Annotated in this window: 49 protein-coding genes (2 of these 49 running past the window's edge); 36 read left to right on the top strand and 13 right to left on the bottom strand. The window is 60.2% G+C overall.

Annotation, left to right across the window (positions count from 1 at the left end; translation table 11 throughout):
* The 3 genes from efeB to aroQ form a co-directional block, all read left to right on the top strand.
* Nucleotides 1-1,175: the 3' portion of an iron uptake transporter deferrochelatase/peroxidase subunit gene (gene efeB, locus HWX34_RS18970; protein WP_178973726.1), read on the top strand. It extends 109 nt beyond the left edge of the window; the window shows 1,175 of its 1,284 coding nt (coding positions 110-1,284); the start codon falls outside the window, past its left edge; the stop codon is at nucleotides 1,173-1,175.
* Between the two features lie 253 nt (nucleotides 1,176-1,428).
* Nucleotides 1,429-2,262 carry a shikimate dehydrogenase gene (locus tag HWX34_RS18965; RefSeq protein WP_178973725.1) on the top strand — a complete coding sequence of 278 codons (834 nt, stop codon included), beginning with the start codon at nucleotides 1,429-1,431 and terminating at the stop codon, nucleotides 2,260-2,262.
* Between the two features lie 10 nt (nucleotides 2,263-2,272).
* Nucleotides 2,273-2,716, top strand: coding sequence for a type II 3-dehydroquinate dehydratase (gene aroQ, locus HWX34_RS18960; RefSeq protein ID WP_178973724.1), 444 nt, complete (start codon nucleotides 2,273-2,275; stop codon nucleotides 2,714-2,716).
* 83 nt (nucleotides 2,717-2,799) lie between these two features.
* Here aroQ and HWX34_RS18955 read toward each other — a convergent pair whose 3' ends face one another.
* Nucleotides 2,800-3,000: a hypothetical protein gene (locus HWX34_RS18955; RefSeq protein WP_045844941.1), complete on the bottom strand. Its 201-nt coding sequence runs from the start codon at nucleotides 2,998-3,000 to the stop codon at nucleotides 2,800-2,802.
* Nucleotides 3,001-3,155: 155 nt separating this feature from the next.
* Complete coding sequence (locus HWX34_RS18950) at nucleotides 3,156-4,322, bottom strand: porin (RefSeq protein ID WP_178973723.1); 1,167 nt, start codon at nucleotides 4,320-4,322, stop codon at nucleotides 3,156-3,158.
* 315 nt (nucleotides 4,323-4,637) lie between these two features.
* Here HWX34_RS18950 and HWX34_RS18945 point away from each other — a divergent pair, with 315 nt between their 5' ends.
* Nucleotides 4,638-6,467, top strand: a complete 1,830-nt coding sequence (locus HWX34_RS18945; protein ID WP_218645249.1) for a tannase/feruloyl esterase family alpha/beta hydrolase — start codon at nucleotides 4,638-4,640, stop codon at nucleotides 6,465-6,467.
* Nucleotides 6,468-6,471: 4 nt separating this feature from the next.
* On the opposite strand, the gene HWX34_RS18940 is transcribed toward HWX34_RS18945, so the two are convergent.
* Complete coding sequence (locus HWX34_RS18940) at nucleotides 6,472-8,910, bottom strand: EAL domain-containing protein (protein WP_178973722.1); 2,439 nt, start codon at nucleotides 8,908-8,910, stop codon at nucleotides 6,472-6,474.
* A gap of 4 nt (nucleotides 8,911-8,914) precedes the next feature.
* Nucleotides 8,915-10,696, bottom strand: coding sequence for a PAS domain S-box protein (locus tag HWX34_RS18935; protein WP_178973721.1), 1,782 nt, complete (start codon nucleotides 10,694-10,696; stop codon nucleotides 8,915-8,917).
* Between the two features lie 56 nt (nucleotides 10,697-10,752).
* On the opposite strand from HWX34_RS18935, the gene HWX34_RS18930 reads away from it, so the two are divergent.
* Both HWX34_RS18930 and HWX34_RS18925 read left to right on the top strand, forming a co-directional pair.
* A complete protein-coding gene (locus tag HWX34_RS18930) occupies nucleotides 10,753-10,953 on the top strand; it encodes a hypothetical protein (RefSeq protein ID WP_178973720.1) in 201 nt (66 codons plus the stop codon).
* Between the two features lie 256 nt (nucleotides 10,954-11,209).
* On the top strand, nucleotides 11,210-12,607 hold the full coding sequence (locus HWX34_RS18925) for an amino acid permease (protein ID WP_178973719.1): 1,398 nt from the start codon (nucleotides 11,210-11,212) through the stop codon (nucleotides 12,605-12,607).
* Nucleotides 12,608-12,765: 158 nt separating this feature from the next.
* On the opposite strand, the gene HWX34_RS18920 is transcribed toward HWX34_RS18925, so the two are convergent.
* Entirely contained in the window at nucleotides 12,766-13,542 is a 777-nt protein-coding gene (locus HWX34_RS18920) for an isochorismatase family protein (RefSeq protein ID WP_178973718.1), read from the bottom strand.
* A gap of 191 nt (nucleotides 13,543-13,733) precedes the next feature.
* Here HWX34_RS18920 and HWX34_RS18915 point away from each other — a divergent pair, with 191 nt between their 5' ends.
* From HWX34_RS18915 to HWX34_RS18840, 16 genes are all read left to right on the top strand, one after another.
* The gene (locus tag HWX34_RS18915; RefSeq protein WP_178973717.1) at nucleotides 13,734-13,940 is read left to right on the top strand and encodes a hypothetical protein; all 207 of its coding nucleotides are present in this window, start codon (nucleotides 13,734-13,736) and stop codon (nucleotides 13,938-13,940) included.
* 186 nt (nucleotides 13,941-14,126) lie between these two features.
* A complete protein-coding gene (gene ssuE / locus HWX34_RS18910) occupies nucleotides 14,127-14,717 on the top strand; it encodes an NADPH-dependent FMN reductase (protein ID WP_178973716.1) in 591 nt (196 codons plus the stop codon).
* A gap of 14 nt (nucleotides 14,718-14,731) precedes the next feature.
* Entirely contained in the window at nucleotides 14,732-15,667 is a 936-nt protein-coding gene (locus tag HWX34_RS18905; protein ID WP_178973715.1) for a sulfonate ABC transporter substrate-binding protein, read from the top strand.
* A gap of 55 nt (nucleotides 15,668-15,722) precedes the next feature.
* A complete protein-coding gene (ssuD, locus tag HWX34_RS18900; protein ID WP_178973714.1) occupies nucleotides 15,723-16,862 on the top strand; it encodes an FMNH2-dependent alkanesulfonate monooxygenase in 1,140 nt (379 codons plus the stop codon).
* An 11-nt stretch (nucleotides 16,863-16,873) separates the two neighbouring features.
* Complete coding sequence (ssuC, locus tag HWX34_RS18895; RefSeq protein ID WP_178973713.1) at nucleotides 16,874-17,665, top strand: aliphatic sulfonate ABC transporter permease SsuC; 792 nt, start codon at nucleotides 16,874-16,876, stop codon at nucleotides 17,663-17,665.
* 7 nt (nucleotides 17,666-17,672) lie between these two features.
* On the top strand, nucleotides 17,673-18,467 hold the full coding sequence (locus HWX34_RS18890; RefSeq protein ID WP_178973712.1) for an ATP-binding cassette domain-containing protein: 795 nt from the start codon (nucleotides 17,673-17,675) through the stop codon (nucleotides 18,465-18,467).
* Between the two features lie 23 nt (nucleotides 18,468-18,490).
* The gene (locus HWX34_RS18885) at nucleotides 18,491-18,709 is read left to right on the top strand and encodes a molybdopterin-binding protein (protein ID WP_045844948.1); all 219 of its coding nucleotides are present in this window, start codon (nucleotides 18,491-18,493) and stop codon (nucleotides 18,707-18,709) included.
* A gap of 221 nt (nucleotides 18,710-18,930) precedes the next feature.
* Entirely contained in the window at nucleotides 18,931-19,944 is a 1,014-nt protein-coding gene (locus HWX34_RS18880) for a methionine ABC transporter ATP-binding protein (RefSeq protein ID WP_178973711.1), read from the top strand.
* On the top strand, nucleotides 19,941-20,618 hold the full coding sequence (locus tag HWX34_RS18875; RefSeq protein ID WP_178973710.1) for a methionine ABC transporter permease: 678 nt from the start codon (nucleotides 19,941-19,943) through the stop codon (nucleotides 20,616-20,618). The genes HWX34_RS18880 and HWX34_RS18875 overlap by 4 nt, the downstream gene beginning before the upstream one ends.
* A gap of 106 nt (nucleotides 20,619-20,724) precedes the next feature.
* Nucleotides 20,725-21,513: a MetQ/NlpA family ABC transporter substrate-binding protein gene (locus tag HWX34_RS18870; RefSeq protein ID WP_178973709.1), complete on the top strand. Its 789-nt coding sequence runs from the start codon at nucleotides 20,725-20,727 to the stop codon at nucleotides 21,511-21,513.
* Between the two features lie 272 nt (nucleotides 21,514-21,785).
* A complete protein-coding gene (locus HWX34_RS18865; protein ID WP_178973708.1) occupies nucleotides 21,786-22,331 on the top strand; it encodes a rhodanese-like domain-containing protein in 546 nt (181 codons plus the stop codon).
* Nucleotides 22,332-22,372: 41 nt separating this feature from the next.
* Entirely contained in the window at nucleotides 22,373-23,308 is a 936-nt protein-coding gene (epsC, locus tag HWX34_RS18860; protein WP_178973707.1) for a serine O-acetyltransferase EpsC, read from the top strand.
* A gap of 158 nt (nucleotides 23,309-23,466) precedes the next feature.
* The gene (locus HWX34_RS18855) at nucleotides 23,467-24,399 is read left to right on the top strand and encodes a family 2A encapsulin nanocompartment shell protein (protein WP_045844953.1); all 933 of its coding nucleotides are present in this window, start codon (nucleotides 23,467-23,469) and stop codon (nucleotides 24,397-24,399) included.
* Nucleotides 24,374-26,194, top strand: a complete 1,821-nt coding sequence (locus HWX34_RS18850) for a family 2A encapsulin nanocompartment cargo protein cysteine desulfurase (protein ID WP_178973706.1) — start codon at nucleotides 24,374-24,376, stop codon at nucleotides 26,192-26,194. The genes HWX34_RS18855 and HWX34_RS18850 overlap by 26 nt, the downstream gene beginning before the upstream one ends.
* 146 nt (nucleotides 26,195-26,340) lie before the next feature.
* On the top strand, nucleotides 26,341-26,775 hold the full coding sequence (locus tag HWX34_RS18845) for a GNAT family N-acetyltransferase (protein ID WP_178973705.1): 435 nt from the start codon (nucleotides 26,341-26,343) through the stop codon (nucleotides 26,773-26,775).
* A gap of 101 nt (nucleotides 26,776-26,876) precedes the next feature.
* Nucleotides 26,877-27,707 carry a hypothetical protein gene (locus HWX34_RS18840; protein WP_178973704.1) on the top strand — a complete coding sequence of 277 codons (831 nt, stop codon included), beginning with the start codon at nucleotides 26,877-26,879 and terminating at the stop codon, nucleotides 27,705-27,707.
* Between the two features lies 1 nt (nucleotide 27,708).
* On the opposite strand, the gene HWX34_RS18835 is transcribed toward HWX34_RS18840, so the two are convergent.
* The gene (locus HWX34_RS18835; protein WP_178973703.1) at nucleotides 27,709-28,506 is read right to left on the bottom strand and encodes a response regulator; all 798 of its coding nucleotides are present in this window, start codon (nucleotides 28,504-28,506) and stop codon (nucleotides 27,709-27,711) included.
* A gap of 107 nt (nucleotides 28,507-28,613) precedes the next feature.
* Nucleotides 28,614-29,618, bottom strand: coding sequence for a class 1 fructose-bisphosphatase (locus HWX34_RS18830; RefSeq protein WP_178973702.1), 1,005 nt, complete (start codon nucleotides 29,616-29,618; stop codon nucleotides 28,614-28,616).
* A gap of 146 nt (nucleotides 29,619-29,764) precedes the next feature.
* Between HWX34_RS18830 and HWX34_RS18825 the strand changes: the two genes are divergently transcribed.
* The gene (locus HWX34_RS18825; RefSeq protein ID WP_178973701.1) at nucleotides 29,765-30,529 is read left to right on the top strand and encodes an ABC transporter substrate-binding protein; all 765 of its coding nucleotides are present in this window, start codon (nucleotides 29,765-29,767) and stop codon (nucleotides 30,527-30,529) included.
* Nucleotides 30,530-30,564: 35 nt separating this feature from the next.
* On the opposite strand, the gene gcvA is transcribed toward HWX34_RS18825, so the two are convergent.
* On the bottom strand, nucleotides 30,565-31,509 hold the full coding sequence (gcvA, locus tag HWX34_RS18820) for a transcriptional regulator GcvA (RefSeq protein WP_178973700.1): 945 nt from the start codon (nucleotides 31,507-31,509) through the stop codon (nucleotides 30,565-30,567).
* A gap of 180 nt (nucleotides 31,510-31,689) precedes the next feature.
* On the opposite strand from gcvA, the gene acnB reads away from it, so the two are divergent.
* Complete coding sequence (gene acnB / locus HWX34_RS18815; RefSeq protein WP_178973699.1) at nucleotides 31,690-34,284, top strand: bifunctional aconitate hydratase 2/2-methylisocitrate dehydratase; 2,595 nt, start codon at nucleotides 31,690-31,692, stop codon at nucleotides 34,282-34,284.
* Between the two features lie 177 nt (nucleotides 34,285-34,461).
* The gene (locus HWX34_RS18810) at nucleotides 34,462-37,698 is read left to right on the top strand and encodes a DNA translocase FtsK (protein ID WP_304506145.1); all 3,237 of its coding nucleotides are present in this window, start codon (nucleotides 34,462-34,464) and stop codon (nucleotides 37,696-37,698) included.
* An 83-nt stretch (nucleotides 37,699-37,781) separates the two neighbouring features.
* On the opposite strand, the gene HWX34_RS18805 is transcribed toward HWX34_RS18810, so the two are convergent.
* The gene (locus HWX34_RS18805; RefSeq protein WP_178973698.1) at nucleotides 37,782-37,931 is read right to left on the bottom strand and encodes a hypothetical protein; all 150 of its coding nucleotides are present in this window, start codon (nucleotides 37,929-37,931) and stop codon (nucleotides 37,782-37,784) included.
* A 206-nt stretch (nucleotides 37,932-38,137) separates the two neighbouring features.
* On the opposite strand from HWX34_RS18805, the gene HWX34_RS18800 reads away from it, so the two are divergent.
* Nucleotides 38,138-40,993 (top strand): PAS domain S-box protein, encoded by a 2,856-nt coding sequence (locus HWX34_RS18800; protein ID WP_178973697.1) that lies wholly within the window; start codon nucleotides 38,138-38,140, stop codon nucleotides 40,991-40,993.
* Here HWX34_RS18800 and HWX34_RS18795 read toward each other — a convergent pair.
* A complete protein-coding gene (locus tag HWX34_RS18795) occupies nucleotides 40,990-42,186 on the bottom strand; it encodes a VWA domain-containing protein (protein ID WP_178973696.1) in 1,197 nt (398 codons plus the stop codon). The genes HWX34_RS18800 and HWX34_RS18795 overlap by 4 nt on opposite strands.
* A 103-nt stretch (nucleotides 42,187-42,289) precedes the next feature.
* On the opposite strand from HWX34_RS18795, the gene HWX34_RS18790 reads away from it, so the two are divergent.
* The 8 genes from HWX34_RS18790 to HWX34_RS18755 all read left to right on the top strand — a co-directional run bounded on the left by HWX34_RS18790 (nucleotide 42,290) and on the right by HWX34_RS18755 (nucleotide 52,474).
* Nucleotides 42,290-43,720, top strand: a complete 1,431-nt coding sequence (locus HWX34_RS18790) for a coniferyl aldehyde dehydrogenase (protein WP_178973695.1) — start codon at nucleotides 42,290-42,292, stop codon at nucleotides 43,718-43,720.
* 1 nt (nucleotide 43,721) lies between these two features.
* The gene (locus tag HWX34_RS18785) at nucleotides 43,722-44,237 is read left to right on the top strand and encodes a hypothetical protein (protein WP_178973694.1); all 516 of its coding nucleotides are present in this window, start codon (nucleotides 43,722-43,724) and stop codon (nucleotides 44,235-44,237) included.
* Nucleotides 44,234-45,838, top strand: coding sequence for a GMC family oxidoreductase (locus tag HWX34_RS18780; protein WP_255497510.1), 1,605 nt, complete (start codon nucleotides 44,234-44,236; stop codon nucleotides 45,836-45,838). Before HWX34_RS18785 ends, HWX34_RS18780 begins: the two co-directional genes overlap by 4 nt.
* 239 nt (nucleotides 45,839-46,077) lie before the next feature.
* Nucleotides 46,078-47,325 (top strand): TolC family protein, encoded by a 1,248-nt coding sequence (locus HWX34_RS18775; RefSeq protein ID WP_178973693.1) that lies wholly within the window; start codon nucleotides 46,078-46,080, stop codon nucleotides 47,323-47,325.
* Between the two features lies 1 nt (nucleotide 47,326).
* Entirely contained in the window at nucleotides 47,327-48,238 is a 912-nt protein-coding gene (locus tag HWX34_RS18770; RefSeq protein WP_178973692.1) for an HlyD family secretion protein, read from the top strand.
* A gap of 2 nt (nucleotides 48,239-48,240) precedes the next feature.
* Entirely contained in the window at nucleotides 48,241-50,175 is a 1,935-nt protein-coding gene (locus HWX34_RS18765; protein ID WP_178973691.1) for an ATP-binding cassette domain-containing protein, read from the top strand.
* On the top strand, nucleotides 50,172-51,326 hold the full coding sequence (locus HWX34_RS18760; protein WP_178973690.1) for an ABC transporter permease: 1,155 nt from the start codon (nucleotides 50,172-50,174) through the stop codon (nucleotides 51,324-51,326). The genes HWX34_RS18765 and HWX34_RS18760 overlap by 4 nt, the downstream gene beginning before the upstream one ends.
* Nucleotides 51,323-52,474 carry an ABC transporter permease gene (locus tag HWX34_RS18755; protein WP_178973689.1) on the top strand — a complete coding sequence of 384 codons (1,152 nt, stop codon included), beginning with the start codon at nucleotides 51,323-51,325 and terminating at the stop codon, nucleotides 52,472-52,474. Before HWX34_RS18760 ends, HWX34_RS18755 begins: the two co-directional genes overlap by 4 nt.
* A 76-nt stretch (nucleotides 52,475-52,550) precedes the next feature.
* On the opposite strand, the gene HWX34_RS18750 is transcribed toward HWX34_RS18755, so the two are convergent.
* From HWX34_RS18750 to HWX34_RS18740, 3 genes are read right to left on the bottom strand one after another with little or no spacing between them, the layout of a single operon-like run.
* Nucleotides 52,551-53,195, bottom strand: a complete 645-nt coding sequence (locus HWX34_RS18750; protein ID WP_178973688.1) for a TetR/AcrR family transcriptional regulator — start codon at nucleotides 53,193-53,195, stop codon at nucleotides 52,551-52,553.
* A gap of 57 nt (nucleotides 53,196-53,252) precedes the next feature.
* Nucleotides 53,253-54,128, bottom strand: a complete 876-nt coding sequence (locus HWX34_RS18745; protein ID WP_178973687.1) for a mechanosensitive ion channel domain-containing protein — start codon at nucleotides 54,126-54,128, stop codon at nucleotides 53,253-53,255.
* Nucleotides 54,129-54,141: 13 nt separating this feature from the next.
* Nucleotides 54,142-55,752: a peptide chain release factor 3 gene (locus tag HWX34_RS18740; protein WP_178973686.1), complete on the bottom strand. Its 1,611-nt coding sequence runs from the start codon at nucleotides 55,750-55,752 to the stop codon at nucleotides 54,142-54,144.
* 245 nt (nucleotides 55,753-55,997) lie between these two features.
* Between HWX34_RS18740 and HWX34_RS18735 the strand changes: the two genes are divergently transcribed.
* Nucleotides 55,998-56,612, top strand: coding sequence for a riboflavin synthase subunit alpha (locus HWX34_RS18735; protein WP_178973685.1), 615 nt, complete (start codon nucleotides 55,998-56,000; stop codon nucleotides 56,610-56,612).
* A 193-nt stretch (nucleotides 56,613-56,805) separates the two neighbouring features.
* Nucleotides 56,806-57,671: the 5' portion of a bifunctional 3,4-dihydroxy-2-butanone-4-phosphate synthase/GTP cyclohydrolase II gene (gene ribBA / locus HWX34_RS18730; RefSeq protein ID WP_178973684.1), read on the top strand. 241 nt of this gene lie beyond the right edge of the window; only the first 866 of its 1,107 coding nucleotides appear in the window; its start codon is at nucleotides 56,806-56,808; its stop codon lies off the right edge, out of view.

Raw genomic sequence — 57,671 nt, 5'->3', positions numbered from 1 at the left:
CAGGGGCACTGGGCGCCGCGGGCTGGATAAAGCAGCAGGCGCTATCGCATGACCCGGCCATGCAACGGGTGCCGTTTGCCGGTGTGCATCAGGCGGGGGTAAGCACCCCGACGCCGCAGGAAGCCGTTTTCATTGCTTTCGATGTTCTCGCTCGCGACCGCAAGGGTCTGCAGGAAACCCTGCAACTGCTGACCCGGCGCATTGCCTTTCTCACCGAAGGCGGCCCGGCACCGGTGGACGCGCCCAAGCTGCCACCGCCGGATTCCGGCCTGCTGGGCGATAGCGTGGCACCGGACGGGCTCACCATCACCGTGGCGCTGGGCGCGTCATTGTTTGACGGGCGCTTTGGCCTGCAAGCATTGCGGCCCAAACACCTGACGGCCATGCCTGCCTTTCCCAACGACGCACTGGATGCCGCCTGGTGCGACGGCGACCTGCTGTTGCAATGCTGTGCCAATTCCCGTGAAACAGTGATTCACGCGGTGCGTGACATCATCAAGCATTGCCCGGACAAACTGGCCGCGCGGTGGAAAATGGATGGCTTCCAGCCTGCCGCAGCGGTACGGCATGCCAGCACGCCCATCAATCTGTTCGGCTTCAAGGACGGAACAGGGAATCCCGAGACGTCGGACAAGCAACAGATGGATGCGCTGGTGTGGGTGGGTGACAAGGATGGAGAGCCCGCCTGGGCCCGTGGCGGGACATATGCCGTGGTAAGGCTGATCCGCTTCACCATGGAGCAGTGGGACCGCACGCCACTGGGCGAACAGCAAGGCATTTTCGGCCGCGACAAACACAGCGGTGCGCCGCTGGGCAAAAAACAGGAGTTTGACGACCCGCAGTTTGCCGCCGACCCGCATGGCCAGCAGGTGCCACTGGATTCCCACATGCGCCGCGCCGAACCACGCCTGCATGGCCGTCACGATGCCAAACTGCTGCGCCGCAGCTACAGCTATTCGCTGGGGCTGACCAAGTCCGGCCAGCTGGACATGGGGCTGGTGTTTGTTGCCTTCCAGGCCAATTTGCAAACCGGCTTTGTTGCCACTCAGCAGCGCCTGAATGGCGAACCGCTGGAGGAGTACATCAAGCCGTTTGGCGGCGGCTACTTCTTTGCCTTGCCGGGCGTGGAGGCGGGTGGCTATCTGGGCCAGTCCCTGCTGGCCGCTGCGGGCTAGTACGCGTGGCCTGCCAAGCTAAAAGCCGGTGCTTGTACCGGCTTTTTTGCGCCTTGTCGCCACGCTGCGGTGCCGGTCTGCTATGCCCGCGATGACATTTTCCCAGGTCGAACAACTGATTTTGCTATATCAGTTAGAGCGATTTTGCTGTTGGATGCCGCCGCCAAACGGCCCATGATGCAGCTATGTCACGGGACGGTTTGATCCCGCCGGATGCAAGCGCATCGCGATAGCAAAACGATTGGAGACATGCGTGATTAGTGGCAAGACAACGCTGATTGCCCATCTGGGTTATCCCACCGAGAGCTTCAAGGCTCCGATGATTTACAACCCCTGGTTTGACAGCAAGGGCATTGATGCCGTGGTGATGCCCATCGGCGTCAAGCCGGAGGACTATGTGGCGGCGATCGCCAGCATCCGCAAGTTCACCAATCTGCGTGGTGCACTGGTCACCATGCCGCACAAAGTCACGACCCTGGGCCTGATGGACGAAATCACCCCCACCGCCGCCATTGCCGGTGCCTGCAATGCCATTCTGGTGCGGCCGGACGGCACGCTGCTGGGCGACCAGTTTGACGGGGCCGGTTTTGTGCGTGGCGTGGAGCGCAAGGGCTTTTCCCTCAAGGGACGCAAGGTGCTGGTGTCGGGCAACGGCGGGGTTGGTTGTGCCATCGCCGCCTCGCTGGCAGGTGCAGGCGTGGCTGAAATGGCCTTGTTCGACAGTAATACCGCCTCGTCCGAAGCGCTGGCAGGCCGTTTGCGTCAGCACTATCCACAGCTGATCGTCACCGTGGGCAGCAACGACCCGGCCGGATTCGAGCTGATCGTCAACGCCACCCCGCTGGGCATGAAAGAGGACGACCCGCTGCCGTTTGACATGGACCGCGTCAGCCCCGACACCTTTGTTGGCGAAGTGGTGATGAAGAAGGAAATCACCCCCTTGCTGGCTGCGGCACAGGCCAAAGGCTGCCAGATCCAGTTGGGCACCGACATGCTGTTTGAAATGATCCCGGCCTATCTGGAATTCTTCGGTTTTGGCAGCACTACGCCGGAAGAGCTGCGTGCCGTGGCCAAACTGAATTATTAAGGGGCTGGCCATGAAGAAAATGCTGATGCTGCACGGCATCAACCACAATATGTTTGGCAAGCGCGACCCGAAGCAGTACGGCACAGTCACCCTGGCCGAGATCGACGCGCGTCTGCAAGCGCTGGGCCGTGAACTGGGCGTGGAAGTGGAAAGCTTCCAGACCAATCACGAAGGGGAAATGTGCGAGCGCATTCATCAGGCGTATGCCGACGGGGTGGATGCCGTGCTGATCAACGCCGGGGCCTGGACCCATTACAGCTACGGCATTCGCGACGCACTGGCCATCCTCACCGTGCCCATCGTGGAAATCCACATGTCCAACATCCATGCGCGCGAAGCGTTCCGCCACCAGTCGGTATTTGCCGAGATCGCCAAGGGGCAGATCTGCGGCTTTGGCACCGAGAGTTATCTGTTAGGCCTGCGCGCAGCCATTGCGGCCACAGCGGCGCAGTAAGTTTTTCTCTGTAGCAATCCGAAACTGACTCAGTCAGTGTTTGACGGAGGAGCCTGGCTCCTCCTTTTTTTTGCGCGACGCGCTCAGGCCTTGGTATCCACCGTATTACCCAGATGACTGGGATTGCTGGTGGCGTATTCGTAAATGCCCACCCCCAACGCCACACCCGCCAGCAGGGGATGCGCTTCGACAATGGAAGCCGCTTCGGTCACTACGGAAGAGCCAGCCTTGAGCAAAGCCCCGCCAGAAGTGCTGATGAATGAACCGACTGCGCCCAGAAACATGGTTGGATTCCTTATTGCATTTATAACAACTATCGGTGAAATTACGGCTGGCTTGAAGGGATTTACCTGGATTTACACGATTTGACATCAGCCTGAAAAAGGCTGGCAAGCGCCAGCCTTTTCAGTGTGATGATTGTGGTCAGCCGCGTGCTGAATCAGAAAGCAGTGGACATGCCCACGCCTACGCTGTGCAGGGTGTTGCCGTTGGCCAGCACAACGGTACTGCTGGCATTGGTGCCGGTGGTCAGCGGGCTGAAGCCGAAGTTGGCATTCTGCAGTGCGCCGTTGCTCAGACGGGTGGCATAGGTGTAGAAGCTGGTGCGTTTGGTGACGGCATAGGTGGCACCCAACACCCACTGCGTGGCCTTGTAGTCATCGGCATGGCTGGCATTGTTCAGGCTGCCCAGCTTGCTGTATGACGCCTTGAGGGCCAGCCGCTCGCTTACCGGCTGGCTGACACCCACCGTCCAGCCGGTCTGGTTCAGCGTCTGGCCGCCACTGGCCGATTCATAAGTCCCGCGTTCCACCCCGGCACCAAGCAGCGTCCCGGTGCTGCTGAAAGTCCACTGCGCCAGCAGCTTGGCAAAATCCACATGCTTGCCAGCGGCAGCGGTGCCGGAGTTGGTCTGCTCGTAACCCGCGGTATCAAACTGGCGGTCCCAGCCAAAACCGGCCTTGAACGGGCCGTCGCCATATTTGACTGCCAGGCTCAGGCGGCTGCGGTTGGTGTTATTGGTTTTGCTTTCATCCACGCCATAGGACGCGCCAGCCTGCCAGCCGGACAACAAGGGCGACACATAATGGATGGAGTTTTTCAGGCGGGTTTCACCACGGCTGAAGAGCTGGTAAAAGCCTGGGCCGGTTCCCCAGCTGTCGGCAATGGTGCCGGCCATCACATCAATGCCAAAGTCCGCCGTGCTGCCCACCAGCGATTTGTAAACCGTGTCGTTATATCCCGCAATCAGGCGGCCATATTGCTCGCTGCTCATGCCGACAAAGCTGTTGCGGGTGGCCAGCGTGGCGCTCTGGCCCCAATCGGTGCTACCGCCCTGTTCGAAGTTGCGCAAGCTGGATTCCACCTGCCAGATGGCTTTTACTCCGTTGCCCAGGTCTTCGTTGCCACGAAAGCCGATGCGGGAATTATTGTCGGTGACGCGGGTGGTGGTGGACTTGGTGCCACCGCTACCGCCGGATGCTCCCACCGATTCCAGCGAGGCGCTGATCACCCCGTACACGGTGACCGTGCTGTCTTCGGCATGGGCAGTCAGCGCAGTGAGTGCGGCACAGGCGGCCAGGCTCAGTTTGAACATGGATTGCTGCATGGTTTCTCCTCCATCTGGTTCAGATCGTTGTTATTGCAATGGTTCTGATTGCATTGGCTAATCTAGGTCAGCCGGGAGGAGGGTGCGTTGCCAAAAAGTGAAGCTGCGTTGCCATGTGCTGCCACCAGGGTCGCGCTGGCTGGCTGGATAGTCTTGGCTGGGCTAGGCTCAAGCCAGTGCATGACTATGCCATGCCAGGCGGCGTAGCCTGGTGCAGTGCTGTTAAGACAAGAAAATTGCAGCAAAGCAACATGACGCTGCTGTGGCTGGATGATAGTAATTCTCGTTTTGTGGTGAACATCAGGAGTGAATAAAGTGAACCATACCGCTTATCGCAGCCAGCGCATGGTTGCCGGCTGGCTGTCCCTGTTGGCATGCGTGTGCTTGCTGTGCATGGGATGGCTGCCCGGTTCAGTGCAGGCAGCCGACTATCAGCCCTTGCCAGCGCAAGCCGCGGTGATCAGCTGCGCAGCACTCGGCCAGCAGGCCCTCACCGGTGTGGCAGATGCGCCGGTCAGCATCCGTGCCGCCAGTGTGGTGAGCACGCCCAAGGGTGATTTTTGCAAGGTGGAAGGGAACATCGCCCCGGCCATTGGTTTCGAGGTGGACCTGCCCCTCAAGGGCTGGACCCAGCGCTACTTGCAAGGTGGTTGCGGCGGGCTGTGCGGCATGACCCGCGTGGGGATCAGCAATGCCGGGCGTTGCGGCCCTGCCTTGAATGGCGAATTCGTGGTGGCAGGCAACGACATGGGCCACAAGGGCCCGATGATGGGGCCGGATCAGGCCAGCTTCGGTGCCGACCCGCAAAAACGCATCGACTTTGCCTACCGTGCCAATCACCAGACCGCCCTGGTGGCCAAGGCCTTGATCAAGGCCTTTTATGGCCAGCCGGCGCGCTTCTCTTATTTTATCGGTTGTTCGGATGGCGGTCGCGAAGCACTGATGGAAACGCAGCGCTATCCGGATGACTTTGATGGTGTGGCTGCCGGTGCGCCAGCTACGCTGTTCCAGCTGCAAAATTCGCTGTACCACGGCTGGAATGTGGTGGCTAACCAGCGGGCCGATGGCAGCAATATCCTGCTGCAAAAGCGGCTGGGCATTCTGCATCGCGCCGTTCTGGAACATTGTGCCGAGGGTTCCGGCGTAAAAGATGGCCTGCTGCAAGACCCGCTTAGTTGCAAGGTGGACCCGGCCTGGGCGCAGTGTCCGGCAGGTGCGACGGACAGCAGCCAGTGCCTGAGTGCCGAGGAAGTGGCGGTGGCGCGCAAGCTGTATGACGGCCCGCTGGATGCCGCCGGTCGCAAGCTGACCATGGGCGGGGTGTTGCCCGGTTCCGAGCTGCAATGGATGGTGCCGGCCACGGCGCAAGGCAAGTCGATGAGCAATGATATTGCCTCGCTGGCCATCAGTTACTTGATTCTGCCGCAAGTGGACCAGGCCATGGGCAATCTGCAACAGCTGCGGTTTGATGACGCCAGCTTTGCGCAGCTGGCGCAATTGGCTCCGCTGTATAACGCCACCAATACCAATTTGCAGCCCTTCCGTCAGCATGGCGGCAAACTGATTTTGTGGCATGGCCTGGCGGATACTTCGGTTACCCCGGCGGTGTCGCTGGCTTATTACCAGGGCGTGCAGCAACAGCTGGGCGCAGCGGCTACCGACAGCTTCATGCGCTTGTTTCTGCTGCCGGGTGTCGGGCATTGCGGTGGTGGCGATGGATACGATCAGGTGGATGTGCTTGCTCCGCTGATGGCCTGGACCGAGCTGCAACAGCCCCCGGCCGCGCTGCTGACCGGCAAGCTGGCGCATGCTGCAGCGGATTTCATGGCCGGGCCGCCACCGGCAGGCCTGCCAGCCGAGGGCAAGCCAGCCCAGGCTGCCCCCACCCTGCATGCAGCACCCATGCCCAGCAGCCCGCTTGCCCGGCCATGGGGGGAGGTGAAGGCCACGCGACCGGTGTATCCGTGGCCGCTGATTGCACGTTATCGCGGGCAAGGGGATGTGAACGATGCCGCCAGTTACCAGGCGGTGCCGTCTGCCCTTACGCTGCCGCTGGTGTTCAACAGTCTGGCCAGCAGCCTGATCGGGCCGGACAATCAGCGTAACTACCGGGTGGAAAACGGCAGGCTGACGGTTCTTCCCTGAACTGTCAGCTGTCGGGGCCTGCTGCCGTGGCGGGCCCCGCGCTGAAGGATTGTTCCAGGTAGCGTTCCAGCGCGGCGGCATCCAGTGGCTTCGAGTAGTAATAGCCCTGAATGGTGTCGCAGCCGTTTTCGCGCAGAAAATCCACCTGCGCACCTTCTTCCACCCCTTCGGCGGTGATGCCCAGCATCAGGCTGCGCGCCAGCATGATGATGGCCTTGCATACGGCGGCATCCTGCGTCTGTGTCGGGGTATTGCAGATGAAGGAGCGGTCGATTTTCAGCCGGTCCACCGCCAGGTCTTTCAGCACCGCCATCGACGAATAACCGGTGCCAAAATCATCAATCGCCACCGATACGCCAATGCGTTTGAGGTCTTTGAGGATGCGCTTGCTGTTTTCCAGTGACTGCAACACGCTTTCGGTAATTTCCAGTTCCAGCAAATGCGGTTGCAAGCCGCTGTGTTGTAACTCTCTGGCCACGCCTGCAAGAAAATCTGTTTCGACAAACTGCATGACCGACACATTCACCGCCACCTTCAAGGGGTAGTGAAAGCGTTCATTCCAGCGCTGCGCCTCGACGCAGGCCTGCTGCAGCACCCAGCTGCCCAGTTCCTGGATCAGTCCGCACTCTTCCGCCACTGGAATGAACAAATCCGGTGGAATGTTCACGCCCTCGTCCTGCCAGCGCAACAGGGCTTCGAAGCCGATCAGGCTGGCATCCTCCACCCGGATCAAGGGCTGATAGTGCAGGGTGAAGCTGCGCTGTTTCACCGCCTGGCGCAGACGTTGTTCCAGCCGCAGTCGTTCGTGCACTTTTTCTGCCATGGACTCATTAAAGGTGCAGTAGCGCCGCTTGCCGGCCAGCTTGGCCTGATACATGGCACTGTCGGCGGCGCTGAGCAGTTTTTCGGCGGAGGTGCCGTGCTGCGGATACAGGGCAATGCCGATGCTGGCGGTGACGACGATATTGTCCTTGCCCGCCGGCATGGGTTGTTCCAGCCTTTCCAGCAGGCGGCTGGCCATGGTGGTGCAGTCCTGCTCGCTGCTGTGCGGGCAGATAATGAAGAATTCATCGCCGCCAAAACGCACCGGAATGTCCGCACGGCGGATGGTGTCGCGGATACGCTGTGCCACCACTTTCAGTAATTGGTCGCCAGTGGCATGGCCCAGGCCGTCGTTGATCAGCTTGAAGCCATCCAGGTCGATGAACACCAGGCCCATCTGGTTGCCGTCGCCCGCGGCCCGGTTCAGTTCGATCGCCAGTTGTTCGTTCAGCAGATGGCGATTGCCCAGGTCGGTGAGCGCATCATGAAACGCCATGCGGTTCAGTTCGATTTCAGCTTTCTTGATTGAGCTGACATCGGTACAGCCGATGATGTAATGGGCGGGTAGCTCCAGATCGTAGGACACCAGGCAGATATGCTCCCAGGCAGGGAAGGTTTCGCCATTCTTGCGGCGGCACATCACCTCGCCATGCCAGCCAGCTTCGCCCAACTGGCCCAGGCCCAGGTAAAAGTCCGGTGTGTGCTTTTTGACATGCAGCAGCTCGTCGATGTCCTGCCCCAGTATTTCCATCAGGCTAAAACCGGTCAGGCGCAAAAAAGCCGGGTTGGCCGACTTCACCTGCCGGTCGGTATCCACCACTACTATGCCTTCAGCGGTGGACTGGAATACCGCACCGGCCTGTTGTAACAGCTGTTCGGACTTGATGCGCTCGGTAATGTCACGCAGCACGCCAATCTGCTTGGCGCTTTCCTGCCATTGCGGCTCGTACTCCTGTACCGACATTTCCACCCATACCGCATCGCCATCATCCGGGGTGATGGTGGTAATCATGTCCACCCGGCCCCGGTCTTTCAGCAACTGGTTCAGCCGGCTTTGGTCGGCATGTTCCAGCAGGCGCAGGAAGGGCGGCACTTTTTCCTGGCGCGCTGTCATGTCAAGGCCGGTGATCTTGCCGAAATAGCCCTGACCGGTGAACAGCGATTGCTGCGGGTCCCACTCCCATATGCCCAGCTGGGCGGTTTCCACCGCCAGCATCAGCAGTCTTTGCTGTTTGTGGACTTCCATTTCGGCCATGCGGCAGGCCAGCGCCATGCGGATGGTGGCGTTCAGCTCGCGCAGCTCGAAAGGCTTGAGCAGATAGCCATAGGGCGCACTTTTTTCTGCCTGCTGCAAGATGTTTTCTTCGGCAAAGGCAGTCAGGTAGATCACCGGGACGTCCAGGGTCTGGCGGATGATGAGGGCAGCTTCGGTGCCCGGCATGCTTCCTTCCAGGTGGATGTCCATCAGGATGATATCGGGCTTGAGTTCGCCGGCACGCGCGATGGCCTCTTCGCCGGATGCGCAACTGGCAACCACATCAAAACCCAGGCTTTGCAGCGCCATTTTCAGATCCAGCGCGACAATGCGTTCGTCTTCGACAATCTGGATGCGGTAAGCCATGCAGCTACTCCCGGATAAGGTCTGGAATGGTCAAGGTGAAACAGCAGCCTTGATCCGGTGCGGTTTCCAGTGTCAATGTGGCTTTCAGCTGTTCGGTCAGCATGGGCAATAACTGAAAGCCAAGCGTGTCGGCATGCCCCAGCGACACGCCGGGCGGGCAGCCGCGTCCGTTGTCACGAATCCGCAGCTGTACCTGATCTTCGGTGTTCATGTGGATGGTCACCTGACCGGGCTGGCCGGGCGTGAAGGCATGTTTGCAGGCATTGACCACGATTTCATTCAGGATCAGGCCAAAGGGAATGCTGTTTTGCAGTTCCAGAAAGGCCTCGGGGCCGGTGCGCTCGAACACGAAGGCAATATGGCTGCCGTAGCCGGTGCTGACGTCGCGCAGCAGATGGGTGAGTCTTTCTATATAGACCGACATCGGAATGCGGGAAAAATCATTGCGCTCGTACAAGAGCTGGTGAATCAGCGCCATCGAGCGCACATGGTTCTGGCTGTCCAGCAAGGCCTTGTTGGCGTCGGGGGTGGCGGTGCGTGCTTGCAGGCTGAGCAAGCTGGAAATCACTTGCAGATTGTTCTTCACCCGGTGATGCACCTCGCCCAGCAGCACGGTTTTTTCTTGCAGGGCTTTTTCCAGATCCAGCTTGGCGTAGTAGCGTTCGGATACGTCAGAAATACAGGCCAGCGTCAGCATTTCTTCGCCCACCCGCATCGGGTTGAGGCCGATTTCACAGGGAAACTGCGAGCCATCGCGCCGCTGGGCAAACAGCGGCTTGCGATTGGCCATGCCCCGCGCCATCGGTGCGGTAAAAAACTGTGTGACGTAGCTGCTGTGGGTGGCGCGAAAATCATCCGGCAGCAGGCTGGACAGTTTTTCGCCCACCAGTTCGTGCCGTGTGTAACCAAACAACTGCTCCATCCGGGTGTTGATCAGGCGGATGACGCCGTGCTGGTCCACCATCATCAGTCCGTCCGGTGTGGATTCCACCACTTCACGGAAATAGGTTTCACTGATTTGCAGCGCCAGTTCGTTTTGCTTGCGCGCGGTAATGTCGATGCCGGAGGCAATCAGGTTGCTGATGGCTCCCGTTTCATCGCGCAAGGGGCGCAGCATGAAGTCGATGACCATGCGGCTGTCGTTTTTCATGCGCACCACCACGTCGTAGCGCACGGTTTCGCCGCCTGCAGCACGGGCAATGGCCTGTTGCAGCTCGATTTGCACCAGTGGGTCGTGGTTCCACCAGTAACACTCCCAGAACAGTTTGCCCTGTACGTCGGCCAGTTCCAGCCCTGCCTGTTCCAGCGGGGCGCGGTTGGCTTCCTCCAGCACGCCATGGGTGCTCAGTACCCCGACAAAGGTGAACAAGGCATCCAGCACCTTGCGAATGCGTTCGTTGCTGGCCCGAATGGCCAGCTCTGCCCGTTTCTTCAGCGAGACATCCTCCACCATGGCAATGATGCCGCAAGGCTCGCCTTGCTTGTCAAAGCGGGGGTGGTAGCTGGCATTCCAGTAGGTGATGCAGCCCGAGCCGGGGGGGATTTCGGCACTGGCTTCAAAATTGCACTCCGCCAGGCCGCTGGCCATCACCTTGCGCATGATGCCTTCCAGACCGGGGCCAATATCGGGCAGCACGTCGCGCGGGGTGCGGCCGATATGGGCCTCCGGGCTCAGGCCGTTGGAGTCTGCCAGCTGGCGGTTGATGTGCACATAGCGCAACTGGCTGTCCAGCACCGCAATGCCGATGGGGGATGTTTGCAACAAGTCTGCGAGCAGCTTTTCCATACGCGCGTTTAGCCCTGCCATGGGTTGCGAGCAATTATCCATTATGGGTAACGAAAATGCGTATTGAAAGTAATAACTCGCAAAGAAAGATCAAATTGTTGCGATGCGGCATTGTGGGTGCGGCAGGGGAGGCTGGCATGACCAGCGTGGGAATGTGGCAGGGCGGAGCAGGAGTGTCACTGTGCAAGCCGCCAGTTTGTCAGGTGGCAGTTAAAATTTTGTTGATGGGCTTATTTATGCTTTTGCGACATGATTAATCAGTTGGCTGATATTAATTGTTTGTTTGTTGCGAATTGGCATTCGAATAACCGAATAAATACTGTTTTTGTTGTTCGGATTTCCGAATTGTAGATTTCGCCTTGTTTTAAAGGGGATTCCCTTTATTGCGACTGTGAAATGAAGGGTTTAGCATTATCCCGTAGTCAGATCAAAGAATAGGTAATCCGCGTTTGTCAGAATAAGCGCCAGGATTGGATATTCGATAAATATGTGAAACCAACGGGAATATAAATCGTGTCAGAAAATCAGAGTGACAAAAAGCTGCAGCGCGGGCTTGAGGCACGACATATCGAACTGATTGCCCTTGGCGGGACAATCGGTGTCGGTCTGTTCATGGGCTCGGCCAGCACGCTGAAATGGACGGGGCCTTCGGTCTTGCTGGCGTATGCCATTGCCGGGGTGTTCATCTTCTTCATCATGCGCACCATGGGTGAAATGCTGCATACCGAGCCGGTGGCCGGCTCGTTTGCCCATTACGCCTACAAATACCTCAGCCCTTACTGGGGCTACCTTACCGCCTGGGCTTACTGGCTGATGTGGATTGCCGTGGGCATTTCGGAAATCACCGCCGCCGGGGTGTATGTGCAGTACTGGTTCCCCAGTGTGCCGCAGTGGGTGCCGGCCATTGCCTTTGTCGGCATTCTGGCAGCTTCCAACCTGCTGGCTGTGCGCCTGTACGGCGAGTTCGAGTTCTGGTTCGGCCTGATCAAGATTTCCACCATCGTGGTGATGATTCTGGTGGGGCTGAAGCTGATCCTGGTGGGTGGTGCCGACATGCCAGCTGTTGGTCTGGCCAATCTGACCGCCCATGACGGCTTTTTTGCCGGTGGTGCCAAGGGCTTTCTGTTCGCGCTCTGTCTGGTGGTGGCGGCTTATCAGGGGGTAGAGCTGGTTGGCATTACTGCTGGTGAAGCCAAGGACCCGCAAGTCACCCTCAAGCGTGCCATCAACAACATCATCTGGCGCATCCTGATTTTCTATGTCGGCGCCATTTTCGTCATCGTCGCCATTTACCCGTGGAACCAGATCGGCACCAGCGGCAGCCCCTTTGTGCTGACCTTTGCCAAGGTGGGCATTGCCGCCGCTGCGGGTGTCATCAACTTCGTGGTACTGACTGCGGCGCTGTCCGGCTGTAATAGCGGCATCTACAGCTGTGGCCGCATGCTGTATACCCTGGCGCAGAACAAGCAGCTGCCGTCCTTCCTGGGCAAGGTGTCCAAGGGTGGTGTGCCGGTCAACGCCATCTGGGTGACCATTGCCTGCATCGGCCTGGGTTCCGCACTCAACTACATCATTCCCAATCCGGAACGTGTATTCGTGTATGTATACAGCGCCAGTGTACTGCCGGGCATGGTGCCCTGGTTTGTTGTCCTGCTGTGCCAGGCCCGTTTCCGTCTGGCGCACAGCGAGAAAATGCACAGCCACCCGTTCAAGTCCATCCTGTTCCCCTTCACCAACTGGCTGACCATTGCCTTCCTGGTGTGTGTGCTGTTCGGCATGCTGGTGAATCCGGATACCCGCGTATCGCTGTTTGTCGGTAGCGGCCTCTTGCTGGCGGTATCGGTGGTGTACAAGATGTTCAATCTGGGTCGCCATCACCAGCCGGCACTGGCTGCGGTGGAGCGCGACTGAGTACAAGCCGGCGTGCAACTGCACGCGCTTGATATGAAAAGGGCGTGCCTGCGGGCACGCCCTTTTTGCTGGCCGAGCCGTGTGCCGCTGCTAACAAAAGCCTGGCGTCGCTGGTGCAAGGCGGCGCAACACGACAGCAGGATGTTTGTTGGCAGCGTTCAGGCGAAAAGTGCGGTGCTGGGGAGGATGTGCGCGCCCAGTTGGCGGATTTCCGCGACAAAGTCTTCAGCCTGTTTTTCGAACCCCGGCACCGGGCTACTGCAATCTTCCAGTAGTACCAGCTTGCGGGCGAAGTCCGGCCCCAGATGGCGCAGCAGGCTGCGTACCGAACTGGCCACACAGTGGGACAGGGCCTCGCCCGCTACGATGACGCGCTGAGCTGCCACCAGTGTGGCCACCTGCCGCGGGTTAAAACAGGTGGCAGGGTCATCCGCCAGCGGCAAATCTGCTTCAAAGGCTGAAAAATGCTCGGTGAGCGGGTTCAGGCCCTTGAACAGGAACTGTACCGGCTGCAGGCCCTGGCATTCCCATTGCTGCAGTGCCTGGTTGAGCCCCTCATGAATATTGTGTCCCCAGCTACCGACCAGGCAGTGCGGCGGCCACACGAATAGCGCGCAGTGCTGCAGGTAGTGGCGGACGGCAGGCAGCAGGGCGGGCTGGGCGGGTAACCAGCGTCCGGCATCCACATCCGCCAGGGTGATGGGGCAGAGCAGTGGCTGCTCGCCCGCTGGGCCGCGCCAGAAAGCCGGGTGGGCGATGTCGTAGCGGTGGTGGCTGTCCAGCGTTACCGTAATACCGTCCAGCGCTGTGCCATGACGTGTGATCAGCTGTGCCAGCCGTTGCAGGTCGGCATTGGCTCCGCGCACCGGTAGCGCAGATGGCGGCAGGTCACAGAAATCATTCTGGGGATCGATGATCAACAGGTGGTGGCGCATGGTGGGCTCGCTGATTGGCAAGCCGGATATTGTGCGGCAAGCACTGTTTTTTGGACAGGGTGGTGGCGGTCGCAGTAGCCGGATTGGTCTCGCCCTTGCTGTCAGTATGTCGTTTTGAACCGGGCATGCTTGTCATTGTGCTGACTTGTGGCATTATAAATTTTCATTTCACTGACTTTGAAGGAGTGCTTATGGGACTGCTGGATACCCTGGGTGAAGTAGCTGGTGCCATTGCGGCGGTGGAAGCTGCGGAAAAACTGGACCCGGATGCTGGCCTTCTGACCAAGGGCATTGCTGCCGTGGCTGGTTTCAAGGGCGCAGGCGCGCTGGAAGACATGCTGGAGAAGAAGGACGAGAGTGCTGCCGACGCCGGCCAGGGCGACGACGCCCAGGCCTGAAACACTTATCTGCCAGCCCGTGTCTAGTGATATGGACACGGGCTTTTGCATGTCTGGCCGTAAGCTAATCATATTGTTTCATTAGCTTTTTTTCTGCTAATAAGTTTATTTATTATTGGTTATGGATATAAAAGGGCTCTGCTAAGGTGCTGCTCATTGACATGACGCACTGCGGAAAACCCACCCATGACCGTTCTCGCCATTCTCGGTAGCCCCAGCAAAACCTCGCGTACTGCGCGCCTGATCGAGCGCAGCCGTGCTGCGCTGGACGCACTGGATATCGAGCTGCAAACCATCAGTATTCACGACTTTCCGGCCGACGCCCTGTTGCACGGCCAGTTTTCCCATCCGCAAATCCAGGAATTCCAGCAGCGCATCAGCGCCGCCAGTGGCCTGATCATCGCCACGCCGGTGTACAAGGCCGCTTATGCCGGCGCACTCAAGGTGCTGCTGGACCTGATTCCCGAAGGCGGCCTGGCTGGCAAACCGGTATTGCCGCTGGTGAGCGGCGGTAGCCCCGGCCATTTGCTGGCGGTGGACTACTCCATCAAGCCAGTGCTGGCAGCGCTGAAAGCCAGTGCCATCCATCAGGGCGTGTATGCGGTGGAATCGCAAATCGGTGCCAATGCCAATGGTGAAGCCGAACTGGCCGAGGAGCTGGAGCAGCGTCTGCAAACCGCTGTGCATGAGTTCGCCGCCCTGCTGGGAGTGAATGCCCCGGCCCCGCATGCCCCCCGTTATGCCAACGATTTCATTTCCCGGCTGATCAGCCTGTAATTCCGGACATCATCATGACTGTATCCATCCTGAAAAAAACACTGGGTCTCGCCGTGCTGGCCGGCTGGTCGCTGGCGGCCCAGGCGCTGGACCTGAATGTCGGTTACCAGAAAAGTGCCATCAATCTGGTGTCGCTCAAGGCGCAAGGCACGCTGGAAAAGCAGTTGGCGCCGCTGGGCGTGACGGTGAAATGGTATGAATTTCAAGCTGGCCCGCCGATTCTGGAAGCCATGAATGCGGGTAGTGTCAGCATTGGCATGACTGGCGATTCGCCGCCGGTATTTGCCCAAGCTGCCGGGGCCAATATTGTGTATATCGGCCAGGAGCCGTCCAAGCCGGAATCCTCCGCCATCCTGTTGCCGGCTAATTCGCCTATCAAGAAACTGGCCGACCTCAAGGGCAAGCGCGTGGCCTTTACCAAGGGCTCCAGTGCGCACTACCTGACGGTGGCGGCGCTGAAGAAGGCCGGGCTGCAATACAGCGACATCACCCCGGTTTACCTGACACCGTCCGAGGCGCGTGCCGCCTTCGAGCGCGGCAGTGTCGATGCCTGGAGCATCTGGGACCCGTACTACGCAGCGGCCACCCGCGCTGGTGGTGTGCGCGTGCTCTCTAGCGGCAAGGGTCTGAGCGCCAACAATACCTTCTATCTGGCGGCGCGTGACTTTGCCCAGGCCAACCCCAAGGTAATTGCCATCGTGTTCAAGGCGCTGACCGACAACAACAAACAGCTGCGTGGCGATGTGCAGCAAGTGGCCAAAACCCTCTCCGGCTATACCGGGCTGGAGGCGGAAACCTATGCCGCCATGCTCAGCCGTCACCCGGACTACAGCGTCAGCTACGTCAACGCCAAAACCATTCAGCAGCAACAGCAGGTGGCCGACACCTTCCACGCACTGGGCCTGATTCCCAAGGCTATCAAGGTGCAGGACGCGGTGTGGAAGCCCTGAGTGCCATTCAAGAGCAAAGCTAGAACAAGACAAGATCAAGACAGGAATACAAGACATGCAGATTTTCTGGTTTTTCCCCACGCATGGTGACGGTCGCTATCTGGGCAGCCCGGAAGGGGCGCGCACGGTGGACCTGGACTACCTCACCCAGATTGCCCGCGCGGCAGACAGCCTGGGCTTTGATGGCGCGCTGATTCCTACCGGTCGTTCTTGCGAAGACCCGTGGGTGACGGCCGCCACGCTGATTCCGGCCACCAAAAAACTGAAGTTCCTGGTGGCGGTGCGCCCCGGCATCATGTCGCCCACCGTGGCGGCGCGCATGGCTTCCAGCTTTGACCGCCTGTCGCAAGGCCGTCTGCTGGTGAACGTGGTGGCTGGGGGGGACCCGGTGGAGCTGGCCGGTGATGGCAGCTGGCTCAGTCACGACGAGCGCTACGAAGCCGCCAGCGAATTCCTGCATATCTGGAAGGGTGTGCTGGCCGGTGACAAGGTGAATCTTGACGGCAAGCACATCAAGGTGAGCGATGCCCAGTTGCTGTACCCGCCGGTAAGCAAGCCGTATCCGCCGCTGTATTTCGGTGGCTCTTCCGATGCCGCGCATGATCTGGCGGCCGAGCATGTGGATGTCTACCTCAGTTGGGGCGAGCCGCCTGCCGAAGTGGCCAAAAAAATTGCCGATGTACGGGCGCGGGCAGCCAAGCTGGGCCGCACGGTACGTTTTGGCATCCGCCTGCACATCATCGTGCGTGAAACCAATGAAGAAGCCTGGGCCGCAGCCGACCGGCTGATCAGCCGTCTGGACGACGCCACCATCGCCAATGCACAGAAAACCCTGGCACGGGCGGACTCGGAAGGCCAGCGCCGCATGGCTGCGCTACATGGCGGCAGCCGTGACAAGCTGGAAATTTCGCCCAATCTGTGGGCCGGTATCGGTCTGGTGCGCGGTGGCGCAGGCACGGCCCTGGTGGGCGATGGCGCCACCGTGGCCGCGCGCATGCAGGAATATGCCGAGCTTGGCATCGAAACCTTTGTGTTCTCCGGCTATCCGCATCTGGACGAAGCCTATCGCGTGGCCGAACTGCTGTTCCCGCATCTGCCGGATCGTCTCAAGGCCAGCATCGGCCAGCAGCCGGCGGGCGAGGTGATGGCCAACCAGCTGTTGCCCAATGAAATCCGCCAGGCGGCGGCCTCCTGAGGAGCCTGACCATGTCACGTTCACATGCATTGGCACAAGGCCTGTGGCAACGTCTGCTGCCCTGGCTGGTGCCCATCCTGTTGCTGCTGTTCTGGCAGCAGGCCTCGGTGGCGGGCTGGCTGAACCACCGGGTCCTGCCCGCACCCACCGAAGTGCTGGTGGCCTTCTGGCAATTGCTCAGCAGTGGCGACCTGTTCCGTCATCTGGCGGTCAGTTTTGCCCGGGTAGCCAGTGGCTTTGTCATCGGCGCGGGCCTTGGCCTGGCCTTCGGTCTGCTGGCCGGGGTGTCCCGGCTGGGCGAGGCATTGTTTGATACCACCTTGCAGATGCTGCGCAACATCCCGCCATTGGCCATCCTGCCGCTGGTGATTTTGTGGTTCGGCATCGACGAGTCGGCCAAGGTGTTTCTGGTGGCCTTCGGCGTGCTGTTCCCGGTGTATCTCAATACGTATCACGGTATTCGCTCGCTCGACCCGCAGCTGCTGGAAATGGCACGCAGTTACGGCCTTAGCGGTAATGCCTTGTTTCGTCAGGTGGTGTTGCCGGGGGCCTTGCCGTCGATTCTGGTGGGCATCCGCTACGCACTGGGCATTGCCTGGATCATCCTGATCGTGGCGGAAACCCTGTCCGCCACCAGCGGTATCGGCTATCTGGCGTCCAATGCGCGGGAATTCCTGCAAACCGACATCGTGGTGCTGTCCATCCTGCTGTATGCCGCACTGGGCAAGGTGGTGGATGTCGCCGCCCGGGCACTGGAAAAACGCTGGTTGCGCTGGCATCCATCCTATTTCAAGGCTGCCTGAGGAGAACATGATGAAACTGGATGATCTCAAGACCGGGAAGTCTATCGTGCTGCAAGGCCTTATCCGGCGCTTTGGCGAGCGGGTGGTGCTGGATGCATTGGACCTGCACATTCCGCAGGGACAGTTCCTGGCGATTGTCGGCCGCTCCGGCTGCGGCAAAAGCACCTTGCTGCGCCTGTTGGCCGGGCTGGATCAGGCCGATGGCGGCCTGTTGCAACAGCCGGATGGCCAGAGCGTGCGGGTGATGTTCCAGGAGGCCCGCCTGCTGCCGTGGAAAAGCGTGCTGGACAATGTCGCGCTGGGTTTGCCAGCCAGTCGTCGTGGCGAAGCCGAGCAGGCCTTGGCCGAAGTAGGGCTGGCTGACCGGGCGCAGGAATGGCCGGCCCGGCTGTCCGGCGGTCAGCGCCAGCGGGTGGCACTGGCGCGGGCGCTGGTGCATCAGCCGTCCTTGCTGTTGCTGGATGAGCCGCTGGGCGCGCTGGATGCGCTCACCCGGCTGGAAATGCAGGGCCTGATCGAACGCTTGTGGCAGCAACACGCTTGCACCACGGTGCTGGTAACGCACGATGTCAGCGAGGCCGTGACCCTGGCCGATCGTGTGGTGTTGCTGGAGGAGGGCCGTGTGGCACTGGATTTGCCGGTGGATCTGCCGCGCAGCCGCGACCCGGCCGATAGCCGCTTTGTCGCTCTGGAGCAGCACATCCTGCAGCGCGTGCTGCAAGGTCCTTCTTTCAATACGCCACTAATCAATGAAACACCGCTCGCGTCGCTGCATTTCTCGCAGCTGCACTGGGCCTTGTAACCCCATTACATAGAAAGCAGATCATGAGCATTCAATCCATCAATGTGCGCAACCAGTTCAAGGGCGTGATCAAGGAAATCATCGAAGGACCGGTATTGTCCGAAGTGGATGTGGAAACCGCATCGGGCATTGTTACCTCGGTAATCACCACCCGTTCGGTACGCGAATTGCAGCTGAAGGTGGGTTCGCCGGTGGTGGCCTTCGTCAAATCCACAGAAGTGTCGATCGCCACGCTGGCCTGAGTGGACATTGGTCTTCCCTCGCAGGCTGCTGTCGTAGCCTGCGAGGGAAGACAAGTGCATGCAGACTTCTGTATCCAATATTCTCCAAAACGATATACAACAAAATTTTTATTATTTTTGGTTTGTAACAACAATCGCTAGACTTGCCACTCCTGACGGGTTATCCCCCGTCTCTCACCCGCTTTCTGCCTGATCAGGGCAGGGGATAGAACGCAGACGGTATGATAGAAGTACGCAATCTCAGCAAGCATTTCAGCCACGAAGGCCGCCGCATTGCCGCGCTGGACGATGTCAGCCTGCAAGTAGCTGCCGGAGAAATTTACGGCATCATCGGCCGTTCGGGGGCCGGTAAAAGTACCCTGATTCGTTGCCTTAACCTGTTGGAGCGCCCGGATAGCGGCACAGTAAAGCTGGGCGAGCAAGAACTCACCGCCTTGCCGGAAGGTGAGCTGCAACTGCGCCGCCAGCGCATCGGCATGGTGTTTCAGCATTTCAACCTGCTGCGCTCGCGCACGGTGGCCGGCAATGTGCGCTTTCCGCTGGAACTGGCTGGAGGCCTGACTCCGGCACAGATGGACGCCCGCGTGGACGAGCTGCTGCAGCTGGTGGGCCTGGCCGATCACAAGGAAAAGCGCCCGTCGCAATTGTCCGGCGGACAAAAGCAGCGCGTGGGCATTGCCCGTGCGCTGGCCAATCACCCGGATCTGCTGCTGTGTGACGAAGCCACGTCCGCGCTGGACCCGGAAACCACGGATTCGATTCTGGCCCTGCTGGCCGACATCAACCGTCAGCTCAATCTCACCATTGTGCTGATTACCCACGACATGCGCGTGATTCGCCAATTGTGCGATCACGTGTCGGTGATGGATCACGGCAAGGTGGTGGAAAAGGGCAGTGTGCTGGATGTGTTCCTGCAGCCGCAGCATGCCGTCACCCGCAGCTTGCTGGCCGAAACCGGTTTTGGTCAGGGCGAACGTGTCGACGCCTGGCGTGCGCGCATCGGCGTGCCGCTGCTCAAGCTCACCTTTGTCGGCGAACCCACGCTCAGCCCGGTGCTGGACAAGGTAGGGCGGGAAACCGGCCTGCGGGTCAACCTGCTGAGCGGTACCTTGAGCGAAATCCGTGATACCCCCTGCGGCCAGCTGCTGGTGGGCGTGGTGGCGTCGGATGTGGAACTGCCGGCCTTGCCGGAAATCTTTGCCCGCGAGGGTGTACGTTGCGAGGTGCTGGCATGAGCGGATTCGACCCAAGCCTGTTGTTGACGGTGGACTGGCCGGAAATCGGCACCGCCACGCTGGATACCCTGACCATGCTGGGTGTGTCCCTGTTGTTTACCATCGTGTTCGGCCTGCCGCTGGGCGTGCTGCTGTACATCAGCGCACCGGGCCAGCTGCGTGCCCGCCCACGGCTGTATGCGGTGATGTCTTTCCTGGTGAACGTGCTGCGTTCGCTGCCGTTTGTGATTTTGCTGATCGTGCTGATTCCGCTCACCCTGTTGCTGGTGGGCACCTCCATCGGCGTGGCCGGTGCCATCGTGCCGCTGGTGGTGGGAGCCATTCCCTTCTTTGGCCGTCTGGTGGAAAACGTGCTGCGCGAAGTGGACCGTGGCGTAATTGAAGCCAGTCAGTCCATGGGTGCCAAACTGCCGCAGATCGTGTTCAAGGTACTGCTGCCCGAAGCCATGCCAGGCCTGATTGGCGCGGCTACCGTAACTGCGGTGGCGCTGGTGGGTTATACCGCCATGTCCGGGGTGATCGGCGGCGGCGGTCTGGGCGACCTGGCCATCCGTTACGGCTACCAGCGTTTCCAGACCGAGGTGATGATCGTCACTGTGGCGTTGCTGCTGGTGCTGGTGCAGGCGCTGCAATCCGCCGGTGATGCCCTGGTGCGCCGCTGTCGCTTCGGCTGAGCACGCTGCCAGCGATCTACTGATTTCCCTTGTTGTGAATCCCTGTACAGCTGGTGTCTGCCAGCTGTCCGGACCCCCTTTGCCCATTGATCTGGAGATAAAAACGATGAAACGCGTTTCCAAACTGTTTGCTGCCCTGAGCCTGAGCGTGGCCGCCCTGGCCGTACACGCCGAGAATGTAAAACTGACCGTGGCTGCCTCGCCGGTACCGCATGCTGAAATCCTGGAAGCCCTGAAGCCTACCCTGGCCAAGCAAGGCGTGGATCTGCAAGTCAAAGTGTTCAACGACTACGTGTTGCCCAATACCCAGGTAGAAGAAAAGCAGCTGGATGCTAACTTCTTCCAGCACATTCCCTACCTGGACAAGTTCAACAAGGACCGTGGCACCCATCTGGTGGTGGCTTCCAAGCCGGTACACATCGAGCCGTTTGCTGCTTACTCCAGCAAGTACAAGAAAGTGGCCGAACTGCCGCAGGGCGCTACCGTGGCCATCCCGAATGACCCGACCAACGCCGGCCGCGCACTGCTGTTGCTGGATCAGGGCGGCGTGATCAAGCTGAAGGACCGCAAGAACATCTACCCGACCACCAAGGACATCGTGTCCAACCCGAAGAACATCAAGATCAAGGAACTGGAAGCCGCTACCCTGCCGCGCGTGCTGAACCAGGTTGATGTTGCGCTGATCAACGCCAACTACGCGCTGGAAGCCAAGCTGAATCCGAAACGTGATGCGCTGTTTGTGGAAACCACCTCGCCGTATGCCAACCTGCTGGTAGCCCGTCCGGACAACAAGGACAGCGCCGCCATCAAGAAACTGGCTGCTGCGCTGAACAGCCCGGAAGCCAAGAAGTTCATCGAAACCAAGTATCAAGGTGCGGTGATTCCGGCGTTCTAAGCCTGAAACGCACGATCTGACTGCCCCGGACGGGATGGCGATGGCCATCCCGTTTTGTTTTTTCTACCCATCCATCACTTGCTTTTCGACCGTTTTGTAAGCACTTGTCTGCTCAGTAAACGAAGATTCTTTTCGTTATGCCAGAAAATGCCATACGAACGGTATGGTTATCTATTTTCTTCATAATCACTGCAGTTTTTCTTGCTTAGCCGTCGGCATGCTGCCGCGTATATTGGTCTGCAAGCCAGATGGCACCAGTCAGGGAGACCAAGATGACGCAACTGCACACCAACACCCCCCAAAGCATTACCCCGAATACCAATCAGGCCGGGCCTAGCGGCCACCAACTCAGCGCCACCGACGCAGTCAGTGCCAGCGAAGAACTGCTCGAGATTGCCCGACTGCGGGCGGCGGACAGCGGGCTTGCTTACACCGGTGCACTTTATCCGCTGGAGGCCTGGTCGCTGGTGGAAGCCGGTGTCGCCACGCTGGTGGATGTGCGTACCGCCGAGGAGCGCAAATTCGTCGGCCAGGTGCCCGGTTCCTTGCATGTGGCCTGGCAGACCGGCACTGCCTTGATCAAGAACCCGCGCTTCCTGCGCGAGCTGGAAAACAAGGCCGGCGGCAAGAACAGCATCGTGGTGCTGCTGTGCCGCAGTGGCAAACGTTCCGCCGCCGCTGCCGAGGCTGCGGCCAAGGCCGGCTTTACCCAGGTGTACAACGTGCTGGAAGGTTTCGAAGGGGACCTCGACAGCCAGAACCAGCGTGGTGACGTGGGTGGCTGGCGTTACTGGAACCTGCCTTGGCAGCAAGACTGAAACCCGGCTCAGGCCCGACTGACGATAAAGCGAGTACAGCCATGAATGATCTGGTCCGTCCCCTTGGTCCTGCCCAGCCGGTGGTACACGACTGGCATCTGGACAGCGTAGTCAGCGCCTTGCATGCGGCACGTGCCGACTGGCGGCAAAGCCAGGGCCGTTTGCGGGATTTTTCCACCCGCGAATTTCCGTCCCGTACTGTCTTGCGTGATGTCGTGGCCACCCTGGCTGCTGCGCTGTTTCCGATGCGGCTAGGGCCGCCGGGACTGCGCGACAGCAGCGAGGACTTTTTCGTCGGTCACAGCCTGGCCGTGGCGCTGGATGCACTGGCGGCGCAAGTGGTACTTGAACTGCGCTACAGCGCACGCCTGAACGGGTTGGCGGCAGAGGACAGTGAGGCACAGTCGGTGGCGATTGTTCAGCAGTTTGCCGCCGCCTTGCCCGACCAGCGCCGCCTGCTGGACGCTGACATCACCGCCGCCTGGCAGGGCGACCCGGCAGCGCGCAGTGTGGATGAAGTGCTGCTGTGCTATCCCGGCATCAATGCCATCCTGCATCACCGTCTGGCCCATCTGCTCTATCGCGCCGACTTGCCCTTGGTGGCTCGCATCATCGCCGAAATCGCCCATGGTGAAACCGGTATTGACATTCACCCCGGTGCGCAAATCGGTGCCGGTTTTTTCATCGATCACGGTACCGGCGTGGTGATAGGTGAAACCGCCGTCATTGGCGAGCGGGTGCGCTTGTATCAGGCAGTCACCCTGGGTGCCAAACGCTTTGAACAGGGCGAGGATGGCAGTCTGCTCAAGGGCCAGCCGCGCCACCCCATTGTGGAAGACGATGTGGTGATCTACGCCGGTGCCACAGTACTGGGCCGTATCACCATCGGGCGTGGTTCCAGCATAGGCGGCAATGTCTGGCTCACCCGCAGCGTGCCACCGGGCAGTCAGATTACCCAGGCCAGCTTGCAGGGCTGATTCCGGCTCGCTCCTTCACCCATATAAGACGATTCCGATGAATTACCTCACCGCGCTTCGGCATGCTGCCGGGCTGGGCGGAGTATTGCCTGCAGGCCGCCGGCAAGGGGCTTGAGCAACCTGCAGATTGTTTTTTTAACCACCCTTATGGAGCAGACATGTCTCAACATCAGGACGTCAAACAGGCACTGGGCGACAACGCCGCGCGCCAGCTAGCCAATGCCACCAAAACCGTTCCGCAGTTGTCCACCATCAGCCCGCGCTGGCTGGTGCATCTGCTGCAATGGTCGCCGGTAGAAGCGGGCATTTTCCGTCTGAACCGGGTGAAAAATGCCGCTGGCGTGCAGGTGGCCTGCTCGCAACGCGATGAATCCGAACTGCCGCAAACCTTTGTCGATTACGAAGAACAGCCGCGCGAATTGTTCCTCAATGCGGTGACCACCGTACTGGACGTGCACACTCGCGTGTCCGACCTGTACAGCAGCCCGCACGACCAGATCAAGGAACAGCTGCGCCTGACCATTGAAACCATCAAGGAACGCCAGGAATCCGAGCTGATCAACAACCCGGAATACGGCTTGCTGGCCAATGTGGACGATACCCAGCGCATCTCCACCCTGACCGGCGCACCGACCCCGGATGATCTGGACGAGCTGTTGACCAAGGTATGGAAAGAGCCGGGCTTCTTCCTGGCCCACCCGCTGGCCATTGCCGCCTTCGGTCGTGAATGCACCCGCCGTGGCGTACCGCCCCCGACCGTGAGCCTGTTCGGTTCCCAGTTCATCACCTGGCGCGGTGTCCCCATCATCCCGTCAGACAAGCTGCCTATCGACGAAGACGGCAAGACCAAGATCTTGCTGCTGCGCGTAGGTGAGAAGCGCCAGGGGGTGATCGGCCTGTACCAGCCGGGTGTGGCTGGCGAACAAAGCCCGGGCCTGTCGGTGCGCTTCATGGGCATCAATCGCAACGCCATCGCGTCCTACCTGATTTCGCTGTATTGCTCGCTGGCCGTGCTGACCGAAGATGCGCTGGCCGTGCTCGAAGACGTGGAGATTGGCAAGTACCATGACTACCCAGATACCTACAAGTAAGCCTTCCGGCCTGCCAGACGGCCTGCCGGATGTCGCCCAGCTGGCGAATCTGGCCAATGCCTTCTTCAGCGCCTTGCCGGGGCAGGTACCAGGTAGCCCGCCGCCTGCCGCCCATGGGCTGAATCTGGATGTGGCTGGCCCGCAGTTGTCGCCACAGCCGGCGGCCGCCGCCGCGCATGCGCCGGAACCGGCGGCGCTGGATGGCTTTGGTCGTGGTGGCCCGCATGCCTATGCCGTGCCTGAAGGTTATGGCGTTGTCATTCCGCAAGTGGCCGCTGCCCAGCCTTCGGCCCCGTCCTTTGCCGGTGCTGCGGTGCCGTCCTCGCCGTATTACTTTATCGGTGAGTCCTCGGCCTATCCCTCTGCCGCGCCGGATGTGGCGGTGGACGACCGGGTAACGGCGCAGTCCTTCGGTCTGCCGGGTGCGGATGAGCTGCGCGCCCTGCTGGCCGGCGACAGCCGCCAGCCGGTGGCAGCGGCACCCGCGCAGGGTAATAGCCATGGCTATTACTTTGTCGAGGAATGGCCGCAACATGGCAAGGCACCGGATTTCGACCGCAAGGTGGCCAGTCGCGGCCATGGCTTTGATGTCAATGCCGTGCGCCGGGACTTCCCCATCCTGGCCGAGCGGGTCAATGGTAAGCCGCTGATCTGGCTGGACAACGCCGCCACCACGCACAAACCGCAAGCGGTGATAGACCGGCTGGCCTATTTCTACCAGCACGAAAACTCCAACATCCACCGCGCCGCGCATGAGCTGGCGGCGCGGGCGACGGATGCTTATGAAGCGGCCCGGAACAAGGTGGTGCGCTTCATTGGCTCTCCCAGCCCGGATCAGGTGATTTTCGTACGCGGTGCCACCGAGGCCATCAACCTGGTGGCCAATACCTGGGGTCGCCAGAACATCGGCGCGGGCGATGAAATCGTGGTGTCGCAGCTGGAGCACCACGCCAACATCGTGCCCTGGCAAATGCTGGCTGCTGCCAGCGGCGCCAAAATCCGGGTGATTCCGGTGGATGACAGCGGCCAGATTTTGCTGGACGAATACCGCAAGCTGCTGAACAGCCGCACCAAGCTGGTGGCCATCACCCAGGTATCCAATGCCCTGGGTACGGTGACACCGGTGCAGGAAATCGTGGCGCTGGCGCATGCCGCCGGGGCGCGGGTGCTGGTGGACGGCGCGCAGTCGGTATCGCACATGCGGGTGAATGTGCAGGCGCTGGATGCAGACTTCTTTGTGTTCTCCGGACACAAGGTATTTGCACCCACCGGCATCGGCGTGGTGTACGGCAAGAAGGAATTGCTGGACAGCATGCCGCCGTGGCAAGGGGGTGGCAACATGATTGCTGATGTCACCTTCGAGAAAACGCTGTATCAGCCGGCACCCAACAAGTTCGAAGCGGGCACCGGCAATATCGCGGACGCGGTGGGCCTGGGCGCAGCCATCGACTATGTCGAGCGTATCGGGCTGGAAGCCATTGCCCATTACGAGCACGACCTGCTGGTGTATGCCACCCACGGCCTGCAATCGGTACCGGGTTTGCGCCTGATCGGCACCGCAGCCAACAAGGCCAGCGTGCTGTCCTTCGTGCTGCCGGGCTATCGCACCGAGGAAGTGGGCAAGGCGCTGAATCAGGAAGGCATTGCGGTGCGCTCCGGCCACCACTGCGCCCAGCCGATTCTGCGTCGCTTCGGGCTGGAAGCCACGGTGCGGCCTTCGCTGGCGTTCTATAACACCTGCGAGGAAGTCGATACCCTGGTAGCTGTGTTGCAGCGGCTGGCACGGCGGCATTAAGGCCGTGTCACCAGCAGTCTGACTGGCTGTTTATCAGCAGGGCCGGTGCATTTGCATCGGCCCTGCTGCTTGGTGAGAGCAGCGGACTTTTCTGACGGCAGCCTCCGGGCATAACATGGAGCGTGTATCTTGATGAAAGTACTACCATGCCTGTCATTCGATTGATGACGCTGGATGATTACCCCACCGTGCTGCAACTGATGCAGCAAACCCCTGGTATTTCCATCCGCGATGCTGACTCTGAAGATGCCACCGCGCGTTATCTGACGCGTAACCCCGGTTTGAGCTTTGTTGCCGAAGTGGATGGCAACATTGTCGGCTGCGTGATGTCGGGACATGATGGCCGTCGTGGCTATCTGCAGCATTTGCTGGTGTTGCCGGCTTATCGTCGCCAGGGGCTGGCGCGTCGTCTGGTGGATGCCTGTATTACCGAACTGGCACGCCAGGGCATTGCCAAGACCCATCTTGATGTCTTCCGCAGCAATACCGCTGCGCAGAGTTTCTGGGAAAACCAGGGCTGGCAGCGCCGCGAAGATATTTGCCGTTATTCCTTCATTTCCAGCGGTAACAGCCTGGCCTGAATCACGGTCCGCCATCCTCTTCTCGTTGCGCAGACTGGCGGTAAGCCACGGCTTGCGCTTACAATGCGGCCCTTTTTTCTTGTCCGAGGGCTGTCACCGAAATGCTTTATGCTGTGCAACGTTATGCCGCCACGCGGCCTTGGGCCAGACGTGTCGGGCAACTCTATACCCAGGCAGTGCAAGCTGAAGCTGTTCAACAGGAAGGCATGGCGCTGGTGGCGCGCGAACTGGAGCGCGCAGCTCAAGTGTATCCGGCTGCATCGGCGCGCATTGCTACCGAACAGCGTCTGGCCGATGCCTATGGCCAGTTTTGCCGTCATGGCCGCGTCATGGCGCAACTGGATTCCGGTCTGATGCAGGCGCTGGAGCACACCCGTCTGCCCGCCAATATGCCGGAGAGGCTCAGCTTGCCTGCCAATGCGTTTTATTTGCATGCGGGCGAGCAGGGCGGAGCTTTCGTCATGCATCTGCCGGATAGCCGTGCGGTGGCCTTGCTGCTGCTTGCTGCTGATTTCTCATTGCCGGGAAGAGACTGGCTGGCACAGGGCGAACAAAGCCTGGCACTGCTGGTGAATTACCCCGGTGAGCTGGCTGCGCCGATGGCAACGGTGGCGCCGGAATGGCATGCCTTGTTGGCGATGGTACTCGGTGGACTGGCTGTGATGACCCAGCCCAAGCTGGAAATGGTGTGTGGCTGGGAGGAGGCAGCTCCGGCGGAGTTGGTGGCGCTGGCCAGTCATCCCACTTGCGTCAAGTCGCGCAAAAAGGGCCGCAGCCAATTGTTGCAGGCGGGTTTTCAGGAAGTCAGCTATTGCCGCATGGCTGGGGTGGCAGACACGGGTACTGCATTTGCCAGTCAGGGCTACTGGCGCCGCCAGGCGCTGAATGACGCACAGGGCGGCTCCCGCCTGGTGTGGGTGATGCCGCGCTGATTCAGCGCTGCGCCAACTGGGTGCGCAGAATCTGGCGCACCGCCGAGGTTTCGAAGGGCTTGCCCATGATGGCGGATACGCCGGCAGCTTCGGCGGCGGCCAGTTTCTCCATGTTTTCCTCGCTGGAAATCATGATGACGGGCACCGAGCTTTGCATGCTGTTGGTGCGGATGTAGCGGGTCAGCTCGCAGCCGTCCATCATCGGCATGTTGTAGTCGGTCAGCACCAGGTCGAACAGGGTGCTGTCTATCAGTGGCAAGGCGTCCTTGCCGCTCCAGGATTCGGTAATTTTCTCGAAGCCCAGTCGTTCCAGCACGGTGCGGATATGGCGGCGTGCCATCACGCTGTCATCCACCAGCAGGATGTTCAGGTCGGCGTAATCAATGTCGCTGTCGTTGTCGCTCTGGTTGACGGACAGGAAATCCATGGTGTCGTTGATGACCTTGCGCAGCTGGGGCAGGTCGAAGGGTTTGGGCAGAATGCCCATCAGACCGGCCTGGCGCATGGGGTCGATCAGTTCCGGGTTGGTTTCGCTGGAAACCAGAATGAAAGGAATGTCGCGCAATTCCAGATGACCGCGCATGCGGAAAATCATTTCACCGGCCGTCATGTCCGGCAGGTGGAAGGCACTCATCACCACATCCGGTTTGTACTGGCTGATGTAGTCCAGCAAGTCTGCGCCGGTTTCAAATACCTCCATGCGCGTAATGCCCATCTCGCCAAGTGCATTGCGGATGATCTGCGCTTGCACGGATGAGCTTTCTGCCAGAGCGACAATCAGGTGTTGGGTAGACAGCATGCGCGGTATCCGTTATCTGATAAACGTTAATTCACTATAGGCTGCTTGGAGCAACTGTCAGTATTGCCAATAAAAAAACCCTGCCGCAAGCGGCAGGGTTGGCTTTTTTACTGTTGTTGATGGTAGCTGGTAATGCGCTCAACTTCTTCCTTGGAGCCCAGGAACACCGCTACGCGTTCGTGCAGGCCTTGCGGCTGGATGTCCAAGATGCGCTGATAACCATTGGTGGCAGCGCCGCCTGCCTGTTCGATGATGAAGGCCATCGGGTTGCCTTCGTACATGATGCGCAGCTTGCCGGCCTTGCCCGGATCGCGGGCATCTTTCGGATACATGAAAATGCCGCCACGGGTGATGATGCGATGCACTTCGGCCACCATGGAAGCCACCCAGCGCATATTGTAGTCCTTGCCCAGCGGGCCGGTCTTGCCTGCCAGCATTTCGTCGACATAGCGTTTTACCGGTGCTTCCCAGTGACGCATATTCGACATGTTGATGGCAAATTCCTGGGTGCTTTCCGGAACCTGCATGTCGGAGTGAGTCAGCACGAAAGAGCCATGTTCGCGGTCCAGCGTAAAGCCGTGCACGCCGCTGCCGAAGGTCAGTACCAGCATGGTTTGCGGGCCGTAAACGGTGTAACCGGCGGCAACCTGTCTGGTGCCCGGTTGCAAAAAGGCTTCTTCGGTCGGGTGGTCAATGCCTTCCGGGCAGCGCAGGATGGAGAAAATGGTACCAACCGAGATGTTGACATCGATATTGGAGGAACCATCCAGCGGGTCGAACATCAGCAGGTATTCGCCCTTCGGGTATTCGCCCGGAATGTGATAAGGCAGTTCCATTTCTTCCGATGCCATGGCGGCCAGGCTGCCGCCCCATTCGTTGGCGTCCAGCAGGAAGTCGTTGGCAATCACGTCCAGTTTCTTTTGCGCCTCGCCCTGAATGTTGCCGGTGCCGGCCTCACCCAGAATGCCAGCCAATGCCCCCTTGTTGACGGAGTAGCTGATGGCTTTACAAGCGCGGCCAACGGTTTCGATCAGCAGGCGCAACTCTGGCGGCAGGGTGCCGGCCTTGCGCTGTTGTTCGATCAGAAAGCGGGAAAGGGTGATGCGGCTCATGTCGTTCCTTGCGTGCGGTGGATGTGCAAAACAGACCTGGTTCTGGCACAGCGAATTTCATGTCAGGCGGCCATTATAACGAATATGCCTGCATCGTCATGCGCAAACAGCTATCAATAAAAGATGATTTTGTGACGAGAGCTGCCATGCGCCCGATTCTGCTACTGATCCTGCTGCTGAATGCGCTGCCTGCTGTTGCGCTCTCCATCTATACCGAAGAGTGGCCGCCAATCACCTTTTCACGTCATGGGGTGGCGGATGGCATGGCGGTGGAGGTGGTGCGGGAAATTCAGAGTCGCATCCATGACAATAGCGGTATCGATGTCGTGCCCTGGGTGCGTGGCTACCGCGAACTGGAAACCACGCCGAATGTCATGCTGTTTACCGTGGGGCGCAGCGATGCGCGCGAAAAAATCATGACGCTGGTGGGGCCGGTGGCCATCTCGCAAACCGTGCTGCTGTGCCGCAAGGGCGAGGCTGCGGCCCTGCAGTCATTGGGTGCCGGGCTGTACAGCAGGCCGGTGGGGGCTTACCGTGGCAGTATTTTTGCCGATGCGGCTGCTGCGGCAGGTTTTGTCGAGCTTGATCTGGCACCCACGCCGCAAGTGACTGCGCAGAAATTACTGGGCGGGCGTTACGACCTTTGGGTGGAGGGCAGCTTTGTGGTGGGGGCGGTATTGAAGGATATTCATCAACCGCCTGACGCTGTGGAAGTGGTGCGGGTGCTGGAGTCGCTGGAGCTCTACCTGGCCTTTTCCCGGGGCACCTCAGGGAAGGTGATCCAGCGCTGGTTCGACGCGCTGGCCGCCATGAAAAAGAATGGCAGCTTCCGCCGCATCTACAACAAGTGGCTACCGCGTGAAGTCGCTCCGCTGGAAGTGCGGGAAATCGGGCTGATTCCCGCACCCTGATGCCATTTGCCCGCCGAGGCAGGCTGGAGGCTTGCTTAATCGGCCGGGAAGGCGTGGGCAATTATGTTGGCATTCAGTCCGGCAGCAGGAAAGGGGCGCATCTGTCCGGCTTCCTGCTCCAGCCAGCGGCAGAACGAAGCTACCGTTGAATCGCCCGATGCCGTGCGCGGCACGATCCAGCAATAATCCCGTACCGGTACCACCGGGCTGGATAGCGGAGCTACCAGCTGACCGGAGTCCACCAGTGCCTGTGCCATCGGTAATGGACCCAGCGCCACGCCAAGACCATCCAGTGCCGCTTGCAGTGCCAGCGAGAAGCGGTCGAAATGCAGGCCGCAGGCCGGTTTCAGCTCCGGCACGCCAGCCAGGGTCAGCCAGCGCTGCCAGGCAGTAGGCCGCGTGTCGGCGTATAGCAGGGTGTGCTGAGCCAGGTCGGCCGGGCTTTCAATCGGAAAGCGCTTGAGCAGCGCGGGCGAGCACAAGGGCAGCTCGCACTCTTCCAGAAACGGCTTGGCAATATGGCCGGGCCAGTCACCGGGGCCGCGACGGATGGCAATGTCAAACGGGCTGTCCAGCCGGCTGATGTCGCGGTCGGATGTCACCAGATGCAATTCCACGTCCGGATAGCTTTCGCGGAAAACGTGCAAGCGTGGCATCAGCCAGTGCATGGCCATGGTGGGGGTGGAGTTGATGGTCAGCCGGCGCTGGTTGTCCGGTTGCAGCAATTGCGAAGTGGCATTGGCGATCAGGTCCAGTCCGTCCTGCACCTGGATCAGGTAACGCCAGCCGGTGTCGGTCAGTTTTACCCGTCCGCCGGCGCGTTCAAACAGGCGCACGCCCAGCCATTCTTCCAACTGCTTGATCTGCTTACTCACAGCACCGTGGGTAACGAACAGCTCGTCTGCTGCCGAGGAAAAGCTTTCCAGCCTTGCTGCGGCCTCGAATATCCGCAGCGCATTGAGAGGGGGGTAAGTGCTCATGGTGTGAGTATAACTCACAGACGATGTTTCGATTACTCGTTTGTAACTGGCATGCAGAGAGCGTAATCTTCCAGCAATCAAAACGGGGTAGAACGAAATCTCCCCGGACGGTTGCCGCCAGTTGATCCCCCGCTGGCGGCTGACTCATTGCAAACAACCCAAGCAAAAAGGTCCCAAGCTATGCTCGAAGCCTACCGTCAGCATGTTGCAGAGCGCGCTGCACTGGGCATTCCGCCCCTCCCGCTGAATGCCAAGCAAACCGAACAATTGGTCGAACTGCTGAAAAACCCGCCCAAGGGCGAGGAAGATCTGCTGGTCGAGCTGATCACCTTCCGCGTGCCGCCGGGTGTGGATGATGCCGCCAAGGTCAAGGCTTCTTTCCTGGCTGCTGTTGCCGAAGGCAGCGTGGCTTCGCCGCTGGTTTCCCGTGCCAAGGCTACCGAGCTGTTGGGCACCATGCTGGGTGGCTACAATGTCAAGCCGCTGATCGACCTGCTGGCTGACGCCGAAGTAGGCGGCATCGCTGCCGAAGGCCTGAAAAAGACCCTGCTGGTATTCGACTTCTTCCACGACGTGCAAGTACTGGCTGATGCTGGCAATGCCAACGCCAAGGGCGTGCTGCAAAGCTGGGCTGATGCCGAATGGTTCACCAGCCGTCCTGAAGTGGAAAAGAAAATCACCGTTACCGTATTCAAGGTGCCGGGCGAAACCAATACCGACGACCTGTCGCCGGCACCGGACGCCTGGAGCCGCCCGGACATCCCGCTGCACTACCTGGCCATGCTGAAGAACACCCGTCCGGGTGCTGCCTTCGTCCCGGAAGAAGACGGCAAGCGCGGTCCGATGCAGTTCATTGAAGACCTGAAGAAAAAAGGCCATCTGGTTGCCTACGTGGGCGACGTGGTGGGTACCGGTTCTTCCCGCAAGTCCGCCACCAACTCCGTGGTATGGGCTACCGGCCAGGATATTCCGTTTGTGCCGAACAAGCGCTTTGGCGGCGTGACCCTGGGCGGCAAGATTGCGCCGATCTTCTTCAACACCCAGGAAGACTCCGGCTCGCTGCCGATCGAAGTGGATGTGTCTGCGCTGGAAATGGGCGATGTGATCGACATCTATCCGTATGACGGCAAGATTGAAAAGAACGGCGCCACCGTTGCCAGCTTCCAGCTAAAGTCTGACGTGCTGCTCGACGAAGTGCGTGCAGGCGGCCGTATCAACCTGATCATCGGCCGTGGTCTGACTGCCAAGGCCCGTGAAGCACTGGGTCTGGCTCCGTCCACCGTATTCCGTCTGCCCAAAGACCCGGCCAATTCCGGCAAGGGCTTCTCGCTGGCACAGAAGATGGTTGGCCGCGCCTGTGGTCTGCCGGAAGGCCAGGGCGTGCGTCCGGGCACCTACTGCGAACCGAAGATGACCACCGTGGGTTCGCAAGATACTACTGGCCCGATGACCCGCGACGAGCTGAAAGACCTGGCTTGCCTGGGCTTCTCCGCCGACCTGGTGATGCAGTCCTTCTGTCACACCGCCGCTTATCCGAAGCCGGTGGACGTGAAAATGCACAAGGAACTGCCGGCCTTCATCTCCACCCGTGGCGGTGTTGCACTGCGTCCGGGCGATGGCGTGATTCACAGCTGGCTGAACCGTCTGCTGCTGCCGGATACCGTGGGTACCGGTGGTGACTCCCACACCCGTTTCCCGATCGGCATTTCCTTCCCGGCCGGTTCCGGTCTGGTGGCTTTTGCCGCGGCTACCGGCGTCATGCCGCTGGACATGCCGGAATCCGTTCTGGTGCGCTTCAAGGGCGAACTGCAACCCGGCGTCACCCTGCGTGACCTGGTTAACGCAATTCCGCTGTATGCCATCAAGCAAGGTCTGTTGACCGTAGCCAAGGCCGGCAAGAAGAACATCTTCTCCGGCCGCGTGCTGGAAATCGAAGGTTTGCCGAACCTGAAGGTGGAGCAGGCATTCGAACTGTCCGACGCTTCTGCCGAACGTTCCGCTGCCGGTTGCACCGTGCACCTGAACAAGGAACCCATCGTCGAATACATGCGCTCCAACATCACCCTGATGAAGACCATGATCGCCGACGGCTACGCCGATGCCCGCACCCTGGAGCGCCGCATCAAGAAGATGGAAGAGTGGATTGCCAACGGCGAACTGCTGAAGGCTGATGCCGATGCCGAATACGCTGCCGTGATCGAAATCGATCTGGCTGACGTGAAAGAGCCTATCGTCGCCTGCCCGAACGACCCGGATGACGTGAAGTTCATGTCCGAAGTGGCCGGCACTCCGATCGACGAAGTGTTCATCGGTTCTTGCATGACCAACATCGGTCACTTCCGTGCGGCTTCCAAGCTGCTGGAAGGCAAGCGCGACCTGCCGGTAAAACTGTGGCTGGCTCCGCCGACCAAGATGGATGCCGAGCAGTTGACCAACGAAGGTCACTACGGCGTGTTCGGCATGGCCGGTGCCCGTACCGAAATGCCGGGCTGCTCGCTGTGCATGGGTAACCAGGCACAGGTGCGCGAAGGTGCCACCGTGATGTCCACTTCCACCCGTAACTTCCCCAACCGTCTGGGCAAGAACACCAATGTGTTCTTGGGTTCGGCCGAACTGGCCGCCATCTGCTCCAAGCTGGGCAAGATTCCGACCGTGGAAGAGTACAAGGCCAATATCGGCATCATCAACGAGAAGGGTGCCGAGGTTTACCAGTACCTGAACTTCGACCAGATCAAGGACTATCAGGACATCGCCGCTACCGTGGCAGTGAACTGATCCGGTTTGTGATCGACAAGAACCCCGCCTGGTGCGGGGTTTTTTCATTCTTGTCTTATCAGCCGGTGTCATGCAGTTTGCTGGCAAATAAGGGTACAATCGACGGTTTGAATTGCCCTGTTCTGCCTGGCCGCCTGCATGCTGTGGGTGGCAGGCGGTGATGAATGACGAAAGAGGTTGCAGATCGTGTGGTTTGTGCTGGCACTGATGGGTTTGGGTGTGGCGGGTGGTTTGGCCTGGCGCAAGCGGGGAGGGCAGTGGCCTGCGGTCAAGGACCTGCTGCAACAGCGCGGGCGCTTGCTGGGCAGGTTGGATCGCCTGCTGGGCGCCAGTCATGATGAAGAATTGGACATCACCCCAGCCGCGTTTCGCGAACGCAGGCGCGAGCCGGTGGCTATCCGCTTCGACGAGCCGCAAGAGGAGCCGGTCACACAAACGGTGGTGGATGTCCTTGTCGAGCCAGCGTTGCCAAAGCGCACCTTGCTCAATGAGCCAGCAGCGGTGGCTCGAGCCACTGCCGCAGCGCTAAGCCGGCCGCAGCCTGAAGCGTCGGTCCGCCCGCAAACAACGCCAACCCGTGCCGCTCCGCCGGCTGACCTGCCCCATGTGGAACTGGAGCGCACCTACCGTCGCAGCAAGCCACAGCCCAAGCCAGTGACGGCTCCGGTCAGCGGCAATCTGCCGGTTATCGGTCTGGATGAGCTGCAACACAATATGCACCACGGCACACGCCGTCGGCAGGCGGAGCGCAAGGCTGGTGCCATGCCGCAGTCTGAAAGCCGTGCACTGCCGGTGATCGACCCGCATGAAGTCCGTGCCCAGGTCAGTGCCTTGCATAGCAAACGACGCAACAGCGAGCCGTCACCGCCCAAGCCACCGGTTATTTTGCAACCGGTGCGCTCGGCCCCGCTCAAGATCAAGACCCAGACCCAGACCCAGACACCTCCGCCACGCCGCGAAGCTCCGCCGGTGGAGCCGCCAATTGTCCGGCATGAGCAGCAGCCCAGAAGCAAAGCGTATGAGGGCTGGATTCGTCCGCCGGAGAACCGGGCGCCGCAAGCCAAATCCGTCGCGCCCGCCCCGCAGCCAAATCCGGCGCATGCACCGGGCTTGTCGCTGGCGGATATTCCCGATGCGCCATCCGCCAGCATGCCCTTGGCTGGCCTGGCCGGTCGTATGCTGGAGCAGTCTGACATTCCGCTCTCTACCGCTGAGGATGTTGCCCTGTCCGAGGCGGTCAGCGCCTTTGCTGATGTGTCAGATGTGGTGGCTGAAGCAGCGCCAGCCCCTGAAGCCACCTTGCCTGAGCCAGTTGCTCCTGCACCGCAGACCGTGGTGGATGTGAGTATGGTGCTTGAACAGGATCTTGCTGATGGGGGTGCCTCATCCGCAGCAGAACCCACAGTAAGCATGCCGGAGCCGTCGCAAGGCAAGCCGGACGCGCTGCCTGTTCCCCATGTCACGCAGCCCGTGCCATCTCCAGAGCTGTCACCGCAGCCTGCCTCCCCGCCGGAGAGGCAGCCTTGGCGTTGGCCGGAACAAAGGCAACAAGCCGCAGCGACTGGCTCGGCAGCAAGTGTTGCCAGCAGCGTTGCGGGTAATGCTGCTGCCAACTTGCCGTGGGCTATGATCAGCGAGAGCACGCCGCAAGCCCAGCCAGCGGCACCGCGCGCGGACAGCACGCTGGTCTGGCATTTGCTGGACGATGCCACGCCAACTGCACCAGCCGTGTCTCAAGCTATTGAGCCGGCTGCTGTTGCTGCCGACAGCACTGTGCAAGTAGAAACCCAGCCAGACTTTATCGCCAGCAGTCCGCTTGATGATGCGGCCTCGCCGTCGCTGCCGGGCACGCAGGCCGATGCTGCCTTGCCTTGGGCGCTGCCTGCCCCTGCCGCGGCACATCGCTCCAGCCTGCCGGTGATTTACGGTGAAGACTGCCTGCCCGGGCTGGATTTGCTGCGCCCGGCCGAAGAGGCCACTACGGTGGTGTCGGAAGACGAATTGCTGGAGCGCGGCATCCTGATCGAGGAAAAACTGGCCGAGTTCAAGGTCAAGGTCAGCGTGGTGGATGCCTATGCCGGGCCGGTGATTACCCGTTACGAAGTGGAGCCGGCTGTTGGTGTGCGCGGCAATCAGGTGGTCAATCTGATGAAAGACCTGTCGCGTGCGCTGGGTCTGGCATCCATCCGGGTGGTGGAAACCATTCCCGGCAAAACCTGCATGGGCTTAGAGCTGCCCAATGCCAAGCGCCAGATGATTCGTCTGTCGGAAATCTTCTCGGCCGATGTGTTCCAGCAGCCTTCATCACGCCTGACCATGGCGCTTGGCAAGGACATTACCGGCCAGCCGGTGGCCATTGACCTGGCCAAGGCACCACACCTGCTGGTGGCCGGTACCACCGGTTCCGGCAAGTCGGTGGGCGTGAATGCGATGATTCTGTCCATGCTGTACAAAGCCACGCCGGACGAAGTTCGCTTCATCATGATCGACCCCAAGATGCTGGAACTGTCGGTGTACAACGACATTCCGCATTTGTTGGCCCCGGTAGTCACCGACATGAAACTGGCCGCCAATGCCCTTAACTGGTGCGTAGGCGAGATGGAGCGCCGCTACCGCCTGATGAGTGCGCTGGGTGTGCGTAATCTGGCCGGTTATAACGACAAGGTGCGCGAAGCCGAAGAGGCCGGTCGCCGCCTGACCAATCCCTTCAGCCTGACGCCGGAAACACCGGAGCCGCTGCACAAGCTGCCCTTTATCGTGGTGGTGGTGGATGAGTTTGCCGACCTGATGATGGTGGCAGGCAAGAAAATTGAAGAGCTGATTGCCCGCCTGGCACAGAAAGCCCGTGCTGCGGGCATTCATTTGATTCTGGCCACTCAGCGTCCGTCGGTGGATGTGATTACCGGTCTGATCAAGGCTAATATCCCTACGCGGATTGCCTTCCAGGTGTCCAGCAAGATAGACAGCCGTACCATTCTGGACCAGATGGGGGCAGAAAGCCTGCTGGGTCAGGGTGATATGCTGTTCCTGCCGCCGGGTTCCGGCTATCCGCAACGGGTGCATGGCGCTTTTGTCACCGATGACGAAGTGCACGCGGTAGTGGATTTCCTCAAGCAATGGGGCGAGCCGGACTATGTGGAAGGCTTGCTGACCGGTGAAACCGAGGCGGATGAGGAATCGGCGGCGGCTACGGCCAAGGTGCAGGCCGCTACCGAAAGCGACCCACTGTACGACGAAGCGGTGGAGATTGTGCTGAAAACCCGCAAACCCTCCATTTCCGCCGTACAGCGCCATTTGCGTATCGGCTACAACCGTGCAGCCCGACTGATCGAACAAATGGAAGCCGCTGGCATCGTCAGTGCCATGGAGAGCAATGGCAACCGTACCGTGCTGGTGCCGCAGCGTGAGTTCTGATTGCGTATTGAAGAACTGGCCAGATCAACCTGAATAACAAAAAAGGCAGCCAAAGCTGCCTTTTTTCTGTTTGCCTGCCGGTATCAATAACGACGCTGGCGCGGACGGGCCTGTTCTTCATCACGACGGATGCGGATGGGAACCAGCTCGCGCTTTTTCTCCAGCGGGCTGATGAGCATGCCCAGCACAACGGCAAAGGCGGTGATCAGTGCGATCATCAAAATGGTTTCCATGACGTTGCTCCTTTGGCTGTGTGGGGCGTGTTGTGCTGAAAGCTTGATTCATTGTCGACATAAGCTGCCGATTGCTCAAGTAGAATTTGTGGCAATTTGCGATTTTTTCAAGCATTTCCTGATTATTTCTCGGTATCGGCAGTAACACTCCATACATCATCTATAAAGTAGGGCATGAAATCGAATCCTGAGTGCCGGAGACACCATTGACCGCACCACTGCACGCACAGCCTGATCAATCAGCCGCATTGCTTTCCAATGTCTTCCACCAGATGGATGCGGCCCTGCTGCTCCTGGATGAGGCAGGCATCATCACCCTCAGCAACCCGGCAGCCGAGCGGCTGCTGGGCATAGGCGGCGATGTCTTGTGCGGTCATCACATCAGCACGGTATTGCTGTGCGAGGCTAAGGCAATGGCATCCGGCGGGCTGCAGCCTGAATGTCCCAGTCAGGCCCGGGATTTGCTGACGCTGTTTGATGCCGGTCTGATGCCGGGGAATGGCTTACCACGCGAATGGGTGGTAGCGGACAGGGACGGCAGCCGACACATGGTAAGTATTTCTGCTTCGCCACTGGTTCAGGGTAATGCCACCGGCCATGTACTGGTGATTCAGGATCTGACCGAAGTCAAACGCATGCAGCAATTGCTGCATCGCCAGCATGCGCTGTTTGCCAACGGGCCGATGGTGGCTTTCTCCTGTAGCCCGGCGCAGCCACATGAGGTGCAGGAAGTCAGCCCCAATGTGGCTGAAATTCTGGGTTATTTCCCCGAAGACATTCTGCTTGACCCTTTGTGGTGGCAGCAACGATTGCATCCGGATGATCAGGCCGCGCTGGCTGATGGGCGCTGGCGTCTGGCGCAAAGTGAAGGCTTTGCCACTTGCCGCTACCGTTTTTTGCATGGCAGCGGCCGCTGGTGCTGGCTGGAGGAGCATGTGCAGCTGTTGCCCGGTGATGTGGTGCAGGGCTACTGGATAGATGTCAGCAAGCAGGTGGAGGGCGAAGACCGGCTGGCCAAGATAGCCAGCAATATTCCCGGCATGCTGTTCATGTACACCATCAACCCCTACGGGGTGGGGCAGTTTGTCTATGTCAGCGAGGGAGTGCGCAATCTGTTTGGCATTTCGCCGCAGCAGGCAAAAGACAATGCCGAACTGGTTGCCCAGCGGATATTTCCGGACGACCTGCAGCGGGTACGGGAGGAGGGTGAGGCTGCCTTGCGCTACCACCTGCCGTGGATATGCGAATTCCGCATTCTGTTGCCGGATGGCCGCATGATCTGGGTGGAAGGCCGCGCCACACCGGAATTGCAGGATGACCAGTCGGTGCGCTGGCATGGCTTGATTTCCGAGATTACCCAGCGCAAACGCACGGAAGAGGCCTTGCGTGAAAGCCAGGAGCGGCTGGACATGGCCATGCGCGGGGCCAATATCGGCTTGTGGGACTGGCATGTGGCGCTGGGAAAACTGGATTTCAACCAGCAACTGGTGAACATGCTGGGCTATGACTATCACACCCTGCATGACAACCCGGCGCAGTGGCAGGCACTGGTGCATCATGAAGACCTGCCGACTGTGCGTCACAATATCCGCGCCCTGCTCAAGCGGGATGCCAGCCAGTACCGCATTGAATACCGCGTGATACGCCGCAGCGGAGAGGTGATCTGGGTGCTGGACAAGGGTCAGGCCACCGAGGTGGATGGCAATGGCAATGTCTGTCGCATTGTCGGCACGGTGCAGGACATCACCACCCACAAGCAAGCCCAGCGGCTGCTGGAAGACAGCGAAGCGCACTTTCGCATGCTGTTCCAGAACCATGGCGCGGTGATGATTCTGATCGACCCGGAAAAGGGCTGCATTGTCGATGCCAACCCCTCAGCCGAACGTTTTTATGGCTATTCCCGACAGGAACTGGTAGGCATGGCGCTTGGCCGTATCAACCAGATGGCCGAGGAGCGCATACACGGCACCATAGGCGTTGCCTTGTTGCAGGCGCACAACCACTTCACCTTCACCCATCGTCTGGCCAGCGGCGAATTGCGCACGGTCGATGTGCATTCCTCACCGGTGGAATCCGGCGGGCGCACCCTGCTGTTTTCCATCATTCACGACATCACCGCACGGCGTGAGGCCGAAGAAGCACTGGCCACCTTGCAGCGCCAGTTGCTGGCCATCATCGAACACTTTCACGGAGCCATGCTGCTGGAGGATCAGTCCGGCGAGGTGGTGCTGGTCAATCATCAGTACTGCGAAATGTTCATGCCAGACCTGACGCCCGAGCAACTGAAACAGGAAAATCGCCTGCGGGTGGCGGCCCGGGCTGCATCGTGTTTTGCTCATCCGCAGCAGTTGCTGCAACGAATGGAAGAATTGCAGCAGACGCGGCAAGTGGCGCTGGGGGAAGAATGGGCATTGAAAGACGGACGCATGCTGGAGCGCGACCACGTGCCCATCTATGTGGAGGGGCGACTACGCAGTGTGTTGTGGGTATACCGTGACATCACCAGTCGCAAGCAGCAGGAAGAAACCCTGCGCCAACTGGCCACCACCGATGCCCTGACCGGCATTGCCAACCGACGCAGCTTTATGGAAAAACTGGCCGATGAATTTGCCCGCTTCCAGCGTTTCAGTAATCCGGTAGCTGTATTGATGCTGGATATCGACCACTTCAAGCGGGTGAACGATACCTGGGGTCATGCGGTGGGTGACAAAGTGCTGCACGACTTTGCTGCCCTCTGTCAGCAGGTGGTGCGCAAGGTGGATGTGGTGGGGCGTTTGGGAGGGGAGGAGTTTGCCGTCCTGTTGCCCGGTTGCGGCATGGCCGGTGCGCTGGCACTGGCCGAACGACTGCGCGAGTCGGTGCGCAGTCATGTCATCCAGGTAGGGGGAGCCAGTTTGCAGGTGCGTACCAGTATTGGCGTCAGCAGCTTTGCCCGCAGCCAGCAAGATGCCAGTGTCGCCCTGGCGCTGGCCGACCAGGCCTTGTACGAGGCCAAGCTGGCCGGACGCGACCAGGTGCGGGCTTTCGACGGTAACGGCCAGCACTTTCCCCCGTCAAGCTAGGGAGCCAGTAAGGCTCCCCTTTGCTTCAGGCTGCGCATGGCACGGTCCACGCCTTCAAGGGTGAGCGGAAACATGCGCTGTTGCATCAGTTGCTGCATCAGCTGCAAGGACGGGGTGTAGCCCCAGTATCGCTCGGCCACCGGGTTGAGCCAGGCGGCATGGCGGAAATGGGCCAGCAGGCGCTGCATCCACACCGCGCCGGCTTCCGGGTTCATGTGTTCCACGCTGCCGCCTGGATGGCTGATTTCATAAGGACTCATAGTGGCGTCGCCCACCAGTATCAGCTTGTAATCGCTGCCAAAGGTATGCAGCAGGTCCAGCGTGGACAGGCTGCTGCCTTGTCGCCGCCGGTTGTCCTTCCACACGGTTTCGTACACGCAGTTGTGGAAGTAGTAGTACTCCAGGTGCTTGAACTCGCTCTTGACGGCAGAAAACAGTGTTTCTACTTCCTTGATGTGGTCGTCCATCGAGCCGCCGACATCAAACAGCACCAGTAGCTTCACCGTATTACGCAGGGTGCGGCGCATACGCAGGTCCAGCAGACCTGCCTTGCGCGCGGTGCCGGCAATGGTAGCCTCAAGGTCCAGTTCCTCGTCCGCCCCGTCGCGGGCAAATTCGCGCAGCCGGCGCAAGGCCAGCTTGATATTGCGGCTGCCCAGTTCGGCAGCGTCGTCAAAATTGCGGAATTCGCGTTTGTCCCACACCTTCACCGCACGGCGATGACGCGACTCGTCCTGGCCGATGCGGATGCCCGCCGGGTTGTAGCCATAAGCACCAAAGGGACTGGTGCCGCCGGTGCCTATCCATTTGTTGCCACCCTGATGCCGCTCTTTCTGTTCTTCCAGCCGCTGGCGCAGGGTTTCCATCAGCGTATCCCAGCCCATGGCCTGCAATTGCTGCTGTTCTTCCGGGCTGAGAAATTTCTCTACCTGCTTGCGCAGCCAGTCTTCCGGAATGTCGCGCTGCAAGTCGTCCAGATTCAGCGTCTTGCCCTCGAAGTAATGGCCGAATACCTGATCGAAGCGGTCGTAATGCTTTTCGTCCTTGATCAGTGTGGCGCGAGACAAGTAGTAAAAAGCATCCAGGCTGCCAAACGCCACGTTTTGCCGCAGTGCTTCCAGCAGGGTCAGGAACTCCTTGAGCGATACCGGCAAGCGGGCGTCGCGCAGGGCGTAAAAGAAATCGATCAGCATGATGGATACACGGGTGACAGAGGAAATTTCTGATGCTATTCTGGCTTTAGAGTCGTCGCTCTAAACGACCGTTTGCCGGATGGAACAACACGAGGATAGCACAATGCCTGTCATGCCGATGCCGCCAGACACCGAACAGGGTCTGCAGCAGGCCTATGCCGCCATGCGCCGTGCCGCCGATGCGGCACGGTTTCCCGATCTGGCGACGCGCCGTGGCTGGTTGACTGCACTGGAGCAACTGATACAACAGAACCGCGCGGCCTTGATTGATGCAGTCAATGCCGACTTCGGCCAGCGCAGCGGGGTGGAAACCCGCTTGCTGGAACTGTTTCCCAGTCTGGAAGAGTTACGCAGTGCACGCCGCCAGCTGGGCCGCTGGATGCGCCCGCAACGTCGTGCGGTTTCGCTGTGGTTCCGCCCGGCGCGCAATCAGGTGATACCCCAGCCGCTGGGCGTAGTCGGTGTGGTGGTGCCCTGGAACTACCCCTTGTTTCTGGCGTTTGGCCCCTTGATTGGCGCGCTGGCGGCGGGTAATCGGGTGATGATCAAGATGTCCGAACTCACCCCCGCCACCGGCGCACTGCTGGCCAGGCTGGTGGCGCAGTATTTCGAGCCGGGGCTGGTGACGGTGGTCAATGGCGACGCCACGCTGGCACAGGCCTTTACCCGCCTGCCATTTGACCATCTGTTGTTTACCGGCTCCACGGCGGTGGGACGCCATGTCATGCGTGCTGCGGCGGACAATCTTACTCCGGTGACGCTGGAGCTGGGCGGCAAGTCGCCCGCTCTGGTAGCGCGGGATGCCGACTTTGCCCGTGCTGCCGAATCCATCGTGACTGGCAAAATGCTCAATGCCGGACAAACCTGCGTGGCACCGGATTATGTGCTGGTGAACGCCAAGGACCGCGACCGCCTGCTGGCCATGCTGGATGCTGTTGCCACCCGCGCCTATCCCACGCTGGCGCACAACCCGGACTACAGCAGCATCATCCATCCACGGCATTATCAGCGCCTGCAACAATGGCTGGACGAAGCGGTCGTTGCCGGCGCGACAGTCCGCCAGATCAACCCGGCTGGTGAAGATCTGGCCGCAGTGCGCAAGCTGCCGCTGACGCTGGTACTGGATTGCCCGGCCCATTGCGCGCTGATGCAGGAGGAAATCTTCGGCCCCATCTTGCCGGTGGTCAGTTATCACCGTTTTGACGAGGCGCTGGAGTACATCAACGCCCGGCCACGTCCATTGGCGCTTTACCTGTTTGATCGCGACCCGGTGCGCATCGGCAAGGTGTTGCAAGAAACCGTATCCGGTGGCGTATGTATCAATGAAACCATTCTGCACGTGGCGCAGGACAGCATGCCGTTTGGCGGCGTGGGGCCCTCCGGCATGGGGCATTACCACGGCTACGAAGGCTTTCTCACCTTCTCCAAGCTCAAACCGGTATTCAGCCAAGGCCACTGGGCGGGCAGCTGGCTGACGCGCCCGCCGTATGGCCGGACAGTGGAATGGCTACTCCGACTGATGTTGCGAGGCTGACATGCTGACGCGCCGCCAACTGATCAAGACCGGCATGGCCGGCAGCGTGGTGTTGCTGGCCGCAGGCCTGCTGGCGACACCACAAGCGGACTGGCCCGCCACTGCTGAGCCGGCCTTGCATTTTTTGCAGCCTGCCGACGCGCAAATCCTCCGCAGCATTGCTCCGGTCATGTTGGGCCTGTCCGGCCTGCCGGTGAATGACATCGTGCGCGGGGTGGATGTGGCAATCAGCAATCTGCTGCCCGCCATCCAGCAGGAGTTACGCCAGCTATTCGACTTGCTGGCCAATCGCTGGGCGCGGCGCTGGCTGGCCGGGGTGCGCAGCCCCTGGGCGCAGGCATCTGAAACCGAGCTGGGCAACTTCTTGCGTAGCTGGCAGCAAAGCCCGCTGTTATTGCTGCGCTCGGCTTATCAGGCACTGCATGCGCTGATCAATGCCGCCTGGTTTGGTAACCCGGCCAGCTGGAGCGCCATCGCGTATCAGCAACCGCCACACATCATGAGTTTACTGCCATGACGACACCGATGAGCTTGCCCGACCCGATTGCCCAGGGTGTGGCCGACGGCTGGCGTGTGCTGGACGGTGCCACCCAGCAACAGGACTTGCAACTGCACTGCGACGTGCTGATCATCGGCACCGGTGCTGGCGGTGGCATGACGGCCGAGGTGCTGGCCCAGGACGGGCTGGATGTGCTGATGGTGGAAGAGGGTGCATTGCGTAGCTCGCGAGATTTCCGCCTGCTGGAAGCCAAGGCCTATCCCGAGCTGTATCAGGAGGCCGCCAGTCGCAAGACGGCCGACAAGGCCATCAACATCCTGCAAGGCCGTACCGTGGGTGGCAGCACCACGGTCAACTGGACCAGTGCTTTTCGCACCCCGGCCGACACCCTCAACTGGTGGGGTGAGCGTTATGGCCTGCACGGGCTCAACCCGCAAGCCATGGCACCGTGGTTTGACATGGCGGAAGCCCGGCTGGGTATTGCCGATTGGCAGACCGACCCCAATCCCAACAACAGCGTGCTGGAGCAGGGCTGTCAGGCGCTGGGCCTCAAGCATGGCCGCATCCGGCGCAATGTGCGCGGTTGCTGGAATCTGGGCTATTGCGGCATGGGCTGTGCCACCAATGCCAAGCAGTCCATGCTGGTGACCACCATTCCAGCAGCCTTGCAGCACAAGGCCGCCTTGTTGGCGCGGGCTCGCGTGGAGCGGCTGGTCCCCACTACGGACGGCAAGGCCTTGCAAGGGGCGGAGGGCGTGCTGCTGGCGGCAGACGGTCACAGTCTCACCGGCCGTCGATTTAAGGTGAATGCCGCGCATGTGGTGTTGGCTGCGGGGGCCATTGGCAGCCCGGCCATTTTGTTGCGCAGCAGCCTGGGAGGGGCGCAGGTAGGTAAGCGTACCTTCCTGCACCCGGTCGCCATTTGCGGTGCGGTGATGCCGCAGCGTATCGAGGCCTATAACGGCGCACCGCAAACCGTGTATTCCGACCACTTCATGCATACCCAAGCGCTGGACGGCCCGCTGGGCTACAAGCTGGAAGTACCGCCGGTGCATCCGCTGCTGGTGGGGGTGACGCTGTCGGGCTTTGGCCAGCACACGGCCAGCCTGATGCAGCAGCTGCCGCATCTGCATGTGATGCTGGCCTTGCTGCGCGATGGTTTTCATCCGGAAAGCCAGGGTGGGGTGGTGCGCCTGCGTGCCGATGGCTCGCCCGAGCTGGATTACCCGCTGAACGATGTATTGTGGGAAGGGGTGCGGCGCAGCTGGCTCACCATGGCGGAACTGCAATTTGCCGCCGGGGCGCGCCAGGTGCAGGTGATTCACGAACAGGCAACGCTACAGGCCAACTGGAAGGATGCGCGGGAAATGATTAACCGGCTGCCGCTCAAGCCCTTGCTGGCCCGGCTGGTCAGTGCCCATGTCATGGGTGGAGCTGCCATGAGCAGCCAGCCGGATAGCGGTGTGGTGGATGAATACGGCCAACACTGGGCACTGCGCAATTTGAGCATTATCGACGGTTCCGTCTTTCCCACCAGCATCGGTGCCAATCCGCAACTGTCCATCTATGCCTTTGCCCTGCGGGCCGCACATCAGTTGCGCGCGGCATTGAAAGCCTGAATCTCTAGAGCAAAAGCCCGAAAATGCCGGTTATCAGGCATTTTCGGGCTTTGTATTGTTCATCTTTCCATTTTTGCTTCGGTTTGACTGATCAAGCGCAATAACCGTCTATGCAGTTGCAATATACTGAGGGCATTATTGATGAATGAGTGTTCATTACTTCAATGGCATTTTCAGGCAAGTTTTTACCGCTGTGGCTGGGTCTGTCTGTACTGAGCTGCCCTGTCCTGGCGGAATCATTGCAGCAAGCCTGGCAGCAGGCCGAGCAATACAGTCACAGTCTGCGCGCTGAGGCCCGCAAGGTAGATGCTGCCCGTTCGCAAGAAGAGGCTGCCCAGGCAGCAGGTGGGCCCTCGTTGACCCTGGATGCGGGTATCAGCCAGCTGGACAGCACCCCGACAGCCCGGCTGGATATCAGCCCGCTGACCCAAGGCCTGGGCGCGCTGGGCCTGCATCTGCCTGCCACCGTGGACGCGCCGCTCAGTAACCGGGATGTACGTTATGCCAATGCCCGGCTGGGCCTGCCCTTGTATACCGGTGGCAGGCTCACTGCTCTGCAGCAGTCGGCTGCAGCTGCGACATCAGCCAGTCGCTACGCCCGCGAGCAGGTACGCCAGTCCCTGCGCCTGCAAGTGGCGGACGCCTATGTCAATGTGCTGCGCGCGCGACATGCGGCAGCGGTTGCCAGCCAGTATCTGCACAGCCTGCAAGCCTATCAGCGGGATGTGAACAATTTCTTCCGTAAAGGCGTGGTGGCACGCGCAGATGTGCTGGGTGCAGCCCTGGCCGTGGCCGATGCCGAGCAAAAGCTGATTTCGGCCCAGCAGGCAGAAACGCTGAGCCAGGCTGCCTACAACCGCCTGCTGGGACGTGACTTCAGTCAGCCGGTGCAGGTGGATGAGCTGGTGCTGGCCGCAGATGGGCGCAGTCTGGCGGTTTTGCAGCAGCGCGCCTTGCAGCAAAGGCCGGAGCTGGCGGGCCTGGCAGAATGGTCCGAATCCTTGCAGGCCAATGCGCGCAGTGTGCGCGCCGAAAGCCAGCCGCAACTAGGGGTGTATGCCGCCTACAGCTATCTGAAAAACCCGTATCTGGTGAACAAAGGAGTGGGCTCGGTCGGGCTGGGGGTCAGCTGGAGTGTGTTTGATAGCGGGCTGATCCGCGCCCGCGCCGGCAGTGTCAGCGAGCAAGCCAGCGCGGTGCAGGACCAGTTGCTGGAAGCCCGCAGCCTGATTGCGCTGGAAGTGGAGCGCAGCCATAGCCAGCAAATCGAAGCAGCGGCACGTATCCGCGTGGCTGAGGCTGCCTTGCTGTCGGCAGACGAATACCTGGCCATCCAGCGCGATCGCTATCGCAATGGCCTGGCCAATCAGACCGAGGTGCTGGCCGCCGAAGTGCGGCGTGCAGACAGCCAGCGCAATCTGTTCAACGCCCGTTACGACCACGCCCTGGCGGTAGTGGCCTTGCAACGGGCCATCGGCGAGTTGTGACATGAACAAAAGCAAAGTGGTGATGGCGGGCGTGGTACTGGCATTGGCTGGTGCGCTTGGCTATGGCATCTGGCAAGCACGCGACCGTGGGCTGCCGGAAGGGCTGATCCAGGCCAATGGCCGACTGGAGGGCGACAGCGTGCTGGTGGCCAGCAAATACCCGGGGCGGCTGGAAACGGTCAAGGTGCGCGAAGGCGATATGGTCAGCAGTGGCCAGTTATTGGCCACTCTGCATTCGGATGAAGTGACGGCCCGCTTGCGCGCCGCCCAGGCCAGCCTGGCTGCCGCCCGTGCCCAGCAGCAGCGCGCCACCGCCGCTTCGGCACAGGCGGGCAAGGACGCCGCCCGCTTTGCCGACTTGCTGGCGCGCGGCTCGGTAGACCGCATGCATGCCGAGCAGATGCAACTGGCTGCTGTCAGCGCCCGCAGCCAGGCTGTACAGGCGGCGGAGCAAATCCATCAGGCCGAAGCTGCGGTGGCCGAAGCCACTGCCGTGCTGCGCGAATTGCAATTGACCGCGCCTTCCGGTGGCATGGTCAGCAATCGCCTGCGTGAGCCGGGCGAAATGCTGGCGGCGGGCGGCGGGGTGGTGGAGCTGGTGGACCTGAACCGTCTTTACCTGAAGGTGTATGTGCCGGAAAACCAGATCGGCAAGATCCGCCTTGGCCTGCCTGCGCAAATCAGAACCGATGCCTTTCCCGATCATCCGTTTGCCGCCACGGTGAGTCATATTGCGGCGCGTGCCGAATTCACCCCCAAGGAAGTGCAAACGCCTGATGAGCGAGTGAAGCTGGTGTATGCGGTCAAACTCAGCCTGAGCAGCAATCCGCAATTGCGCCTGACGCCCGGCTTGCCGGCCGATGCCGTCATCCGCTGGAAAGAAGGGGTGGCCTGGCAAGCCCCGCGCTGGTAACCATGAGCGATACCATCATCAAGGCCAGTGGCTTTGGCAAGCAGTACGGCGCGCAGGTGGCCGTACAAGGCCTGGACCTCGACGTGCGCCGCGGCGAGCTGTATGGGCTGATCGGCCCGGACGGCGCGGGCAAATCCAGCCTGATGAAGGCCGTGGCCGGGGTGTTGTCCTTTGAGCATGGCCAGCTGGAGGTGTTTGGCCAGTTACTGGATAGCGAGCGTCATGCCGAAGCCATCAAGGGGCGCATCGGCCTGATGCCGCAAGGCCTGGGGCAGAACCTGTATGGCGATCTGTCCATCGAGGAGAATGTCGACTTCTTTGCCCGACTGCGGCTGGTGCCGCGTGCCGAGGCCGCAGCACGCAAGGAACAATTGCTGGCCATTACCCGGCTGGCGGCATTTCGTCATCGCCCGATGAAACAGCTGTCCGGCGGCATGAAGCAGAAGCTGGGACTGGTATGCACGCTGATTCATGCGCCGCAGCTGATCATTCTGGATGAGCCCACCACCGGGGTAGACCCGGTATCGCGCCGCGACTTCTGGGCCATTCTGGCCCGGCTGATTGCCGAGCAGGGCCTGACGGCGCTGGTGTCCACCGCCTATATGGACGAGGCCAGCCGCTTTACCCGCATGAGCCTGCTGCATCAGGGCCGCAAGCTGGCCGAAGGCAACCCGGCGCAAATCCTGCAACAAGCGCCGGGCTGGATCGTGCAGTGCCGGGTAGAGCCGCAGTTGACCGCCATGCAGCGGCTGGCGGTGTGCTGGCCGCAGTGCGAAGCCATGGGGCCGGAAATCCGACTGTTTGTGCCTGAGGCTGATCAGCCTGCAGCCCGCCAGCAGGTGGTCGATGTGCTGCAAGGGCTGGAGTGCCAGCAGCTGGATGTGCTGGATGCCGAGCTGGAAGACGTGTTTGTCGCCATGCTGGGCGGCAAGCAGAATGCTGCCACGGTGCCGGTTGACCTGTTGGCGCACACAAGGAGCGAACTGGCTGGCCGGGAACTGGCCATTGAAGCCAAGGGGCTGGGCAAGCGCTTTGGCGATTTTGTTGCAGTGGGCGATGTCAGTTTTCAGGTGCGCCAGGGGGAAATCTTCGGCCTGTTGGGTGCCAACGGTGCCGGCAAGACCACGGCCATCAAGATGCTGACCGGCATCCTGCCGCCCAGCAGTGGCAGCGGTCGGGTGGCGGGCGCAGACATGCAACAGGCCGGTGCCCTGATCAAGTCGCGCATTGGCTATATGTCGCAGGCCTTTTCGCTGTATCTGGATCTGAGCGTGGTGGAAAACATCCGCCTCTATGCCGGTATTTACGGGCTGGATCGCAAGGCGCGTGATGTCCGCCTGCAATGGATTCTGGACATGGCGGGCCTGCATGGTCATGAAAACGCGCTGGCAGCGGCCCTGCCCATGGGCCTGCGCCAGCGCCTGGCCTTGGGCTGCGCGCTGGTGCATCAGCCCCGGGTGCTGTTTCTGGACGAACCCACCAGCGGGGTGGACCCCTTGGGGCGGCGCGCCTTCTGGGACATCCTGTTCCGCCTGTCGCGGCAGGATGGTGTGGCCTTGCTGGTGACCACCCATTACATGAGTGAAGCCGAGCATTGCGATCATCTGGCGCTGATGTTTGCCGGGCGGGTGGTGGCGGATGCCTCGCCGCAGCAGATGAAGCAGCAGGTGCTGACCGAGGCCGGCCAGCTGTACCGGGTGTATGCCGATCATGCCGCAGCCCTGGTGTCCCCCTTGCAGGCAGCCGGTTTTGCCAATGTGTTGCCTTATGGCAGTGCCTTGCATGTGCTGACGCCGGATGTGGAGCGGCTGCAGCAAGTGCTGCGCACGCTGGGGGTGGAGCGGCCGCCGCAGCCGCGCCCCATCGCCATGGAAGATGTCTTTGTACAGCGTGTCAGCCAGCTGGAGGCACAAAGCCAAGGGGGAGGGCAGCCATGAATCTGCAACGGGTGCTGGCAATTGCCAGCAAGGAGTGGCGCGAAATCGTACGCGACCGCCTGTTCTTCACCCTGGCCTTTGTGGTGCCGGCTTTGCTGATGTTGTTGTTTGGCTATGGCCTGTCGCTGGACGTGGAGAACATACCGTTTGCCGTGGTGGACCATGACCGCAGCGCCGCCAGCCGCGACTATGCCTACCGTTTTATCGATTCGCGCTATTTCCAGTTTCGCGGCTATGCCGGGGATGAGCGCGATGCCGCACAGCTGATTGGTTCCGGCGCGGTGCGGGTGGTGTTGGTGATTCCGCCACAGTTTGGCAAAACGCTGGCCCAGGGCCGTCCGGCGGCCATTCAGACCCTGGTGGATGGCAGCTTCCCCAGCCGAGCCATGACCACCAAGGGCTATGTCGCGGCCATCAATGCCGCCTTCAGCCTTGCAGCGGTGGCGCAGGCGGTGTCGCATGCCAGCGGGCTGTCGCAGCAGGAGGCGCTGGCGCAGTTGACGCCTATCGCGCTGGAGTCGCGCTATCTGTACAACCAGAGCGTGTCCAGCATCTGGTCACTGGCTCCCAAACTGATCATGGTCATCCTGATGCTGTCGCCGCCCTTCCTCACCGCTCTGGGGGTGGTGCGGGAAAAAGAAAATGGCTCCATCTTCAATATCTATGCATCGAATGTCAGTCGTGGTGAGTTTCTGGTGGGCAAACTGGCGCCTTATGTGGCCATCTCCAGCGTCAATATTTTGCTGCTGTGGTTGCTGGCGGTGTTGCTGTACCAGGTGCCGTTCAAGGGCAGCTTGTTGTTTTTCCTGCCCGCTACGCTGGTGTATGTGCTGTGCACCACTGGCATTGGCTTGTTGGTGTCGGTACTGGTACGCACCCAGGTGGCAGCGATGATTGTCACCATGGTGGTGACCATGATTCCGGCGGTGCTGTACTCCGGCCTGATCATTCCCATCGTGTCGCTGGGGTCCGGTGCGCATGTGGTGGCGCAACTGATGCCGGCCATGTATTACACCGATATTGTGGTGGGCTGCTTCCTTAAAGGGGTGGGGCTGATGTCCTTGTGGCGACCGCTGGCGGTGCTGGCTGTGTATGCCTGCCTGCTGTTTGCCGCCGGCTATCAGTTGTTCAGCAAGAGGCCGAACATATGAAAGCAGAATGGCAACTGGCGTGGCGGCGCTTTGCCGTCATGCTGATGAAAGAACTGAAGCAGCTGGGGCGCGACCGGGTATTGCTGGCCTTTATCGTCTATGCCTTTACCGCGGATATATTTCTGGCCGCCTCCGGCGTGTCCTTGTCCTTGAACCATGCCGCCACGCTGGTGCAGGATCTGGACCATAGCCCGCAGTCGCGCGAGCTGCTGGCGCGCTTCCAGCAGCCGTATTTTCGTATCGACGGTACGGTGTCGCAAGATGCTGCCGCCCTGGCTGCGCTGGATCAGGGCCGTGCCATGCTGGTGCTATCCGTGCCGCCGCAGTTTGGTCGGGATCTGGCCAATGGCCGGCCCACCAGTCCGGCCATGCAGGTGGACACCACCAACTCGGTACTGGGGTTTCTCGCCACCAGCCATGCGCAGCAGATTGTCAGCCAGTACGGGCTGGAGAGTGCCATGCAGCGGCTGGGCATGGGGGCTGAGGCCGCCCGCAGCCTGCCACAAGTGCAGAACGATATTCGCGTCTGGTACAACCCTAATCAGGAAGACAGCTGGTTTATGGGGATAGCGGAAATGCTGAACATCGCCACCGTGTTTGCCGTGCTGTTGCCCGCGGCCGCCATGGTGCGCGAGAAAGAGCGTGGCACGGTAGAGCAGTTGATTGTATCGCCGCTATCCCCCCTTGGCATTTTGCTGCCCAAGGTGGTGTCGATGACTGGGGTGATTCTGTGCGGCGTGGCGCTCAGCCTGTTTCTGGTGCTGATTCCGGTGTTTGCCATTCCGATGAAGGGTAGCCTGCTGCTGTTTTTTACCCTGTCGGGCCTGTATGTGTTCACCACCGCCGGACTGGGGCTGTTTGCCGCCACCATTGCGCGCAATCTGGCACAGGCAGGCATGCTGTCGATTCTGATTCTGGCACCCATGCTGTTTTTGTCCGGTGCCTGGACACCACCGGAAGCCATGCCCGGCTGGCTGCGTGGCCTGATGTTTGCCTCGCCCTTGCATTACTACCTGGACATTGCCTTCGGGATATTGCTGAAGGGGCAGGGACTGGCAGACTTGCAGCCCGCCATTCTGGGCATGAGCGGTATTGGTGTGCTGGTGTTCGGGGCGGGTTTGCTGCTGTTTCGTCGTCAGTTTGATTGAGACTTACTGGCGAGATGATATGTAACCAAGCCGTTTCCATACGGAAACGGCCTTGTCGCATTGGACGGGTACTGAGTCAGGCTGCGTGGCGTGCCTGCAGTTGCTGGAAGGCAGCCATGAAGTCCGGCTGCACATAAGGCTTGAGCAGCGCCATCACCTGACGTACACCGCGATGGCCGGAGGCCTCGGTAATGGGCGACTTGGGGCGTGAAGTCTGCTCGAAAGCAAACCAGAATTTCACCACCAGCCAGATATTGATGCTGACAGCCTCGATGTCTTCCTCATCCATCTTGAGCAGGCCCAGACGGATGAATTCGCGGAAATGTTCACCCAGGATGCCCTTGAGTTCGGTATTGACGAACTGGTGGTATTCCGACTGCAACTGCGGGCTGCGCGCGAGCATGCCCGGCAAGTCGTAGAACATGAAGCGGAACTGCCACATGGCCAGGAAAGCAGTGTCCAGATAGTTCACCAGGTCCGCCACGGTCATGTCGCGCTCTTCCGGCACGGCCAGACGCTGGTTGATGAAGTCGCGGTACATCAGGAAGATCTGGTAGACGATTTCTTCCTTGTTGCGGAAGTGGTAGTACAGATTGCCCGGGCTGATGCCCAGATGAGCAGCAATATGATTGGTGGTGATATTGCGCTCGCCCTGTTCATTGAACAGTTTCAGGCTTTCCTGAATGATGCGGTCGTAGGTCTTGATGCGGGGTTTGCTCATGAGGCACCGAAGCAATGGGGCAAGCGCGGATTATAACTGCTGTTTGGAGTTTAAGCTCTAATTATTTGACCCGCTTGCGCTCTGCGTTGGCGCTGCCGTATCGGGATAACAGGCGGCCATGAACTGATAAAGAATGGCCTGCTCGATGCGTTGCCGCTCCTTGGCTGGAATGGCAATGCGCAGAATCAGCTGGTAGCGCTTTTCGTCCACCGCCTGCATGCCGATACGCGGCTCCACCGACGGGGTGTCCACCAGATAACGCTCGGCCATGCGCTCCATGTGCAGCCTGGCGGCTTCCACATGCTGGTGACAGTGTTCTTCTGCCGCAGCCAGTAGCAGATGCTGGGCGCGGGTAGGGGGAATCTGATAACCAACCGGCACATTGATGATGTGCATTACATAGTCGCCCATGTAATTTTCCCGGATGACAGCCTGCGACAGCAGCAGGCTGTTGGGAAAAGTGAGGGCGCGGCCGGTCATCTGATGGGCATTATGCTGCGGGCCGATCTCCATGACCGTGGTGGACAAGAGGCCGATATCCACCACCCGGCCGCGAATATTGCCCACCTCGATATGATCTCCCAGGCTGTAACTGTTGGACGCATGGCGCACCACAAAGCCGGACACGCACAGGATCAGCTCCTTGGTGGCCAGAATCAGCGCGGCGGCAAAAGCCAGCATGGAGACGGCGATGGTTTGCAGCTCTTCCGCCCAGATCAGGCCAATCCCGGCCAGGCCGGAAATAAACAGCACATTGCGGGTGGAGACCGACCAGCGTCGGCGCTCTTCCACCGGCACGTTGACGTTGCTGGACAGGATATGTCCGACCACCAGCCGGATCAGCAGCAGCACCGCCACCAGCATCAGCGAGCGCACGATTTCGTGGCTGTAATCGGCGCGCAGCTGGCGCAGCAGGTCGATCAGGTCGGACATGGCGCGGTCAGGCTCAGTCGTTCAGCTTGACGGCGTGTTCACGGGTTTCGTGGAACACGATGTCCGGCCAGCGTTCCTGCGTCAGTTGCAGGTTGACGCGGTTGGGCGCGAGATAAGCCAGGTTGCCGCCGGCATCGGTGGCAATATTCATTTGCAGGGCCTTGATGAACTCGTCCAGCTTCTTGCGATCGTTGCAGGTAAACCAGCGTGCCGACCAGATGCTGGCCGACTCGAACACCGCATCCACGCTGTACTCTGCCGCCAGACGGCTGGCCACCACCTCGTACTGCAGCACGCCCACGGCACCCAGAATCAGGTCGCCGCCGCTGTGCGGCTTGAATACCTGTACCGCACCTTCCTCGCCCAGCTGTTGCAGACCCTTTTGCAGCTGCTTCAGTTTCAGCGGGTTCTTGATGCGTACCGAGCGGAACAGTTCCGGCGCGAAGAAGGGAATGCCGGTAAAGGCCAGTTCTTCGCCCGAAGAAAAGCTGTCGCCAATCTGGATATTGCCGTGGTTGGGGATGCCGATGATGTCACCGGCAAAGGCTTCTTCCACAATCTCGCGGTCGTGCGACATGAAAGTCACCACGCTGGAGGCGGCAATTTCGCGGTTCAGTCGCAGGTGTTTCATTTTCATGCCGCGCTCGAACTGGCCGGAACACACGCGCAAGAAGGCAATGCGATCGCGGTGCTTGGGGTCCATATTGGCCTGGATCTTGAACACGAAGCCGGAGAACTTGCCTTCGGTCGGGCTCACCATGCGCACGGTGGCGTCACGGTCTTGCGGAGCGGGCGCCCAGTTGATCAGTGCATCCAGAATTTCGCGCACGCCAAAGTTGTTGATGGCCGAGCCGAAGAACACCGGGGTGAGTTCACCGGCCAGGAATTCTTCCAGATTCCATTCATTGGAAGCACCCTTGACCAGTTCGATTTCCATGCGCAGATTGTCCATTTCCAGCGGAAACAGTTCGTCCAGGCGCGGGTTGTCGATGCCCTTGATCACTTCAATATCGGTAATCAGCTTTTCGCTACCGGCTTCAAACAGGATGACTTCGTCGTTCAGCAGGCTGTACACACCACGGAAGGTCTTGCCCATGCCGATAGGCCAGGTGATGGGCGCGCAGCGGATCTTCAGCACGTTTTCCACTTCGTCCAGCAACTCCAGCGAATCGCGCACTTCACGGTCGTACTTGTTCATGAAGGTGACGATGGGGGTGTTGCGCAGGCGGCAAACATTCAGCAGCTTGATGGTTTGCTCTTCCACGCCCTTGGCGGCGTCAATCACCATCAGCGCGCTGTCCACGGCGGTCAGTACGCGGTAGGTATCTTCGGAGAAGTCCTGGTGGCCCGGAGTGTCCAGCAGGTTGACGGTGTGATCGCGGTAGTCGAACTGCATCACCGAGGAGGCAACCGAAATACCGCGCTGCTTTTCGATTTCCATCCAGTCCGAGGTGGCAAACTTGCCGCCCTTTTTGCCTTTTACCGTACCGGCCATCTGGATGGCGCCTGAAAACAGCAGCAGTTTTTCGGTGAGCGTGGTTTTACCGGCGTCAGGGTGGGAAATGATGGCGAAGGTGCGGCGGCGCGCCACTTCCTCGGCAATACGGGACAATTCTGCGGACATGGATTAGGAACAGGCTTGATCTTGAGAAGGCGGTGATTTTACAGGATAGCTGCGCACAACAAAACATCGGGCGCTGCAAATAGTTTGCTGTGGTTTTTCTTTTTGACATCAGCAAGATAGCACTGCTTGTTGTTGCAGGTGCCTGGCAATGACAGGAAAGCGGGTCGGCATCGCGGCGTGATTTGGTTATCATCAGGGTTTCGCTGCCGGCATTGGCTGGCAGGCAGGACAGAACAGGAGCAGGCATGTTTACTGGTATCGTGCAGGGCATGGCCGAGGTGGTGGCCATCGAGGAAAAGCAGGATTTTCGTCGTCATGTGGTACGGCTGCCGCAGGCCTTGACCGGCGGCATCGAACTGGGTGCCTCCATTGCCCATAACGGTTGCTGCCTGACGGTAACGGAAGTGAATGAAGACCTGGTGGCCTTCGATCTGATGGCCGAAACCCTGCGGCTGACCAATCTGGGCGCTTTGCAAGTGGGCGACAGGGTGAATGTGGAGCGCGCGGCGAAATTTGGCGATGAAATCGGCGGCCATGCCATGTCCGGTCACATCATTTGCCTGGCCCGGGTGGAAGAAGTCATCCGTACGCCGAACAACTGCACGGTATGGTTCAGCCTGCCGGCAGAATTCACCAAATATGTGTTTGCCAAGGGCTATATCGGTATTGACGGTTGCAGCCTCACCATTGGTTCTGTGGATGGCAACCGCTTTTGCGTGCACCTGATTCCGGAAACGCTGGAGCGCACCATCATCCAGTTCCGCCAGTCGGGGGATGCCATCAATATCGAAATCGACCCGCAAACCCAGGCCATTGTCGATACCGTGGAGCGGGTGCTGGCGCAGCGTCAACCGGTGTAACCCTGGTTTTGCCATGAAATTTCGCTCCGGCGGCTTGATGCCGGACCGATTGGCTCCATGTTCAACAAAATATGCCAAGAGGCAGGGTCGTGAGCCGGGGTGAGGACGCAACCGCCGGGCTACGGCCAAACAGCTTTCTGTCGCCCGTGCGCAATCGTCGTGCGGCACGCACTCTATAAAAAGGATGCAGCAAATGGTTATTTCTCCGGTGCAGGACATCATTGCCGATATCAAGGCAGGCAAGATGGTGGTGCTGGCTGATGCGGAAGATCGGGAAAACGAAGGCGATATCGTGATGGCGGCCGAGTTTGTCACCCCGGAAGCCATCAACTTCATGGCCAAGCACGCCCGTGGCCTGATCTGCCTTACCCTGACAGAGCAGCGCTGCAAGCTGCTGGAGCTGCCGATGATGGCCGCCAATAACGGCACCTCGTTTGGTACCAACTTCACCGTGTCCATCGAAGCTGCCGAGGGTGTCACCACCGGTATTTCCGCTGCCGACCGCGCCAAGACCGTGCAGGCCGCCGTGGCGCGCAATGCCAAGGCCAGCGATCTGGTGCAGCCGGGCCATATTTTCCCGCTGAAGGCACAAAACGGTGGCGTGCTGATTCGCGCCGGCCATACCGAAGCTGCCTGCGACCTGCCGATGCTGGCTGGCCTGGAGCCAGCCGGGGTGATTTGCGAAATCATGAACGACGACGGCACCATGGCACGCATGCCGGAATTGCTGGAATTCGCCAAGACGCATGGCCTGAAGGTGGGCACCATTGCCGACCTCATCCACTACCGCAGCCGCACCGAATCGCTGGTGGAAGAAGTCGGCCAGCGTCCGGTGGAAACCCCGTTTGGCGCGTTTGACCTGCATGTATTCCGCGATGTCACCACCCGCGAAACCCATCTGGCGCTGGTTAAAGGTCAGCTGGATGAGGCTGAAGAAACACTGGTGCGCGTGCACGAGCCGCTGTCCATCATGGATGTGCTGGACCCGACCTCACGTCCGCATTCCTGGACGGTGCCGGGTGCGCTGGAAGCCATCGACGAAGCTGGCAGGGGTGTGGT

It is taken from the genome of Aquitalea sp. LB_tupeE, from assembly GCF_013391415.1.
Taxonomy (GTDB): domain Bacteria; phylum Pseudomonadota; class Gammaproteobacteria; order Burkholderiales; family Chromobacteriaceae; genus Aquitalea.
This window is presented reverse-complemented; position numbering and strand designations above follow the sequence as displayed.

Coding starts and splice junctions, on each gene's coding strand:
- aroQ (WP_178973724.1), top strand. CDS start 2,273: ATGAAGAAAATGCTGATGCTGCACGGCATCAACCACAATATGTTTGGC.
- HWX34_RS18955 (WP_045844941.1), bottom strand. CDS start 3,000: ATGTTTCTGGGCGCAGTCGGTTCATTCATCAGCACTTCTGGCGGGGCT.
- HWX34_RS18950 (WP_178973723.1), bottom strand. CDS start 4,322: ATGCAGCAATCCATGTTCAAACTGAGCCTGGCCGCCTGTGCCGCACTC.
- HWX34_RS18940 (WP_178973722.1), bottom strand. CDS start 8,910: ATGGCTTACCGCATCCAGATTGTCGAAGACGAACGCATTGTCGCGCTG.
- HWX34_RS18935 (WP_178973721.1), bottom strand. CDS start 10,696: ATGGAAAAGCTGCTCGCAGACTTGTTGCAAACATCCCCCATCGGCATT.
- HWX34_RS18930 (WP_178973720.1), top strand. CDS start 10,753: ATGCGTATTGAAAGTAATAACTCGCAAAGAAAGATCAAATTGTTGCGA.
- HWX34_RS18920 (WP_178973718.1), bottom strand. CDS start 13,542: ATGCGCCACCACCTGTTGATCATCGATCCCCAGAATGATTTCTGTGAC.
- HWX34_RS18915 (WP_178973717.1), top strand. CDS start 13,734: ATGGGACTGCTGGATACCCTGGGTGAAGTAGCTGGTGCCATTGCGGCG.
- ssuE (WP_178973716.1), top strand. CDS start 14,127: ATGACCGTTCTCGCCATTCTCGGTAGCCCCAGCAAAACCTCGCGTACT.
- HWX34_RS18905 (WP_178973715.1), top strand. CDS start 14,732: ATGACTGTATCCATCCTGAAAAAAACACTGGGTCTCGCCGTGCTGGCC.
- ssuD (WP_178973714.1), top strand. CDS start 15,723: ATGCAGATTTTCTGGTTTTTCCCCACGCATGGTGACGGTCGCTATCTG.
- ssuC (WP_178973713.1), top strand. CDS start 16,874: ATGTCACGTTCACATGCATTGGCACAAGGCCTGTGGCAACGTCTGCTG.
- HWX34_RS18890 (WP_178973712.1), top strand. CDS start 17,673: ATGATGAAACTGGATGATCTCAAGACCGGGAAGTCTATCGTGCTGCAA.
- HWX34_RS18885 (WP_045844948.1), top strand. CDS start 18,491: ATGAGCATTCAATCCATCAATGTGCGCAACCAGTTCAAGGGCGTGATC.
- HWX34_RS18880 (WP_178973711.1), top strand. CDS start 18,931: ATGATAGAAGTACGCAATCTCAGCAAGCATTTCAGCCACGAAGGCCGC.
- HWX34_RS18875 (WP_178973710.1), top strand. CDS start 19,941: ATGAGCGGATTCGACCCAAGCCTGTTGTTGACGGTGGACTGGCCGGAA.
- HWX34_RS18870 (WP_178973709.1), top strand. CDS start 20,725: ATGAAACGCGTTTCCAAACTGTTTGCTGCCCTGAGCCTGAGCGTGGCC.
- HWX34_RS18865 (WP_178973708.1), top strand. CDS start 21,786: ATGACGCAACTGCACACCAACACCCCCCAAAGCATTACCCCGAATACC.
- epsC (WP_178973707.1), top strand. CDS start 22,373: ATGAATGATCTGGTCCGTCCCCTTGGTCCTGCCCAGCCGGTGGTACAC.
- HWX34_RS18855 (WP_045844953.1), top strand. CDS start 23,467: ATGTCTCAACATCAGGACGTCAAACAGGCACTGGGCGACAACGCCGCG.
- HWX34_RS18850 (WP_178973706.1), top strand. CDS start 24,374: ATGACTACCCAGATACCTACAAGTAAGCCTTCCGGCCTGCCAGACGGC.
- HWX34_RS18845 (WP_178973705.1), top strand. CDS start 26,341: ATGCCTGTCATTCGATTGATGACGCTGGATGATTACCCCACCGTGCTG.
- HWX34_RS18840 (WP_178973704.1), top strand. CDS start 26,877: ATGCTTTATGCTGTGCAACGTTATGCCGCCACGCGGCCTTGGGCCAGA.
- HWX34_RS18835 (WP_178973703.1), bottom strand. CDS start 28,506: ATGCTGTCTACCCAACACCTGATTGTCGCTCTGGCAGAAAGCTCATCC.
- HWX34_RS18830 (WP_178973702.1), bottom strand. CDS start 29,618: ATGAGCCGCATCACCCTTTCCCGCTTTCTGATCGAACAACAGCGCAAG.
- HWX34_RS18825 (WP_178973701.1), top strand. CDS start 29,765: ATGCGCCCGATTCTGCTACTGATCCTGCTGCTGAATGCGCTGCCTGCT.
- gcvA (WP_178973700.1), bottom strand. CDS start 31,509: ATGAGCACTTACCCCCCTCTCAATGCGCTGCGGATATTCGAGGCCGCA.
- acnB (WP_178973699.1), top strand. CDS start 31,690: ATGCTCGAAGCCTACCGTCAGCATGTTGCAGAGCGCGCTGCACTGGGC.
- HWX34_RS18805 (WP_178973698.1), bottom strand. CDS start 37,931: ATGGAAACCATTTTGATGATCGCACTGATCACCGCCTTTGCCGTTGTG.
- HWX34_RS18795 (WP_178973696.1), bottom strand. CDS start 42,186: ATGCTGATCGATTTCTTTTACGCCCTGCGCGACGCCCGCTTGCCGGTA.
- HWX34_RS18790 (WP_178973695.1), top strand. CDS start 42,290: ATGCCTGTCATGCCGATGCCGCCAGACACCGAACAGGGTCTGCAGCAG.
- HWX34_RS18785 (WP_178973694.1), top strand. CDS start 43,722: ATGCTGACGCGCCGCCAACTGATCAAGACCGGCATGGCCGGCAGCGTG.
- HWX34_RS18780 (WP_255497510.1), top strand. CDS start 44,234: ATGACGACACCGATGAGCTTGCCCGACCCGATTGCCCAGGGTGTGGCC.
- HWX34_RS18770 (WP_178973692.1), top strand. CDS start 47,327: ATGAACAAAAGCAAAGTGGTGATGGCGGGCGTGGTACTGGCATTGGCT.
- HWX34_RS18765 (WP_178973691.1), top strand. CDS start 48,241: ATGAGCGATACCATCATCAAGGCCAGTGGCTTTGGCAAGCAGTACGGC.
- HWX34_RS18760 (WP_178973690.1), top strand. CDS start 50,172: ATGAATCTGCAACGGGTGCTGGCAATTGCCAGCAAGGAGTGGCGCGAA.
- HWX34_RS18755 (WP_178973689.1), top strand. CDS start 51,323: ATGAAAGCAGAATGGCAACTGGCGTGGCGGCGCTTTGCCGTCATGCTG.
- HWX34_RS18750 (WP_178973688.1), bottom strand. CDS start 53,195: ATGAGCAAACCCCGCATCAAGACCTACGACCGCATCATTCAGGAAAGC.
- HWX34_RS18745 (WP_178973687.1), bottom strand. CDS start 54,128: ATGTCCGACCTGATCGACCTGCTGCGCCAGCTGCGCGCCGATTACAGC.
- HWX34_RS18740 (WP_178973686.1), bottom strand. CDS start 55,752: ATGTCCGCAGAATTGTCCCGTATTGCCGAGGAAGTGGCGCGCCGCCGC.
- HWX34_RS18735 (WP_178973685.1), top strand. CDS start 55,998: ATGTTTACTGGTATCGTGCAGGGCATGGCCGAGGTGGTGGCCATCGAG.